General features: G+C 61.8%; 50 protein-coding genes and 2 pseudogenes (1 of these 52 running past the window's edge). 28 read left to right on the top strand and 24 right to left on the bottom strand.

The annotated features are described in order from the left end of the window. Positions 1 to 186: the final stretch of an APC family permease gene (locus AAZU54_RS18710; protein WP_186553025.1), read on the top strand. Its footprint begins 1362 nt before the window's first position; 186 of the gene's 1548 nt are visible here — the last part of the coding sequence; its start codon lies off the left edge, out of view; the stop codon is at positions 184 to 186. 83 nt (positions 187 to 269) lie between these two features. On the opposite strand, the gene gmk is transcribed toward AAZU54_RS18710, so the two are convergent. Continuing rightward, positions 270 to 890: a guanylate kinase gene (gene gmk / locus AAZU54_RS18705; RefSeq protein WP_186553024.1), complete on the bottom strand. Its 621-nt coding sequence runs from the start codon at positions 888 to 890 to the stop codon at positions 270 to 272. 13 nt (positions 891 to 903) lie between these two features. After that, positions 904 to 1767, bottom strand: a complete 864-nt coding sequence (locus AAZU54_RS18700; protein WP_186553023.1) for a YicC/YloC family endoribonuclease — start codon at positions 1765 to 1767, stop codon at positions 904 to 906. A gap of 227 nt (positions 1768 to 1994) precedes the next feature. On the opposite strand from AAZU54_RS18700, the gene rph reads away from it, so the two are divergent. Further along, positions 1995 to 2717, top strand: coding sequence for a ribonuclease PH (gene rph / locus AAZU54_RS18695; protein ID WP_186553022.1), 723 nt, complete (start codon positions 1995 to 1997; stop codon positions 2715 to 2717). Positions 2718 to 2742: 25 nt separating this feature from the next. Continuing rightward, the gene (locus AAZU54_RS18690; protein WP_186553021.1) at positions 2743 to 3111 is read left to right on the top strand and encodes a DUF4870 domain-containing protein; all 369 of its coding nucleotides are present in this window, start codon (positions 2743 to 2745) and stop codon (positions 3109 to 3111) included. A gap of 115 nt (positions 3112 to 3226) precedes the next feature. Here AAZU54_RS18690 and AAZU54_RS18685 read toward each other — a convergent pair whose 3' ends face one another. After that, positions 3227 to 4006, bottom strand: coding sequence for an exodeoxyribonuclease III (locus AAZU54_RS18685; RefSeq protein ID WP_186553020.1), 780 nt, complete (start codon positions 4004 to 4006; stop codon positions 3227 to 3229). Positions 4007 to 4086: 80 nt separating this feature from the next. Here AAZU54_RS18685 and pyrE point away from each other — a divergent pair, with 80 nt between their 5' ends. Next, the gene (gene pyrE / locus AAZU54_RS18680) at positions 4087 to 4728 is read left to right on the top strand and encodes an orotate phosphoribosyltransferase (RefSeq protein WP_014861506.1); all 642 of its coding nucleotides are present in this window, start codon (positions 4087 to 4089) and stop codon (positions 4726 to 4728) included. A 172-nt stretch (positions 4729 to 4900) separates the two neighbouring features. Here the strand turns inward: pyrE and argB are convergent, their stop codons facing one another. The 4 genes and pseudogenes from argB to coaBC all read right to left on the bottom strand — a co-directional run bounded on the left by argB (position 4901) and on the right by coaBC (position 9020). Next, entirely contained in the window at positions 4901 to 5809 is a 909-nt protein-coding gene (gene argB, locus AAZU54_RS18675; RefSeq protein ID WP_186553019.1) for an acetylglutamate kinase, read from the bottom strand. A gap of 30 nt (positions 5810 to 5839) precedes the next feature. Then, positions 5840 to 7219, bottom strand: a pseudogene (locus AAZU54_RS18670) (phosphomannomutase/phosphoglucomutase); the annotation flags it as partial. A 128-nt stretch (positions 7220 to 7347) separates the two neighbouring features. Continuing rightward, complete coding sequence (dut, locus tag AAZU54_RS18665) at positions 7348 to 7803, bottom strand: dUTP diphosphatase (protein ID WP_186553017.1); 456 nt, start codon at positions 7801 to 7803, stop codon at positions 7348 to 7350. 5 nt (positions 7804 to 7808) lie between these two features. Then, positions 7809 to 9020, bottom strand: a complete 1212-nt coding sequence (gene coaBC, locus AAZU54_RS18660) for a bifunctional phosphopantothenoylcysteine decarboxylase/phosphopantothenate--cysteine ligase CoaBC (protein WP_434727503.1) — start codon at positions 9018 to 9020, stop codon at positions 7809 to 7811. A 137-nt stretch (positions 9021 to 9157) separates the two neighbouring features. Here coaBC and radC point away from each other — a divergent pair, with 137 nt between their 5' ends. Next, on the top strand, positions 9158 to 9832 hold the full coding sequence (radC, locus tag AAZU54_RS18655; protein ID WP_434727497.1) for a RadC family protein: 675 nt from the start codon (positions 9158 to 9160) through the stop codon (positions 9830 to 9832). A gap of 42 nt (positions 9833 to 9874) precedes the next feature. Here the strand turns inward: radC and AAZU54_RS18650 are convergent, their stop codons facing one another. From AAZU54_RS18650 to AAZU54_RS18640, 3 genes are all read right to left on the bottom strand, one after another. Next, complete coding sequence (locus AAZU54_RS18650) at positions 9875 to 11485, bottom strand: anti-phage dCTP deaminase (protein ID WP_434727496.1); 1611 nt, start codon at positions 11483 to 11485, stop codon at positions 9875 to 9877. A gap of 7 nt (positions 11486 to 11492) precedes the next feature. Further along, on the bottom strand, positions 11493 to 11660 hold the full coding sequence (locus AAZU54_RS18645) for a hypothetical protein (protein ID WP_434727495.1): 168 nt from the start codon (positions 11658 to 11660) through the stop codon (positions 11493 to 11495). 312 nt (positions 11661 to 11972) lie between these two features. Beyond that, positions 11973 to 13565 carry an ABC transporter substrate-binding protein gene (locus AAZU54_RS18640; RefSeq protein ID WP_434727494.1) on the bottom strand — a complete coding sequence of 531 codons (1593 nt, stop codon included), beginning with the start codon at positions 13563 to 13565 and terminating at the stop codon, positions 11973 to 11975. 362 nt (positions 13566 to 13927) lie between these two features. On the opposite strand from AAZU54_RS18640, the gene rpmB reads away from it, so the two are divergent. After that, the gene (rpmB, locus tag AAZU54_RS18635) at positions 13928 to 14164 is read left to right on the top strand and encodes a 50S ribosomal protein L28 (RefSeq protein WP_023629974.1); all 237 of its coding nucleotides are present in this window, start codon (positions 13928 to 13930) and stop codon (positions 14162 to 14164) included. Positions 14165 to 14175: 11 nt separating this feature from the next. Then, positions 14176 to 14331, top strand: coding sequence for a 50S ribosomal protein L33 (rpmG, locus tag AAZU54_RS18630; protein WP_021702025.1), 156 nt, complete (start codon positions 14176 to 14178; stop codon positions 14329 to 14331). 115 nt (positions 14332 to 14446) lie between these two features. Here the strand turns inward: rpmG and AAZU54_RS18625 are convergent, their stop codons facing one another. Further along, positions 14447 to 14806 carry a cupin domain-containing protein gene (locus AAZU54_RS18625; RefSeq protein WP_186553014.1) on the bottom strand — a complete coding sequence of 120 codons (360 nt, stop codon included), beginning with the start codon at positions 14804 to 14806 and terminating at the stop codon, positions 14447 to 14449. A 196-nt stretch (positions 14807 to 15002) separates the two neighbouring features. Between AAZU54_RS18625 and AAZU54_RS18620 the strand changes: the two genes are divergently transcribed. After that, entirely contained in the window at positions 15003 to 16496 is a 1494-nt protein-coding gene (locus tag AAZU54_RS18620) for an aldehyde dehydrogenase (protein ID WP_264233984.1), read from the top strand. 169 nt (positions 16497 to 16665) lie between these two features. Beyond that, complete coding sequence (locus tag AAZU54_RS18615) at positions 16666 to 17805, top strand: MFS transporter (protein WP_434727493.1); 1140 nt, start codon at positions 16666 to 16668, stop codon at positions 17803 to 17805. Between the two features lie 87 nt (positions 17806 to 17892). On the opposite strand, the gene AAZU54_RS18610 is transcribed toward AAZU54_RS18615, so the two are convergent. Further along, entirely contained in the window at positions 17893 to 19449 is a 1557-nt protein-coding gene (locus AAZU54_RS18610) for a phospholipase D family protein (protein ID WP_186553011.1), read from the bottom strand. 61 nt (positions 19450 to 19510) lie between these two features. Next, a complete protein-coding gene (locus AAZU54_RS18605; RefSeq protein WP_186553010.1) occupies positions 19511 to 20941 on the bottom strand; it encodes a PLP-dependent aminotransferase family protein in 1431 nt (476 codons plus the stop codon). 178 nt (positions 20942 to 21119) lie between these two features. Here AAZU54_RS18605 and AAZU54_RS18600 point away from each other — a divergent pair, with 178 nt between their 5' ends. Beyond that, the gene (locus AAZU54_RS18600) at positions 21120 to 21350 is read left to right on the top strand and encodes a DUF1127 domain-containing protein (RefSeq protein WP_392467474.1); all 231 of its coding nucleotides are present in this window, start codon (positions 21120 to 21122) and stop codon (positions 21348 to 21350) included. 147 nt (positions 21351 to 21497) lie between these two features. On the opposite strand, the gene AAZU54_RS18595 is transcribed toward AAZU54_RS18600, so the two are convergent. Continuing rightward, positions 21498 to 22790: an NAD(P)/FAD-dependent oxidoreductase gene (locus AAZU54_RS18595; protein ID WP_434727492.1), complete on the bottom strand. Its 1293-nt coding sequence runs from the start codon at positions 22788 to 22790 to the stop codon at positions 21498 to 21500. A gap of 192 nt (positions 22791 to 22982) precedes the next feature. On the opposite strand from AAZU54_RS18595, the gene AAZU54_RS18590 reads away from it, so the two are divergent. Further along, positions 22983 to 23336: a YkgJ family cysteine cluster protein gene (locus tag AAZU54_RS18590; RefSeq protein ID WP_186553007.1), complete on the top strand. Its 354-nt coding sequence runs from the start codon at positions 22983 to 22985 to the stop codon at positions 23334 to 23336. A 6-nt stretch (positions 23337 to 23342) separates the two neighbouring features. Here the strand turns inward: AAZU54_RS18590 and dadR are convergent, their stop codons facing one another. Then, on the bottom strand, positions 23343 to 23831 hold the full coding sequence (gene dadR, locus AAZU54_RS18585) for a transcriptional regulator DadR (RefSeq protein WP_003258963.1): 489 nt from the start codon (positions 23829 to 23831) through the stop codon (positions 23343 to 23345). Between the two features lie 155 nt (positions 23832 to 23986). Here dadR and dadA point away from each other — a divergent pair, with 155 nt between their 5' ends. The 6 genes from dadA (at position 23987) to AAZU54_RS18555 (ending at position 30069) form a co-directional block, all read left to right on the top strand. Further along, positions 23987 to 25288, top strand: a complete 1302-nt coding sequence (gene dadA, locus AAZU54_RS18580; RefSeq protein ID WP_186553006.1) for a D-amino acid dehydrogenase — start codon at positions 23987 to 23989, stop codon at positions 25286 to 25288. After that, positions 25260 to 25613 carry a RidA family protein gene (locus AAZU54_RS18575; RefSeq protein ID WP_186553005.1) on the top strand — a complete coding sequence of 118 codons (354 nt, stop codon included), beginning with the start codon at positions 25260 to 25262 and terminating at the stop codon, positions 25611 to 25613. The genes dadA and AAZU54_RS18575 overlap by 29 nt, the downstream gene beginning before the upstream one ends. 89 nt (positions 25614 to 25702) lie before the next feature. After that, positions 25703 to 26776, top strand: a complete 1074-nt coding sequence (alr, locus tag AAZU54_RS18570; RefSeq protein ID WP_186553004.1) for an alanine racemase — start codon at positions 25703 to 25705, stop codon at positions 26774 to 26776. Between the two features lie 109 nt (positions 26777 to 26885). Then, complete coding sequence (locus tag AAZU54_RS18565) at positions 26886 to 27434, top strand: cupin domain-containing protein (protein WP_186553003.1); 549 nt, start codon at positions 26886 to 26888, stop codon at positions 27432 to 27434. Between the two features lie 135 nt (positions 27435 to 27569). Beyond that, entirely contained in the window at positions 27570 to 27992 is a 423-nt protein-coding gene (locus AAZU54_RS18560) for a c-type cytochrome (protein ID WP_312153681.1), read from the top strand. 208 nt (positions 27993 to 28200) lie between these two features. Continuing rightward, positions 28201 to 30069, top strand: coding sequence for an acetyl-CoA hydrolase/transferase C-terminal domain-containing protein (locus tag AAZU54_RS18555; protein ID WP_434727491.1), 1869 nt, complete (start codon positions 28201 to 28203; stop codon positions 30067 to 30069). Between the two features lie 292 nt (positions 30070 to 30361). On the opposite strand, the gene AAZU54_RS18550 is transcribed toward AAZU54_RS18555, so the two are convergent. Together AAZU54_RS18550 and rep are read right to left on the bottom strand one after the other, a co-directional pair. Continuing rightward, complete coding sequence (locus AAZU54_RS18550) at positions 30362 to 30934, bottom strand: xanthine phosphoribosyltransferase (protein WP_186553001.1); 573 nt, start codon at positions 30932 to 30934, stop codon at positions 30362 to 30364. Positions 30935 to 30998: 64 nt separating this feature from the next. Next, complete coding sequence (gene rep / locus AAZU54_RS18545; protein WP_186553000.1) at positions 30999 to 33008, bottom strand: DNA helicase Rep; 2010 nt, start codon at positions 33006 to 33008, stop codon at positions 30999 to 31001. 340 nt (positions 33009 to 33348) lie between these two features. Here rep and AAZU54_RS18540 point away from each other — a divergent pair, with 340 nt between their 5' ends. Further along, positions 33349 to 35013 (top strand): putative bifunctional diguanylate cyclase/phosphodiesterase, encoded by a 1665-nt coding sequence (locus tag AAZU54_RS18540; protein WP_392468417.1) that lies wholly within the window; start codon positions 33349 to 33351, stop codon positions 35011 to 35013. Positions 35014 to 35114: 101 nt separating this feature from the next. On the opposite strand, the gene AAZU54_RS18535 is transcribed toward AAZU54_RS18540, so the two are convergent. Further along, on the bottom strand, positions 35115 to 36503 hold the full coding sequence (locus tag AAZU54_RS18535) for a NorM family multidrug efflux MATE transporter (protein ID WP_404690925.1): 1389 nt from the start codon (positions 36501 to 36503) through the stop codon (positions 35115 to 35117). A 157-nt stretch (positions 36504 to 36660) separates the two neighbouring features. On the opposite strand from AAZU54_RS18535, the gene AAZU54_RS18530 reads away from it, so the two are divergent. The 3 genes and pseudogenes from AAZU54_RS18530 to AAZU54_RS18520 all read left to right on the top strand — a co-directional run bounded on the left by AAZU54_RS18530 (position 36661) and on the right by AAZU54_RS18520 (position 39765). Continuing rightward, entirely contained in the window at positions 36661 to 37590 is a 930-nt protein-coding gene (locus AAZU54_RS18530) for a LysR substrate-binding domain-containing protein (protein WP_186552997.1), read from the top strand. 189 nt (positions 37591 to 37779) lie between these two features. After that, positions 37780 to 38901, top strand: a pseudogene (locus AAZU54_RS18525) (Cache 3/Cache 2 fusion domain-containing protein); the annotation flags it as partial. Then, a complete protein-coding gene (locus AAZU54_RS18520; RefSeq protein ID WP_409456900.1) occupies positions 38896 to 39765 on the top strand; it encodes a methyl-accepting chemotaxis protein in 870 nt (289 codons plus the stop codon). The pseudogene AAZU54_RS18525 and the gene AAZU54_RS18520, both read left to right, overlap by 6 nt. Positions 39766 to 39847: 82 nt before the next feature. Here the strand turns inward: AAZU54_RS18520 and hglS are convergent, their stop codons facing one another. Both hglS and AAZU54_RS18510 read right to left on the bottom strand, forming a co-directional pair. Further along, positions 39848 to 41242, bottom strand: a complete 1395-nt coding sequence (gene hglS, locus AAZU54_RS18515) for a 2-oxoadipate dioxygenase/decarboxylase HglS (protein WP_434727490.1) — start codon at positions 41240 to 41242, stop codon at positions 39848 to 39850. 190 nt (positions 41243 to 41432) lie between these two features. Next, on the bottom strand, positions 41433 to 42323 hold the full coding sequence (locus tag AAZU54_RS18510; RefSeq protein ID WP_186552994.1) for a LysR family transcriptional regulator: 891 nt from the start codon (positions 42321 to 42323) through the stop codon (positions 41433 to 41435). A 136-nt stretch (positions 42324 to 42459) separates the two neighbouring features. On the opposite strand from AAZU54_RS18510, the gene amaB reads away from it, so the two are divergent. Together amaB and amaA are read left to right on the top strand one after the other, a co-directional pair. Next, positions 42460 to 43950 (top strand): L-piperidine-6-carboxylate dehydrogenase, encoded by a 1491-nt coding sequence (gene amaB, locus AAZU54_RS18505; RefSeq protein ID WP_312152074.1) that lies wholly within the window; start codon positions 42460 to 42462, stop codon positions 43948 to 43950. Between the two features lie 125 nt (positions 43951 to 44075). After that, positions 44076 to 45362, top strand: a complete 1287-nt coding sequence (amaA, locus tag AAZU54_RS18500; protein ID WP_434727489.1) for an L-pipecolate oxidase — start codon at positions 44076 to 44078, stop codon at positions 45360 to 45362. A gap of 326 nt (positions 45363 to 45688) precedes the next feature. On the opposite strand, the gene AAZU54_RS18495 is transcribed toward amaA, so the two are convergent. Beyond that, positions 45689 to 47116, bottom strand: a complete 1428-nt coding sequence (locus AAZU54_RS18495) for a mechanosensitive ion channel family protein (protein ID WP_186552991.1) — start codon at positions 47114 to 47116, stop codon at positions 45689 to 45691. An 867-nt stretch (positions 47117 to 47983) separates the two neighbouring features. Then, complete coding sequence (locus tag AAZU54_RS18490) at positions 47984 to 49081, bottom strand: PAAR domain-containing protein (protein WP_434727488.1); 1098 nt, start codon at positions 49079 to 49081, stop codon at positions 47984 to 47986. A 304-nt stretch (positions 49082 to 49385) separates the two neighbouring features. Here AAZU54_RS18490 and ycaC point away from each other — a divergent pair, with 304 nt between their 5' ends. From ycaC to AAZU54_RS18470, 4 genes are all read left to right on the top strand, one after another. Then, positions 49386 to 50015 (top strand): isochorismate family cysteine hydrolase YcaC, encoded by a 630-nt coding sequence (gene ycaC / locus AAZU54_RS18485; protein ID WP_186552989.1) that lies wholly within the window; start codon positions 49386 to 49388, stop codon positions 50013 to 50015. Between the two features lie 88 nt (positions 50016 to 50103). Continuing rightward, positions 50104 to 50670 (top strand): antibiotic biosynthesis monooxygenase, encoded by a 567-nt coding sequence (locus AAZU54_RS18480; RefSeq protein ID WP_186552988.1) that lies wholly within the window; start codon positions 50104 to 50106, stop codon positions 50668 to 50670. A 53-nt stretch (positions 50671 to 50723) separates the two neighbouring features. Continuing rightward, positions 50724 to 51542, top strand: coding sequence for an alpha/beta fold hydrolase (locus tag AAZU54_RS18475; RefSeq protein ID WP_186552987.1), 819 nt, complete (start codon positions 50724 to 50726; stop codon positions 51540 to 51542). Between the two features lie 333 nt (positions 51543 to 51875). Then, positions 51876 to 53717 (top strand): amidohydrolase, encoded by a 1842-nt coding sequence (locus tag AAZU54_RS18470; RefSeq protein ID WP_186553235.1) that lies wholly within the window; start codon positions 51876 to 51878, stop codon positions 53715 to 53717. A 53-nt stretch (positions 53718 to 53770) separates the two neighbouring features. Here the strand turns inward: AAZU54_RS18470 and AAZU54_RS18465 are convergent, their stop codons facing one another. Both AAZU54_RS18465 and AAZU54_RS18460 read right to left on the bottom strand, forming a co-directional pair. Beyond that, the gene (locus AAZU54_RS18465) at positions 53771 to 55033 is read right to left on the bottom strand and encodes an OprD family porin (protein ID WP_434727487.1); all 1263 of its coding nucleotides are present in this window, start codon (positions 55031 to 55033) and stop codon (positions 53771 to 53773) included. A 220-nt stretch (positions 55034 to 55253) separates the two neighbouring features. Beyond that, positions 55254 to 56165: a LysR substrate-binding domain-containing protein gene (locus AAZU54_RS18460; protein WP_186552985.1), complete on the bottom strand. Its 912-nt coding sequence runs from the start codon at positions 56163 to 56165 to the stop codon at positions 55254 to 55256. Positions 56166 to 56386: 221 nt separating this feature from the next. Here AAZU54_RS18460 and AAZU54_RS18455 point away from each other — a divergent pair. After that, on the top strand, positions 56387 to 56753 hold a 367-nt coding region (locus tag AAZU54_RS18455; protein ID WP_434727486.1), incomplete at its 3' end, for an isochorismatase family protein.

Here is a 56753-nt window from a genome sequence, read left to right as displayed (position 1 = left end):
ATCGACAGCGCTTCGCCAGACTTTGGCAGCGGCTCGCATGTAGGGGGCTTGGGGCTGGTGTTCGTGATCGCGGCGATCATCTCGCTGCTGGGGATTTGCCTGATGATGCTGTCGCGGCTACGGCTGCCGGCGTTCTTCCTTGGGGCTACCTTGCAGCAGCAGGCTACCCTGCAGATTCAGGAATAAAGCTATCGCGGGGCAAGCCCGCTCTCACGTAGCCCGCGAAAGGTCGGGGCTGGCGTGGGAGCGGGCTTGCCCCGCGATGTTTTTTAGCCAACCAATTGCTTGAGCAGCGCCCCATGGCGCTGTTTCTGTTTATCCAGCAGCAGACGGTTCGAGCGGAATACTGCTTTGATGTCTTCAAGCGCAGTCGCGAAATCGTCATTGATGATGACGTACTCGTATTCGCCGTAGTGCTCCATCTCGCTGACCGCTTCCTTCATGCGCCCCTCGATGATCTCCTCGCTATCCTGCCCGCGCCCGGTCAGGCGCTCACGCAGCGCCTCCTGGCTTGGCGGCAGAATGAAGATCGACAGTGCCTGCGGCATCAGCTCGCGAACCTGCTGCGCACCTTGCCAGTCGATCTCCAGGATCAGGTCGATGCCTTGATCCAGGGTCTGCTGCAATGCGCTGCGCGACGTTCCGTAGAAGTTGCCGAACACCTCGGCATGCTCAAGGAAGTCACCCTTGGCGATCAGCGCCTGGAACTCTTCATGCGCCACGAAGTGGTAGTTCACCCCGTGCTCCTCGCCCTCACGCTTGGCACGGGTAGTGTGCGAAACCGAGACGCGGATGTTCTTGTCGACCTGGGTCAATGCTGTAACCAGGCTGGTCTTGCCAGCGCCGGAGGGCGCCGAGACGATATAAAGGGTGCCGCTGCTGTGATTCATGGTAGGGGTGGCCTTACTCGATGTTCTGTACTTGTTCACGCATCTGTTCGATCAACACCTTCAGGTTGACCGCCGCCTGCGTACTGCGCGGGTCGAAGGCCTTGGAGCCGAGGGTGTTGGCTTCGCGATTGAGTTCCTGCATCAGGAAGTCCAGGCGCCGGCCCGCAGCGCCGCCGGACTTCAGCACCCGGCGCACTTCGGTGATGTGGGTATTGAGCCGATCCAGCTCTTCGGCAACATCGCTCTTCTGCGCCAGCAGCACCATCTCCTGCTCCAGGCGCTGCGGGTCGAGCTCGGCCTGCATGTCGTGGAAGCGGTCGAGGATTTTCTGCCGCTGTGCAGCGAGCATCTGTGGCACCTGGGCGCGCAAGGTGGTGACCTCGGTCGCCATGCCGTCCAGGCGTTCGTTGATCAGTCGGGCCAGTTCCTGGCCTTCGCGTTGGCGACCGGCCTTGAGCTCCTTGAGGGCTTCGTCGAACAGGGCGATGGCTTCGGCGTTGAGCGCCTGCGGATCGCTGGCATCACCCACCAGCACGCCAGGCCAGGCCAGTACTTCCAGCGGGTTGAGCGCTGCCGGCTGCTTGATCAGGCTGGCGATGGTTTCGGCAGCGGCAACCAGCTGCGCGGCGCGCTCGCGATCGACCTGCAAGGGTTTGCCGGTGCTCTCTTCACTCAGGCGCAGGGTGCATTCCACCTTGCCGCGCGACAAGCCTTGGCGCAGGCCTTCGCGCACCGCGCCTTCGAGGTCGCGCAGGGCTTCTGGCAGGCGCAGGTGCGGTTCCAGGTAACGATGATTGACCGAGCGCAGCTCCCACGCCAGAGTGCCTTGGCTGCCGGCGCGCTCGACGCGAGCAAAAGCGGTCATGCTGTGCACCATGGGGGAGTACCTCGCAAAAGATGGGAAACAGGGAAGCCTTTCGGCTGCAAGGCGCAGGATTGTAGCGCAGTGCGGCCCGGGCGCCCAATCCACCCATCCTATCGACAGCCTACGCGGCAAGTGGGAAAAGGCGACAGGCTGCCCGGGGCGCGACAATAGGCATGTCCCTGCCGGGCTACGGGCTCTATAATGCTCGGCAGATTCAAGTCCCAGTACAGGTATCCCAGATGAAACGTCCAAGTGGTCGCGCCGCCGATCAGCTCCGCTCGATCCGCATTACCCGCAACTACACCAAGCACGCCGAGGGGTCGGTACTGGTCGAGTTCGGTGACACCAAAGTCATCTGCACGGTCAGCGTCGAGAATGGTGTTCCCCGCTTCCTCAAAGGCCAGGGCCAAGGTTGGCTGACCGCCGAATACGGCATGCTGCCGCGTTCGACCGGTGAGCGTAACCAGCGTGAAGCCAGCCGTGGCAAGCAGGGTGGTCGCACCCTGGAAATCCAGCGCCTGATCGGTCGTGCCCTGCGCGCTGCGCTGGACATGAAAAAGCTCGGTGAGGTCACCCTGTACGTCGACTGCGACGTGATCCAGGCCGATGGCGGCACCCGCACAGCATCGATCACCGGTGCCATGGTCGCCCTGGTCGATGCCCTGCGCGTGATCAAGAAGCGCGGCGGCCTCAAGGGCGGTGACCCGCTCAAGCACATGATCGCTGCCGTATCGGTCGGCATGTACCAAGGCGAAGCAGTGCTCGACCTGGACTACCTGGAAGACTCCGCTGCCGAGACCGACCTGAACGTGGTCATGACCAGCGCCGGTGGTTTCATCGAAGTGCAGGGCACCGCTGAAGGCGCACCGTTCCAGCCTGAAGACTTCAACGCCATGCTGGCGCTGGCGCAGAAGGGCATGAACGAAATCTACGAACTGCAGAACGCCGCACTGGCCGACTGAGCGCAATGCCAAGGAGGTGCGGAACATGAGTGATCCGAATGTACCGGTCAATCTGCCCAATTCCGAGATCCGCCAATGGGCGATGTTCTGTCACCTCTCGGCACTGCTCGGCCTGGCAGTGCCCCTTGGCCATTTGCTGGGGCCGTTGGTGATGTGGATCTGGAAGCGCGAGCTTGATCCGTTCATCGATGCCCAGGGCAAGGAAGCGCTGAATTTTCAGATCAGCGTGACCATTGCCGGGTTTATCTGCTTCCTGCTGACGTTCGTGCTGATCGGTCTGGTGCTGTTCGCCATTCTGGCGGTGGCGGTGCTGATCCTGATCATTCTGGCGGGGGTCAAGGCTAATGAAGGGCAGGCGTATCGCTATCCCTTCATCTGGCGGCCGATCAAGTAGAACGAGTTGGGGCCGCTTCGCGCCCCATCACAGGCAAGCCAGTTCCTACAGATCAACACGATTCATGTAGGCGCTGGCTTGCCTGCGATGGGGCGCGAAGCGGCCCCAACTTGTATCAGATGGTCAGCGTCCAGTCGTAATCGACGATCAGCGGCGCATGCTGGGAGAACCGCGGCTGGCGCGGCAGGCGGGCGTTGCGCACGAAGCGGCGCAGGCCTGGGGTGAGGATCTGGTAGTCGAACCGGTAACCCAGGTTGAGCATTTCGGCCTGCTCGTTATCCGGCCACCAGCTGTACTGGTCGCCTTCACGGCTGACTTCGCGCAGGGCATCGACATAGCCCATGTCGCCGACAATCGAGTCCATCCACGCGCGCTCGGGCGGCAGGAAGCCTGGCGATTGCTGGCTGTCGCGCCAGTTCTTGATGTCGAGCTTCTGCTGCGCAACGTAGAACGACCCGCAGTAGATGTACTCGCGGCGCTTGCGGCGCTGCTTGTCCAGGTACTTGCCGAAATCGTCCATCAACTTGAATTTCTGGTTCAAGTCTTCGTCGCCGTTCATGCCCGAAGGCAGCAACAGGCTGGCAATACTGACTTTGTCGAAGTCTGCTTGCAGGTAACGTCCGTAGCGGTCGGCTGTCTCGAAGCCCAGGCCGGTGATGACTGCCTTGGGCTGCATCCGCGAATAGAGCGCCACGCCACCTTGGGCAGGCACCTCCGCATCGCAGGCATAAAGGAAATAGCCATCGAGCTGGAAAGCTGGGTCGTCGAGTTCAAAGGCCGAGGCGCGGGTATCCTGAAGGCAGATGACGTCGGCATTCTGGGCTTGTAGCCAGCTGAGCAATCCACGCTCGGCGGCAGCCTGAATGCCATTTACGTTCACACTGATGATCCGCATAAATGGCCCCAAAAATCTCGTGCGTGTATGATACCCGAGCTCAACTCATTTAGCTAAATCCGTGGTGTCTGGGACTCTTCATGCAGCCGTATCAGCGCGACTTCATTCGTTTTGCCATCGATCGGGGCGTTTTGCGCTTCGGTGAATTCACCCTGAAATCGGGGCGTACCAGCCCGTACTTCTTCAATGCCGGCCTGTTCAACACAGGGTCTGCCCTGGCTGAACTGGGGCGTTGCTACGCGGCGGCGATCGTCGACAGCAAGATCCCGTTCGACGTGCTGTTTGGCCCAGCCTACAAGGGCATTCCACTGGCGGCCACCACCGCCGTGGCCCTGGCTGACCAGCATCAGCTCGACGTGCCGTGGTGCTTCAACCGTAAAGAAGCCAAGGATCACGGCGAAGGTGGCAGCCTGGTAGGCGCGCCTTTGGCCGGTGAAGTGTTGATCATCGATGACGTGATCACTGCCGGTACCGCTATCCGCGAGGTCATGCAGATCATCAACGCCCAGCAGGCCAAGGCCGCTGGCGTGCTGATCGCGCTCAACCGCGAAGAGCGCGGCAATGGCGAGCTGTCGGCGATCCAGGAAGTGGAGCGTGACTTCGGTATTCCGGTGGTCAGCATCGTTTCGCTGACCCAGGTGCTGGAGTTCCTGGCCGATGATCCGCAGCTCAAGCAGCATCTGCCTGCTGTTGAAGCGTATCGGGCGCAGTACGGGATCTGACCGTCCTGAAATGAAAAAGGCGACCTCAGCAGGTCGCCTTTTTTTGCCTGTGCCGGCCTCATCGCGGGGCAAGCCCGCTCCCACGCAGGCGCAGTAACGCAGGCGCAGTAGCGCAAGCGTTGGCGTGGGAGCGGGCTTGCCCCGCGATGGGCCGCAAAGCGGCCCCGGGCTATCAGTAATGACGCTTGCGGTTGGTGATCAGGGTGCCCACGCCGCTATCGGTGAAGATCTCCAGCAGTACCGCGTTCGGCACGCGACCGTCGATGATGTGCGAGCTCTGTACGCCACCTTGCACCGCATCCAGGGCGCATTTGATCTTCGGCAGCATGCCGCCGTAGATGGTGCCGTCGGCGATCAGCTCGTTGACCTGCTCGGTATTCAGGCCGGTCAGTACCTCGCCTTTCTTGTCCATCAGGCCTGCGATGTTGGTCAGCAGCATCAGCTTCTCAGCCTTCAGCGCCTCCGCCACCTTACCGGCCACCAGGTCGGCGTTGATGTTGTACGACTCACCGTTGGCGCCCACGCCGATTGGCGCGATCACCGGAATGAAATCGCCCTTGACCAGCATGTTCAACAGATCGGTGTTGACCCCAACGACTTCGCCGACGTGGCCGATGTCGATGATTTCCGGAGTGGTCATCTCGGGCGTCTGGCGCGACACGGTGAGCTTCTTGGCGCGGATCAGCTCCGCGTCCTTGCCGGTCAGGCCGATGGCGCTGCCGCCGTGGCGGTTGATCAGGTTGACGATGTCCTTGTTGACCTGGCCACCGAGGACCATTTCGACCACGTCCATGGTCGCCGAGTCGGTGACGCGCATGCCGTCGATGAAGTGGCTCTCGATCGACAGGCGCTTGAGCAGATCACCGATCTGCGGGCCGCCGCCGTGCACCACCACCGGGTTGATGCCAACTGCTTTCATCAACACGATGTCGCGGGCAAAACCGGTTTTGAGCTCTTCGCTCTCCATCGCGTTGCCGCCGTACTTGATCACCAAGGTCTTGCCGACGAAGCGGCGAATGTAGGGCAGCGCTTCGGACAAAACCTCGGCTACATGGGAAGCGGCATCGCGATCGAGGGTCATGCAGGGCTCCTGTAAGGAACAGATAGTCGGTCAGAACGGCAGTTGCAGCTCAGGGGCAACCCGCAGCAACTGGGCGCGGAAAACATCCTTGATACGTTGCAATTCGGCGTCGCTGTCGGCCTCGAAGCGCAGCACCAGCACAGGCGTTGTGTTGGAAGCGCGTACCAGGCCCCAGCCGTGGGCGTAGTCGACCCGCACACCATCGATGGTGGTCAGGTTGGCGTCGCCCCAGTCAGCGTCGCGTTGCAGTGCATCAATGATGCTGAATTTACCCTCGTCGGTCACATCAATATTGATTTCCGGCGTGGAAATGTCGTTCGGGAACGCAGCGAACAGGCTTTCGGCGTCTTGCCCGGCCTTGCTGAGGATCTCCAGCAAGCGCGCGGCACTGTAGATACCATCGTCAAACCCGTACCAGCGCTCCTTGATGAAGATGTGCCCGCTCATCTCGCCTGCGAGCAAGGAGCCGGTGAGTTTCATCTTCTTCTTGATCAACGAGTGACCGGTCTTCCACATTAGCGCGCGACCGCCGTGCTGTTCGATCAGCGGGGTCAGGCGACGAGTGCATTTGACGTCGAAGATGATCTCGGCGCCTGGGTTGCGTTCCAGGACATCCAGGGCGAATAGCATCAGCAGGCGGTCGGGGTAGACGATATTGCCCGTGTTGGTCACCACGCCTACGCGGTCGCCGTCACCGTCGAAGGCCAGGCCGATATCGGCGCCGACTTCCTTGACCTTGGCGATCAGGTCTTCGAGGTTTTCCGGCTTGCCCGGGTCCGGGTGGTGGTTGGGGAAGTTGCCGTCGACCTCGCAGAACAGCGGGATCACCTCGCAGCCCAGGGCTTCGATCAGCTGCGGGGCGATCACCCCAGCTGCGCCGTTACCGCAGTCGACCACCACCTTGAGCTTTTTCTTAAGCTGGATGTCGGCGGTGACCTGGTCGAAGTAGCGGCCGAGGATCTCGACCTTTTCCACACGGCCTTCGCCACGGCTCAAGTCGTTGGTCTTCAGACGAGTCAGCAGGGCCTGGATCTGCTCATTGGCCAAGGTGTCGCCGGCAATGACGATCTTGAAGCCGTTGTAGTCGGAGGGGTTGTGGCTGCCGGTGAGCATGACACCGGACTTGCCCGCCAGCACGTTGGCGGCGTAGTACAGCGCCGGAGTCGGCACCAGGCCGACGTCGCTGACCTGGCAACCGGCGTCGACCAGGCCCTGGATCAGTTGCTCGACCAGCATCGGCCCGGACAGTCGACCGTCGCGGCCAACCGAGATGTTCGGTTCGCCCTGGGCCAGGGTCTGCGCACCGATGGCGCGGCCGATCCAGTAGGCGGTTTCGGCATGCAGGGTTTTGCCGACCACGCCACGAATGTCGTAGGCGCGGAAGATGCTTTCGGGCAGTGCGGGTACCCGCTGGGCCATGTCATTCATCTCTGGGAGCTCCAATCTTCAAAGGCTTGTGGGTAGACGCAAACTGAACGCTTGGACGGCTCTTTCGCCAGAGAGTTCGCCATCCTTGGCGTCAACGCGGTGCTATCGGCTCAGTGGCTGCCGGAGTGGCCAAAGCCACCGGCGCCGCGCTGGCTCTCGTCGAAGGCCTCGACGATGTCGAAATGCGCTTGCACCACAGGCACCAGCACCAGCTGCGCGATGCGCTCGCCAATGGCGATGGTGAACGGCGTGTTGCCGCGGTTCCAGCACGACACCATCAGCTCGCCCTGGTAATCCGAGTCGATCAAGCCGACCAGGTTGCCCAGCACGATGCCGTGCTTATGGCCCAGGCCCGAGCGCGGCAGGATCATCGCCGCCAGGCCCGGGTCGCCGATGTAGATCGACAGGCCGGTTGGGATCAGCAGGGTCTGGCCGGGCTCAAGCACGGTGTCTTGCTGGAGCATGGCGCGCAGGTCCAGGCCAGCAGAGCCGGGGGTGGCGTACTGCGGCAGGGGGAATTCGGCGCCAATGCGCGGGTCGAGGATCTTGGCTTGAAGAGCGTGCATGTAACTTATTGAACCTGATTGAGTCGTTCGGCGATGAAGGCAACCAGCTGACGGGCGATCTTGCCCTTGCTGGTCTGCGCGAAGAGGGTCTGGTGCTGCTGGCGATCGATAACGGTCAAGGCGTTCTCCTCGCTGTTGAAGCCGATGCTGGGGTTGGCCACATCATTGGCGACGATCAGGTCGAGGTTCTTGTCCTTGAGCTTGCGCGTGGCGTAATCGAGCAAGTGTTCGGTCTCGGCGGCAAAGCCGACGCTGAACGGACGGTCGGCCCGGCCAGCAATGGTCGCAAGGATATCCGGATTACGCACCATCTGCAGCAGCATGCCGTCGCCGGTCGTAGGATCCTTCTTGAGTTTTTGCGCGGCGACCACTTCCGGACGGTAGTCCGCGACCGCCGCCGAGGCGATGAACAGGTCGCATGGCATCGCTGCTTCGCAGGCCGCGAGCATGTCCCGTGCGCTGACCACGTCGATCCGGTTGACCCGATCCGGGGTCTGCAGGTGCACAGGCCCCGTGACGAGGGTCACCCTAGCCCCCGCTTCTGCGGCCGCTTCGGCCAGGGCAAAGCCCATCTTGCCGGAGCTATGATTGGTGATATAGCGCACCGGATCGATGTTTTCCTGGGTCGGGCCGGCAGTGATCAGCACGTGTTTGCCGGTCAGCGCCTGGCGCTTGAAGCTTTCTGCCGCGCACCAGGCCAGGTCGCTAGCTTCGAGCATGCGCCCCAGGCCCACGTCGCCACAGGCCTGGCTGCCGGAGGCCGGGCCGAACACCTGGATGCCGCGGCTTTGCAGCCGCTCAAGGTTGGCCTGGGTAGCCGGGTCACGCCACATCGCCTGGTTCATCGCCGGGGCTACGGCCACGGTAGCGTCGGTGGCCAGTACCAGGGTGGTCAACAGGTCATCGGCCATGCCCTGGGCCATGCGCGCCATCAGGTCGGCGGTGGCTGGGGCGATCAGCACCAGGTCGGCCCATTTGGCCAGTTCGATATGACCCATCGCCGCTTCGGCGGCGGGGTCGAGCAAATCCATGTGCACCGGATGGCCGGACAGGGCCTGCAGGGTCAGTGGAGTGATGAACTCGGCACCGCCGCGGGTCATGACGACGCGCACCTGCGCGCCGTGTTCCAGGAGTCGGCGAATCAGCTCGGCGCTCTTGTAGGCGGCGATGCCGCCACCCACGCCGAGAACGATGCGCTTGCGATACAGCCGCTGCATAGGCTTGCCTTTTTCCAGTGAGAGCGGGCGGCGACGCATGAAAACTGCCTGCGGCAGAACGTCGCATTTAACGAGGCGAAATAGATTAACACAGGGCCCGCGATATCCGCTCGGTGTGAAATCGACAGGAGGTTGAAATGGGTATTAGGGATTGGCCGTTGGATGAAAGGCCGAGGGAGAAAATGCTGAAACTAGGGGCGTCGCATCTATCTGATGCTGAACTCTTAGCTGTCTTTCTGCGTACGGGTGTTTCTGGGGTTAATGCCCTAGAGTTATCTCGTAAATTATTAAGCCATTTTGGAGGGTTTAGAAGGCTTTTGGAAACGGACTTCAGCGATTTTAAGCCTGGAATGGGGCTTGGCCTTGCGAAATATTCTCAATTACAGGCTGTGGTCGAACTCGCGAAGCGACACTTGGCAGAAATACTAAAACAAACAGCGGTTGTAGAGAGCCCTACTTTTGTTAAGGATTATCTAAAGCATCAGTTGCGCGGAGAAAAAAACGAAGTCTTTGGTTGCTTGTTTTTAGACAATAAGCATTACTTAATTGGGTTCGAGGTAATGTTCAAGGGCACAATCGATAGAGCGCACGTTCATCCGCGGCAGGTCGTTCGCAGGTCACTTGCAGTTAACGCTGCAGCTATGATTGTTTGCCACAATCATCCGTCTGGAAATGCTGAGCCAAGTCAGGAGGATGTTCATCTGACCAAGATACTTAAGAGCTCTTTAGCCTTAATTGATGTGAGGTTGATTGACCACATAATTATAGGCGACGCAGAGCCATATTCATTCATGGAGCATGGATTGCTGTGAGCTGGACGGTGAAAGTGCATGGCACTTTCACCGTAATCACTTTTATTGCACAGTAGGGAAGTCGACCTGCTCTCCGCTGTCTTGAACGGCTCTATCTACAACTTTTGATTCTACATCAAGATAAGAGTCCAAATGCTCGCTGGAGATAGGGTTGGCTTCCTTTTTGCTGTGAAGGCGAATGGCTGAGCCATCTGATTCTTTTCTTCGGTTGTTAAATGAAAATAGTGTAGTGTATCGGCTTGGTGATACACCTTCAAAATTCTCAAATACCACTTTGCCACTAGAGCTTTTGTCTATTGTGATGGCGTCGCCATGCAGCTTGATAGCTAGGCTCTTCTCATAGGGTTCAATATAAACTACTCGAGAAATACCAGCAGCTATGATATGCCGTGCACAGTTATGGCAGGGATAAGTGGTAGTGTACATTATAGAGCCAGAAGTGTTTCCGGTCCCGCCGCGAGCTATATTGATAATTGCTTCCATCTCGGCGTGAATAGCACGAGAATATTCAATGATCGAGCCTAGCTGGGTTTGCTCCAGGATCACCTTCGTCAGGTCTTGTGCTTCAGCGGTAGCAAAGGAAAGCTGCTTCACCGCGCTATCTTTTTTGGAATTGGTAAGGATTTCCACAATTCGCTTGGCAAGCTTTTGCTTAGTATCATCATTATGGCATTTTTTTCCATGATGAATGCAGCGTTGGTCTGGCTCCGATTCTGTATTGTAGAGGCCTCCACCCGCTGCTGGTACATCGTTCCATCCGACTGAAATCACATCACCGCTATCGTTAGTGATGGAAGCACCAACTTGGCGACTTAGGCACGCAGATTTAAGAGAGGCAGAGTAGGCTGCGTACATCCCTCCTTCATCTTTAGTCGGAGTGATTCCATTTTCGCCATGAACCAATCCTGCAAATCTCTTGCAGGGTTTAGTTATGTTGCCTACATTAGTAAGGCTATGCTTGACGAAGAAGTCAGCTCTATGAATGGTTTTTTCAAGCTGCTGGCCGTGGTCAACATTGTCTCGGCGGTCGCGCTCTACCAGACGCTGTGCGTCTACAGAGTTGAGCCCTTCGGCTTGCAGGTGCTCAAGGCGTGCTTGCTGAGGGCTCATTACTCCAACCAAGAAAAATGCATTTCTGTAGACGAGCTTAAAAAGATCAACCTCGGCGGGGTGCTTAAGTTGATCAACAATATATACTACGCGAGGCGGGTTAGCATCCCCGCTTTCATTCATCTTGATTTGACGCTCGGAGGAAATGGATTTTATTGCTTGAACAGCAAGTGCATCATCGCCTAAGGTGTTGCGGATGTGATTGCCTAGATCTTGCAAGGCTTCATATCTTGAAGAAAGAGAAAAGCTCTCGATCTGATCGATTTTGCCAAGATATTTAGCGGGTGGGGGCACATCTCTAAAATAGCTTTTGATAATGCTGCTTATTTTGATGTATTCAATTTCGTAGGAGAATGTGCTGAACTGTTCTTTAAGTTCTGTCACTACGTCTTGGAGGTTGCAGCCTACAGCACCGCAGACGCCAATGACTATCTCCTTAGTTCTTCTGGATTTTATTTTCTCCCGAAGATTCTCTTTGGCTTCCGGTTCTATTGCTTCGACCGATCCAATTTGTGGAAAGGCTTTAACGGTCCCTGTCGACATTTTTATCTCACCAGTTTAGCTTTTTGGCTCGCTCTAGTATTTGAGCAATCGCGGTTTTGTAATCTTTCTTCTTTTTTCGTTCTAAAAAAGCGTCTGAATAGATGACCGAGCAACGAGCGGCTTCATCAGTTACTGGTCTAACTAATGGACTTGCTACTCTCTCTTCTTGTCTCATCTCGACACCTGATCCTCAGCTTGTTGCCGTTTAAAACCGGCGCTTGTTCGTGATCATCCACTGCTTTTGGCAGCTTAGTTCACTAATCAAAAAAACACGGCAAAAAATCTACGGACGCGCCTCGTTTCTCCTGTAGGCTGGCCCCTTCCAAGGCGCCAGCCTACAGGAGATTTATGTTTTGTCAATCAGGAAAATGAGGCGCTAGGAATTTTGGCCGCGGAGGCTATCAGGTGTTCAAAAGGAATAAAAAAAAGGATGACCAGTGGTCATCCCTTAATATTCATCTATGGCCGAAATTACGGGCGTGATGCCTCAGCGAGTCACCGAAACCTTGCTGAAATCCAGCCGCCCAAACGGGTTCACCTGATACCCCTCGACCCCCTGGCGCAGCAATGTGGCGGCAGTGGGGTGGGCCAGTGGCAACCACAGTGCCTGCTGCTGAATCAGCGCCTGTGCCTGCTGGTACAGCCGGCTGCGCACGCTTTGGTCATTGGTGGTGCGGCCGGCACTGATCAGCTGATCCAGGCGGCTGTCGCAGAACCGCGCAAAGTTGGTCCCGGACTTGACCGCCGCGCAGGAAAACTGCGGGCTGAGGAAGTTGTCCGGGTCACCGTTGTCACCGGCCCAGCCCATGAACAGCAGGTCATGCTCGCCGGCCTTGGCGCGGCGGATCAGTTCGCCCCATTCGATCACCTTGATCTCGGCCTTGATGCCCACCTTGGCCAGGTCGGCCTGCAGCATCTGCGCGCCCAGGCTTGGGTTGGGGTTGAGCAGGCTGCCGGAAGGGCGGGTCCAGATCGTGGTGCTGAAGCCATCTGCCAGGCCAGCCTTGGTCAGCAGGGCCTTGGCTTTTTTCAGGTCTATCGGATAACCCGGCAGGTCCTTGGCGTAGCTCCAGGTATTGGGCGGGTAGGGTCCATTGGCCGCAATAGCGGTGTCTTCGAACACGGCCTTGAGGTAGCTGGTCTTGTCGAAGGCGAGGTTGATCGCCTGGCGCACTTCAGGCTTGTCCAGCGGTGGGTGCTGGCTGTTGATGGCGACGAAAGCCGTCATGAAGGCAGGCGTGGTGGCGACCTTGAGGTTGTCATCCTTGCCAGCTTCGGCAATGTCCAGTGGCTTGGGCGACAGGGCCATCTGGCACTCGCCCCGCTTGAGCTTTTGCAGGCGCACGTTGGCGTCCGGGGTGATCGCATAGACCAGCGGATCGACCGCAGGCTTGCCGGCAAAGTAGTCGGCATTGGCGCGATAGCGCACCACGGCGTCCTTCTGGAAGCGCTGGAAGACGAACGGGCCGGTGCCGATCGGCTGGCTGTTGAGCTTCTCCGGGGTGCCGGCCTTGAGCAGCTTGTCGGCGTATTCGGCAGAATAGATCGAGGCGAAGCCCATGCTCAGGGTGGCCAGGAAGGTGGCGTCGGCGTGGGTCAGGGTGAAGCGCACGGTGTGCGGCTCTGGGGCATCGATCGACTTGATCAGGCTGCCCAGCTGCAGCGACTGGGCGTGCGGATAGCCGCCGGACGCAGTCTTGTGCCAGGCATGGGCCGGGTAGAGCATGCGCTGGAAGCTGAACAGCACGTCGTCGGCATCCAGCTCGCGGGTGGGCTTGAAGTAGGGCGTGGTGTGGAACTTCACCGCGCCGCGCAGCTTGAAGTCATAAATCAGGCCATCGGCCGAGACCGTCCAGCTTTCGGCCAGGCTAGGCACGACCTTGCCCTGGCCGGGGTCGAACTCCACCAGGCGGTTCATCAGCACGTCGGCCGAGGCGTTGGTGGTGGTCAGCGAGTTGTACTGCACCACGTCGAAGCCTTCCGGGCTGGCTTCGGTGCAGACAGCGAGTGGCGCCGCCTGGGCGAGGCCGGCGAACAAAAGGCTGGAAGAGAACAGCAGGGAAAGCGCGGCGGCACGCATCGAAGCTCCTTGGCGAGATCAGTGGCCCATCTGCCAGTGCAGTCTGGAAACGTTCTACCCTAGTGCGAGCGTTGATAAATGACCACACCCTTTTTTACAAACCCTGCGACGAGCGGTCGACAGCCCGCCGGCCTTGTCGCTATGCTGGCCGCACTCACTTGGCCGACTGCAGAAACGCATCTTCTGTTGTTGCAGCCGAGTCTTTCTGGTATAAAGCAGCGCTCTTTTCTAGGGGCTCGCTCTGTCGCGAAAGCGGATACGGTCGATAAGACCCCCGGAAACACGGCGCCTGGCGCCATAGACTGAGAGATTAAGCGGCCAACCCATGCCGGGTTGGGCATGTGGTTTTAGAGGGCTGAGGCATGTCGAGAGTCTGTCAAGTTACCGGTAAGGGTCCGGTAACTGGGAATAACATTTCCCACGCAAACAACAAAACCCGTCGTCGTTTCCTGCCAAACCTGCAGCACCACCGTTTCTGGGTTGAATCCGAGAAGCGTTTCGTGCGTCTGCGCGTTTCCGCCAAGGGCATGCGTATCATCGACAAGCGCGGCATCGATGCCGTTCTGGTTGACATCCGCCGTGCCGGCGCCAAGGTTTAAGGGAGAGCATCATGCGTGAATTGATCCGTCTGGTATCGAGTGCTGGCACTGGCCACTTCTACACCACCGACAAGAACAAGCGCACCACCCCGGACAAGATCGAGATCAAGAAATACGATCCGGTCGTCCGTAAGCACGTGACCTACAAGGAAGCCAAGATCAAGTAATTGATCGGCAACCTGAAAAAACCCGCCTCCTCACGGAAGCGGGTTTTTTTATGCCTGGGAAATTAATCGCGGGGCAAGCCCGCTCCCACGCCGATCGTGATAGCGAGCTCGGCTGTTATTTCTGCTCGAACATCACGTAGATCTTGCGGCACGGCTCCAGCACTTCCCAGGTGCCTTTGAAGCCAGCCGGGATAACGAACCGATCACCGGCACGCAGGGTCTTGGCGCCCCCGGCCTCATCACGCAGCACCGAGACACCCTGCACGATCTCGCAGTACTCATGTTCGGTGTAGTTGACGGTCCACTGCCCGACCTCGCCTTCCCACACGCCCGCGGCGAACTGGCCGCAGGGGCTGGAGTAGTGGTTGTAGACAGCCTGGTCTGGCTCACCCTTGAGGATTTTCTCCGCCGCCGGGCGATAGCGTTCTGCCTCGGTCAGCACTTGGGCGAAGTCGATAATGCCGGTGATAGTCATGGTTCTCCCCTCTTTTTGTTTAATAAAATGCACATCAGTAGGCTTTTGAGCCTTCCGTGTCAAATATATTGATAGTTTACACTGGCTGGTTTAGGGTGACGGGTGCCAGTGTGCGCTTGTCGCCCGGCCAGAATTTCTGACAGCGCCCGTGAGTCTCCAGTGCGGCGTTGCACCTTAACAAGAGGAGGAGTTTCGTATGACCACCCTGACTCGTGCGGACTGGGAACAGCGTGCCCAGCAATTGAAGATCGAAGGCCGCGCCTTCATCAACGGTGAGTACACCGACGCCGCATCCGCTGAAACCTTCGACTGCCTGAGCCCGGTGGACGGACGCTTCCTGGCCAAGGTCGCCAGCTGCGACCTGGCTGACGCCAACCGCGCTGTGGAAAACGCCCGCGCCACCTTTGATTCCGGCGTTTGGTCGCGCCTGGCTCCGGCCAAGCGTAAAGCCAAACTGATCCGCTTCGCCGAGCTGCTGCGTAAGAACGTAGAAGAGCTGGCGCTGCTGGAAACCCTGGACATGGGCAAGCCGATTGGCGACTCCTCAAGCATCGACGTACCAGGCGCGGCGCAAGCCCTGCACTGGAATGCCGAAGCCATCGACAAGGTCTACGACGAGGTCGCGCCGACTCCGCACGACCAGCTCGGCCTGGTGACCCGCGAGCCCGTGGGTGTGGTTGGCGCCATCGTGCCGTGGAACTTCCCGCTGCTGATGGCCTGCTGGAAACTCGGCCCAGCCTTGGCCACCGGTAACTCGGTGGTGCTCAAGCCGTCCGAAAAATCGCCACTGACCGCCATCCGTATCGCCCAACTGGCGATCGAAGCCGGCATCCCGGCTGGCGTGCTCAACGTGCTGCCAGGCTACGGCCACACCGTCGGCAAGGCCCTGGCCCTGCATATGGATGTCGACACCCTGGTATTCACCGGTTCGACCAAGATCGCCAAGCAACTGATGATCTACGCTGGCGAATCGAACATGAAGCGCATCTGGCTGGAAGCTGGCGGCAAGAGCCCGAACATCGTCTTCGCCGACGCGCCTGACCTGCAGGCCGCTGCCGAAGCCGCTGCCAGCGCCATCGCCTTCAACCAGGGCGAAGTCTGCACCGCAGGTTCGCGCCTGCTGGTCGAGCGCTCGATCAAAGACAAGTTCCTGCCGCTGGTAGTCGAGGCCCTGAAAGCCTGGAAGCCAGGCAACCCACTGGATCCGGCGACCACCGTGGGTGCGCTGGTCGATACCCAGCAGATGAACACCGTGCTGTCGTACATCGACGCAGGTCATCAGGACGGCGCCAAGCTGCTGGCCGGTGGCAAGCGTATCCTTGAAGAGACTGGCGGTACCTACGTCGAGCCGACCATCTTCGACGGCGTGACCAATGCCATGAAGATCGCCCAGGAAGAGATCTTTGGCCCAGTGCTGTCGGTGATCACCTTCGACACCGCCGAAGAAGCCGTGGCCATCGCCAACGACACGCCGTACGGCCTGGCCGCAGGTATCTGGACTGCCGACATCTCCAAGGCGCACAAAACTGCCCGTGCCGTGCGCGCCGGTAGCGTCTGGGTCAACCAGTACGACGGCGGCGACATGACCGCACCGTTCGGCGGCTTCAAGCAGTCGGGCAACGGCCGTGACAAGTCGCTGCATGCGCTGGAGAAGTACACCGAGCTGAAGGCGACCTGGATCAAGCTGTAATCCCAGGTAGACATCGCGGGGCCAGCCCGCTCCCACGCAGCCAGCGTAATGCCCGGGTTGACGTGGTAGCGGGCTTGCCCCGCGATCGATCCTGAACCAGCCGGGCCGGCGCTATGCCGTCCCGGCTGTGTCGTCTCTGCGATTCACAAATTTTGCCTAGGAGGCTGTCATGCGTTGGGGAACCTACTTTGCCGTACTGGCGTCGGTGCTCAGCGTCGGGCTCGCGCTCGGCGTGAGCATGCCGCTGGTGTCCCTGCGCCTGGAAGGCTGGGGCTACGGCGGGTTTGCCATCGGCGTGATGGCGGCGATGCCCGCTATTGGTGTGCTGCTCGGTGCCAGCCTGGCCAGCCGCCTGGCCGGTTGGGTCGGGGTGCCTGCGGCCATGCGCCTGTGCCTGTGGGGCGGGGCGCTATCGATCGGGCTGCTAGCGCTGTTGCCAAGCTATCCACTGTGGCTGGCGCTGCGCTTGCTGATCGGCATGTCGCTGACCGTGGTGTTCATCCTCGGTGAAAGCTGGATCAACCAGTTGGTCGTCGAACAGTGGCGTGGCCGGCTGGTAGCGCTGTATGGCAGCAGCTACGCCTTGAGCCAGCTGGCCGGGCCGCTGGTACTGGGCTTTCTGGGTTCGGATGACGATTTCGGTTTCTGGGCGGCGACCGCCCTGTTGATCGTGGCGCCGCTGGTGCTATTGGGGCGTGGCGGCGCGCCGACCACCGAAGCCTACAGCGTCACCTTCAGGGAACTGTTCGCCTTCTGCCGACGCCTGCCGGTGATCGCCTGGGCCATTGCTCTGTTCGCAGCCTTCGAGGCGATGATCCTGACCTTGCTGCCGGTGTACTGCTTGCAACAGGGGTTCACGGCGGAAGTGGCGCTGTTCATGGTCAGCACCGTGGTGGTGGGGGATGCGGTGTTGCAGCTGCCGATCGGCGCCCTGGCCGACAAGATGTCGCGACAGACGCTGTTCAGTGGTTGTGCGCTGACCTTGCTGGTCTCCAGCCTGGCGATTCCGCTGCTGCTGGATACTACGCTGATCTGGCCGGTGTGGGTGCTGTTTGGCGCCAGTGCCGGGGGCTTGTTCACGCTATCGCTGATTTTGATCGGCGAGCGTTATCGAGATGATGCGCTGGTGCGGGCCAATGCTCACGTGGCGCAACTGTGGGGCATCGGTTGCCTGCTCGGGCCGCTGTTGGCGGGGGCGGGGAGCCAGTGGGTCAGTGGCCATGCGTTGCCGCTGTTGATGGCGGTCGGGGCTGCTGGGTTGGTGCTATTGACGCGGCGGCGGGGCGCCTTTGAGCCGGCGTCGGTCTGAGCCGATGCTATCGCGGGGCAAGCCCGCTCCCACGCCGAATGTTTAGGTACAGGCAAGCGTGGCAGCGGGCTTGCCCCGCGATTGGCCCTAGAGCATTTTCTCCAGCCCCACGGCTTTGCTGATCCAGGCATTGAACCTGCGCCACATGCCGCCCGGCTCAGTGGTGAGCATGTGCCGTTTGCCATTGTCCTCGGTTACCCACACCAACTTGCCAGCCACCAGCGTCGGCTGGTAACTGAGCGCTGGTGCCATGCCCTGCACCGCCAGGTCGCGGGTGTACTCGGCCAGCTCCGGGCTGTCGACCAACACCCCGACCTCGGTATTCCACAGCACTGACCGCGGGTCGAAGTTGAACGAGCCGATAAAGGTCTTGCGCCGATCGAACACGATCGCCTTGCTGTGCAGGCTGGAATCCGAACTGCCATGGAAGTTGATGCCACGACTGGCACTGGGATCGCCCGGCTGGCGGCGCAGCTCATACAGCTGCACACCATGCTCCAGCAAGGCGCGGCGGTAGGGCGCATAGCCGCCATGCACGGCCGGTACGTCAGTGGCTTCCAGCGAGTTGGTCAGCAATTTGACTGAAATGCCCGCGTCGGCATGGCTGGTCAGGTACAGCAATCCATCCTCACCGGGAACGAAATAGGCCGACACCAGAATCAGCTCGTGATCGACATTGTTCAGGTCCGGCGCCAGTTGCTGGCTCATCAGTAGTTGCGGATCTGGCTCGTCCTGGGCCAGGACCTTGCTTGGCGCATCCCACAGGGCCTGGCTGTGCGCCCAGATCAGCTCATTGCGCCAGACATCCAGGCGCGGCTGGGACTGGTAAGCCATCAGCCGGTCATACAGCGCCTTGCGCTTGATCCGCGCTTCGGCCAGGGACACTTCCAGGCGATGGCGGCTGGCGCGCAGGTCGTCGGCATCCGGCTCGCGCCAGAGAAAATCGCCGATAGGCCGGCTCAGGGCACTGTTCCAGTATTGGTCGAAACTGTGCCCAAGCTGCTCAGCCACTGGGCCGACGCCGAGCAGGTCGATGTCGGTGAAATTGAGATTGGGCTCGGCGTCGAAATACTCATCGCCCAGGTTGCGCCCGCCGACGATGGCCATGCTGTTGTCGACCAGGAACAGCTTGTTGTGCATGCGTCGGTGCTGGCGCGACAGGTTGAACAGCCGGCCCATGGCGCGGGTGACGCCGGTACTGCGCCCCAGGTGCAGTGGGTTGAATACGCGGATATGGATGTTCGGGTGGGCGGCGAGGGTGCCCATCAGGGTATCGAGGCCGTCGCTGGTGGTGTCGTCGAGCAGGATGCGCACGCGCACGCCGCGGTCGGCGGCACGCAGCAGTTCGTGGACCAGCGCCCGCGTGCTCAGGCCGTCATGGACGATGTAGTACTGCAGGTCGATGCTGGCCTGGGCGTTGCGAATCAGCTCGGCCCGCGCGCGGAAGGCCTCGTTGCTGTTGGGCAGCAGGCGAAAACCCGAGCGGCCTTCATAAGGCGCCGCCTGGCGCAGCACCGAGCGGCCGAAGGCCGAGTCGTTGGCCGGCAGCGCCTGGCTGACTTCACGCGGGGTTCCGACGCTGGCGCACCCGGCAAGGCCGAGCGTTAGCGCCAGCAAGAGAGGCAGAGCTCGCTGGAGTCTCAAGTAAGGGTCGTCCTGTACAGCAAAGGCCTATGAGCTATGGACCATGGAGGGCGGCGCAAAGTTACGCTGGGCTGTGTTCTTCGACCAGTAGACGAAGGGCGGTTTCACCCACCTTGCGCACCGCTGCCTCGATTTGCGGGGTGGGCCGCGCGGCGTAATTCATCCGCAGGCAGTGCCGGTACTTGCCTGAGGCCGAGAAGATACTGCCCACTGCAATCTGCACCCCTTGCTCCAGTAAAGCGCGGTTCAGCCGCAGCGTATCGAAACTTTCCGGCAATTCGACCCACAGCATGAAGCCGCCCTGCGGCCGGCTGGCGCGGGTGCCAGGCGGGAAGTAGCGGGTAACCCAATCGATCATCTGCTCGCGGCCGCGCTGGTACTGGCTGCGCATGCGCCGCACATGCGGGTGATAGTGGCCCGCCTCGATGAAGTCGGCGATGGCCAGCTGTGGTTGGGCTGAGGTGCTGCCGGTGCTGATGTACTTCATGTGCAGCACCCGCTCCAGGTAGCGCCCGGGCGCGACCCAGCCGATGCGCAGGCCCGGCGCCAAGGTCTTGGAGAAGGAGCTGCACAGCAGTACCCGGCCATCTTCATCGAACGACTTGACCGTGCGTGGGCGCGGGTAGGTGTAGGCCAGGTCGCCATACACATCGTCTTCGAGGATTGCCACATCGTAGCGCTGGGCCAGGGTCAGCAAGGCCTTCTTGCGCGCTTCGGGCATGATGTAGCCCATTGGGTTGTTACAGCTGGGCGTGATCTGGATGAGCTTGATCGGCCACTGTTCCAGGGCCAGTTCCAGCGCCTCCAGGCTGATCCCGGTGATCGGGTCGGTGGGGATCTCCAACGCCTTCATGCCCAGGCCCTTGAGCGTCTGCATGGCGCCGTGAAAGCTGGGCGAGTCCACCGCGACGATATCGCCGGTCTCGCAGACCGCGCGGATGCTGGTCGACAACGCCTCGTGGCAACCGGTGGTCACCACCAGATCGGCAGGGCTCACCCGGCAGCCGGAATCGAGCATCAGCCGGGCGATCTGCTCGCGCAGGGCGAGATTGCCGTGGATGTTGTCGTAATACAGGCCGGGCATGTCCTGCCGCCGGCTGATCTGCGCAAGGCTGCGCAGCAGCGGCTTGAGGGTCGGGCTGTTGACGTCGGGCATGCCACGGCCGAGCTGGATCACGTCTGCTTGCGGGGTGCTGCGTACCAGCTCCAGTACCTGTTCCCACTGCGAGATATCCACAGGCCGCTGCGCCGGCCGGCTGATGGCGGGCAGGGCAGGGAGGCTGCGGTGGTCAGTGACGAAATAGCCAGATTTGGGCCGTGGCGCGACCAGGCCGTTGTCTTCGAGCATGCGATAGGCCTGCTGTACGGTGCTCAGGCTCACGCCGTGTTCCAGGCTCAACGAGCGTACCGATGGCAAGCGTTGGCCAGGACGGTACAGGCCCTGCTCGATACGGGCGCCAAGTAGCTCGGCGAGGTTCAGGTAAAGGGTCACGGCATACTCCTGCGCTCAGGGTTCTGAACGACCAGTACAGATCGCTGAAAAATACAGCATTCAGCGGTTATTCAGCTAATTCTGTATGGGAATAATAAGCCTGTATTGGATCTGTATTGTCATGCTCGCGCACGCGCATGCTTTCTGCACGGTATGAGCTGATCGGGAGGACGCAGCGATGGGTGGCTTGAGCGATGTGCGCTTGCAACTGTTGGGCAAAGCGCTTGAAGAGGGGCAGCAGCAGCGGGTCTACAGTGCCCCGGCTGGGCTTGGGCGACTGGGCTTGATGCTGCATCGCTGGAATACCCGCAAGGCGCTGTTGCAGCTTGATCAGTCGCAGTTGCGCGATGTTGGGTTGACCTGGGAGCAGGCGCGCACTGAAGGGCGCAAGCCGTTCTGGAAGGATTGATTGACGGTTGGGATTCTTGGGGCCGCTTTGCGGCCCATCGCAGGCAAGCCAGCTCCTACAGGCTGGCGCGGTCCCTGTAGGAGCTGGCTTGCCTGCGATGGGCTGCAAAGCAGCCCCAAAAATAGCTCTGGCAACAAAGCCCCAGGATCAAACCAACTCTTTCAACCGATGCCAAAGCATCCCCAACGCCAACAATGGCGAACGCAGATGCCTACCCCCCGGGAAGGTAACGTGCGGCACCTGCGCAAACAGATCGAAGCGCCCGCTCTGCTGGCCACTGATCGCCTCACCCAGCAAGCGCCCAGCCAAGTGCGTGGCATTCAGCCCATGCCCGGAGTAGGCCTGGGCGTAATACACATTCGGCTGGCTGGCCAGGCGGCCAATCTGTGGCAGGCGGTTGGCGCCGATGCCGATCATCCCGCCCCACTGAAAATCGATTCGCACATCGGCCAGTTGCGGGAACACCTTGAGCATCTTTGGCCGCATGTAGGCGGCGATGTCCTTGGGGTCACGCCCGGAATAATGGCAAGCGCCGCCAAACAACAGGCGCTTGTCGGCCGAAAGCCGATAGTAGTCCAGCGCCACCCGCTGATCGCACACCGCCATGTTCTGCGGCAGCAACGAGCGCGCACGTTCCTCACCCAGGGGCTCGGTGGCGATGATGTAGCTGCCAGCGGGCAACACTTTGCCGCCCAGCTCGCGGTTCAGATCGTTGTGATAGGCGTTGCAGCACAGCACCAGGGTGTTGGCGCGAACCCGGCCGCTGGCGGTGTGCACTTGCACCTGCGGCCCGTAGTCGATGCAGGTCACCGCCGACTGCTCATGCAGCTTCACGCCCCACTGGCTGGCCACGGCCGCCTCACCCAACGCCAGGTTGAGCGGATGCAGATGGCCCGAGCCCATGTCGATCAGACCGCCGACATAGCGTTCGGAACCCACCACGGTATGGATCTGTTCAGCCGGCACCAATCGTAGCTCATGGGCATAGCCCAGGCTGCGCAGCTCTTCGGCGTCTTCGGCGAAACCTTGCAGCTCGCCCGCCTTGTTGGCCAGGTCGCAGTAGCCCCAGGTCAGGTCGCAGTCGATCGCGTGGCGTTCGACCCGCTGGCGCACGATGTCCACTGCTTCCAGGCCCATCAGTTTCAGGCTGCGCACGCCTTGCTCGCCGATGACCGGCAGGAACTGCTCGACGCCATGGCCAACGCCGCGGATCAGTTGCCCGCCATTGCGACCGCTGGCGCCCCAGCCGATCTTGTGCGCTTCGAGGAGGATCACCGAGAGGCCGCGCTCGGCCAGTTCGATGGCGGTGTTCAGGCCCGAGTAGCCGCCGCCGACGATGCACACGTCTGCGCTGTGCTCGCCTTCCAAGGCCGGGTAGTCAGGCTGCGGCGCGCTGCTGGCGGCGTAATAGGAGGCGGCGTGCTGCGCGCTGTGGATCATTGGCTCGGCCCTGGGTGTTTGTTGAGGGATGCGAGGATAAGCTGGGGTGGGTGGTGCGGCAACCGGCGCTATCGCGGGGCAAGCCCGCTCCCACGTGACCACAGGTGTAGGCTACCTGGGTATACGCTACGTGCGGGCTTGCCCCGCGAATGGGCCTATAATTGAGCACATTCTCTTGATTCTAGCGCCGCCATGTCCTGCAATCGCCACAAGATCCACTTCCTGCGCGAGCTCATTCCTTCCTTCGAATGCGAGCCCGGCTGCCACGACTGCTGCGGTCCGGTCACCACTTCAGCAGAAGAAATGGCCCAGCTACCGCGCAAGTCCCAGGCCGAGCAGGACGCCGCCCTCGAGCGCCTGGACTGCGTGCATCTAGGCCCGCAAGGCTGCACGGTCTACGAAGATCGGCCAATGATCTGCCGCCTGTTCGGCACCACCCCGCGCATGGCCTGCCCACGTGGGCGTGGGCCGCAGCAGCCAATCGACCCGCAAGCCGAGCAGTTGGTCCACCAGTTCATCGCCAGTACGCGCCAGGTACTGGTCTGAGCAGCCTCAGTCCGGAATCGGCAGGCACAGGCTCTCTTTGACTTCTTCCATGACGATATAGCTCTTCGACTCGCGCACATGCGGCAGCTTGAGCAGGATGTCGCCCAGCAGCTTGCGGTACGAGGCCATCTCGGAAATCCGTGCCTTCACCAGGTAGTCGAAGTCGCCCGAAACCAAATGGCATTCGAGTACATGCGGCAGCTTGAGCACGGCGCGGCGGAACTCCTCGAAGGTGTCGCCCGACTTGTAGTCCAGGCTGATTTCGACGAACACCAGCAGGCTGCCTTTAAGGTGCTGCGGATTGAGCCGGGCGTTGTAGCCCATGATGATCCCCTCGCGCTCCAGACGGCGCACGCGCTCGGTGCAAGGGGTCGTGGAAAGCCCTACTTTTTCGCCCAGTTCGGTGAAGGAAATACGCCCGTCATTCTGCAGGATCCGCAGGATGTTGCGGTCGATCTTGTCCAGTTCACGCTTGCTCTGATGCTGGGTTCTCATAGGGGATGCCCCTCCGTAAAAGGCCACTTTGCCAAGAATTGTCGCCAAATATAGGCTTTTATATAGTGAAATGCACTGGCCTGTCCTTCTTATACTGCGCGCATCCATGCCATATCAACAAAAGACTGCGGTGCGCCGCGTGCGAGGGATAAACGATGCGAGTTCTGGTACTTGGCAGCGGTGTAATCGGAACCGCCAGTGCCTACTATCTGGCCCGGCAAGGTTTCGAAGTCACGGTGGTCGACCGCCAGCCAGCGGTGGCCATGGAAACCAGCTTTGCCAACGCCGGCCAGATCTCGCCCGGCTATGCCTCGCCCTGGGCTGCCCCAGGCGTGCCGCTCAAGGCCATCAAGTGGCTGCTTGAACGCCACGCCCCGCTGGCCATCAAGCTGACTGGCGACGTCGATCAGTACCTGTGGATGGCGCAGATGCTGCGCAACTGCACCGCCAGCCGTTATGCGGTGAACAAGGAGCGCATGGTGCGTTTGTCCGAGTACAGCCGTGACTGCCTCGACGAGCTGCGCGCCGAAACCGGCCTGAGTTATGAAAACCGCGCGCTGGGCACCACCCAGCTGTTCCGTACCCAGGCCCAGGTAGACGCTGCGGCTAAAGACATCGCCGTGCTGGAACAGTCCGGCGTGCCTTATGAGCTGCTCGACCGCGACGGCATCGCCCGCGTTGAACCGGCCCTGGCTGGGGTGAAGGATATCCTCGCTGGCGCCTTGCGCCTGCCTAATGACCAGACCGGCGACTGCCAGCTGTTCACCACCAAGCTGGCTGAGATGGCGATCAAGCTGGGCGTCGAATTCCGCTTCGGCCAGGACATCCAGCGCCTGGACTTCGCTGGCGACCGGATCAACGGTGTGTGGATCGATGGCAAGCTGGAAACCGCCGACCGCTATGTGCTGGCGCTGGGCAGCTACTCGCCGCAGATGCTCAAGCCGCTGGGCATCAAGGCGCCGGTCTACCCGCTCAAAGGCTACTCGCTGACCGTGCCGATCACCGACCCGGCGATGGCCCCGACCTCGACCATTCTCGACGAAACCTACAAGGTCGCCATCACCCGTTTCGACAACCGTATCCGCGTCGGCGGCATGGCTGAAATCGCCGGTTTTGACCTGTCGCTGAACCCGCGTCGACGCGAAACGCTGGAGATGATCGTCAACGACCTTTATCCTCGCGGCGGCGACCTGAGCCAGGCCAGCTTCTGGACCGGCCTGCGTCCGGCGACTCCGGACGGCACGCCGATCGTGGGTGCCACGCCGTTCCGTAACCTGTTCCTCAACACCGGTCACGGCACCTTGGGCTGGACCATGGCCTGCGGCTCCGGCCGTTTGCTGGCCGACCTGATTGCCCGGCGCAAGCCGCAAATCAGTGCCGAAGGCCTCGATATTTCCCGTTACGGCAACAACAAGGAGATCGCCAAGCATGGCAATCCAGCGCCAGCTCACCAATGAGCGCATGAGCCAGATCGTCACCCACAACGGCACCGTTTACCTGGCGGGCCAAGTGGCTGACGACATGAGCGCCGGCATCGAACAGCAGACCCGCGAAACCCTGGCCAGCATCGAGAAGCTGCTGGATCAGGCGGGCACCGACAAGACTCGCCTGCTGTCGGTGACCATCTACCTGAAGGACATCGATGCGCACTTCGCCGGCATGAACGCAGTGTGGGACCAGTGGCTGCCAGAAGGCGTCGCCCCGGCCCGTGCCACGGTCGAAGCCAAGCTGTGCGAGCCGGAGATCCTCGTTGAGCTGTCGGTAGTCGCCGCACTGCCGTAACCCGTTCCCTCACCCCGGCGCGGTGGCACCTACCCCCGTCTGCCGTGCCGGGGATTTATTCAAACCAGAACTGCCAAAAGGCTGCCGCCATGCGTCCCGCCCGTGCCCTGATCGATCTTCAAGCCCTGCGTCACAACTACCGTCTGGCCCGTGAGTTATCCGGCGCCAAGGCCCTTGCCGTGATCAAGGCCGATGCCTATGGTCATGGCGCGGTACGTTGTGCCCTGGCGCTTGAGGCCGAGGCTGATGGCTTTGCCGTGGCCTGCATCGAGGAAGCCCTGGAGCTACGTGCGGCAGGCATCAAGGCCCCGGTGCTATTGCTCGAAGGCTTCTTCGAGGCCAGCGAACTGGCCCTGATCAGCGAGCATGACCTGTGGTGCGTGGTGCACTCGCTGTGGCAGCTGGAAGCGATCGAGCAGACCCCGGTCAGCAAGCCGCTGAAGATCTGGCTCAAGCTCGATACCGGTATGCACCGGGTTGGCGTTCATCCGAAGGATTACCACGACGCTTACCAGCGCCTGCTGGCCAGCGGCAAGGTTGCGCGCATTGTGCTGATGAGCCACTTCGCCCGCGCCGACGAACTGGATGTCGACTCGACTGCGCAACAGGTGGCGGTATTCGAAGCTGCTCGCCAGGGCCTGAGCGCCGAGTGCAGCCTGCGCAACTCCCCGGCAGTGCTGGGCTGGCCGCACGTGCCGAGCGACTGGGTGCGCCCCGGCATCATGCTGTACGGCGCTACCCCGTTCGAAGTCGCCCAGGCTGAGGCCGCACGCTTGCAACCGGTGATGACCCTGCAATCGCGGATCATCAGCGTGCGCGAGCTGCCGGCTGGCGAGCCGGTGGGCTATGGCGCCAAGTTCGTCAGCCCGCGCCCGACCCGCGTCGGCGTGGTGGCCATGGGGTATGCCGATGGCTATCCGCGTTTGGCGCCTACCGGTACGCCGGTAATGGTCGCCGGCAAGCGCACCCAGTTGATCGGCCGAGTGTCGATGGACATGCTCTGCGTCGACCTCACCGACATCCCCGAAGCGACCCTGGGCAGCCCGGTCGAGCTGTGGGGCAAGCAGGTACTGGCCAGCGATGTGGCGATGGCTGCGGGCACCATCCCCTACCAGATCTTCTGCAACCTCAAACGCGTGCCGCTGGACTATATCGGCGAATAAGGCGCTGAAGCGGACAGGCTGGGGTCTCGAGTGTTGTAAATACTGAACGGCATTGCCATGATATCGTTCACATTCGACCCCATCTCGACCGTTTCAGGAGGCTCCAGCTTTGGACGTCGGCGAACGACTGCAAGCCATCCGCAAGCTCAAGGGCCTGTCCCAGCGTGAACTCGCCAAGCGCGCGGGGGTAACCAACAGCACCATCTCGATGATCGAGAAGAACAGCGTGAGCCCGTCGATCAGCTCCCTGCGCAAGGTGCTCAGCGGCATTCCCATGTCCATGGTCGAGTTCTTTTCGGTCGAGCTGGCGTCGGAGAGTCCCACGCAGATCGTCTACAAAGCACACGAGCTGATCGACATCTCCGACGGTGCGGTGACCATGAAGCTGGTCGGTAAATCGCACCCCAATCGGGCGATTGCCTTCCTCAACGAGGTTTATCCACCGGGTGCCGACACCGGCGAAGAGATGTTGACCCACGATGGCGAAGAGACCGGCATCTTGCTCGAAGGCCGCCTTGAACTGGTGGTGGGCACCGAGACCTTCCTGCTCGAAGCCGGCGACAGCTACTACTTCGAAAGTACCCGCCCGCATCGATTTCGCAACCCCTTCAACGAGCCTGCCCGGCTGATCAGCGCTGCCACGCCGTCGAACTTTTGATCCAGCGCAGCGTATTGCTTCGCCAATACCCCTTTCCAGTGTGTGGTCGTTTCACGGCTGTTGGGATCCCGCTATACTTTTCAACGCCCGCAATTCGTGGCTGCGGGCGTGATTAGCCACCATGAGGGTGTACGCGTGAACCAAATCAAGAAGATGCTGGCCGTACCAGCAGCCGTTTTCGCCCTCTGGGCACTCAATGCACACGCAGCGACCAACGATGAACTTGCCAAGCGCCTGGAGCCGGTCGGCCAGGTGTGTGTCCAGGGCCAGGAGTGCAAAGGCATGGAAGTGGCGACCGCTGCCAGCGGCGGTGGGGCGAAGACGCCCGATGAAGTTATCGCCAAGCACTGCAACGCCTGCCATGGCACCGGCCTGCTGAATGCGCCGAAGATTGGCGATACCGCCGCGTGGAAAGAGCGCGCCGATCACCAGGGCGGCTTGGATGGCATCCTGGCCAAGGCGATCACCGGCATCAACGCCATGCCGCCGAAAGGCACCTGTGCCGATTGCTCGGATGAAGAGCTCAAGGCTGCGATCAAGAAGATGTCTGGCCTTTGAGGCTTAACTGAATTTGCACAGCCCGCCGTTTGGCGGGCTTTGTGTTTGCGGGCTTGAATTGGTGCAGTCCTTTTCGCGGGCAAGCCCGCTCCCACAGGGATCATCGCTCACCCTGTGGTAGCGGGCTTGCCCGCGAATAGGCCTATGCAGCAATTGCAGGCTGCCCACGGTCCAACCCCTGAATGCACGGATGTCACAGGAGGCACAGATGGCCCACAGCTGTTCCATCGACCAGGCGGTCGAGCATGTACTCGCTCACCTGCCGGCGCATATCCACATGGGCCTGCCCCTGGGCCTGGGTAAGCCCAATGCCTTCGTCAACGCGCTCTACGCCAGAATCCGCGCGCTGCCTGAGCGGCGCCTGACCATCTACACCGCGCTGACCCTGGGCCGCCCACCGCTGGGCGACGGCCTGCAACGGCGCTTCCTCGAACCCTTCATCGAACGGGTGTTCGCCGACTACCAAGAGCTCGACTACCTCGCCGACCTGCGCAATGACCAACTGCCAGCGAACATCCGCGTCGAGCAGTTCTTCATGCAGCCCGGCAGCCTGCTGCACAGCGCCATGGCCCAGCAGGACTACGTCAGCAGCAACTACAGCCATGCCGCCCGCGACATTAACGCCAAGGGCCTCAACCTGGTGGCGCAGTTGGTGGCCGCAACGCCGGAGTATCCTGATCAGCTGAGCCTGGCCTGCAACCCGGACATCACCCTCGACCTGCTACCCATGATCGCCAAGCGACGTGCCGCCGGCGAAACCATCCTGATCCTCGGCCAAGTGCACAGCGAGTTGCCGTACATGCCGGGTGCTGCGCAGCTGGGGCGAGAGGCGTTCGACCTGTTGATCGACGAGCCGGAGCAGCGGCGGCTGTTCTCCACTCCGAACATGCCGGTCGCGACCCAAGACCATTGCATCGGCTTGCATGCCAGCACCCTGGTGCGCGACGGCGGCACCCTGCAGATCGGCATCGGCGCCATGGGCGACGCCGTGGCTGCAGCCTTGCTGGCGCGACAGGGCGACAACCAGGGCTATCGCGCCTTGCTCAGCGAGCTGGACGTCGGCCCCTGGCAGCCACTGATCGACAGCGAAGGCGGCCTGGATGCCTTCGCCCAAGGCCTGTATGGCTGCAGCGAAATGTTCGTCAACGGCCTCCTGGCGTTGGCCGAAGCTGGGGTGGTGCGCAGGCCTGCCGATGAGCACGGGGTACTGGTGCATGGCGGATTTTTCCTCGGCCCGCGCGCGTTCTACCAGCGCCTGCGCGAGATGCCGCTGGAGCAGCGCAAGCAATACGCGATGACCGCCATCAGCTTTATCAACGAACTGTACGGCCAGGAAGAGCTCAAGCGCCGTCAGCGCCGCGATGCACGCTTCATCAACACGGTGTTCGGCATGACCCTGCTAGGCGCCGGGGTGGCCGATCAGTTGGAAGATGGTCGCGTGCTCAGCGGGGTCGGCGGCCAGTACAACTTCGTTGCCCAGGGCCATGCGCTGGAAGGCGGGCGTTCGATTCTGCTGCTCAGGAGCTGGCGCGAGGCGGGCGGCGAGGTGACCTCGAACCTGTTCTGGACCTATGGCCACTGCACCATTCCCCGCCATCTGCGCGACATCGTGGTGACTGAGTACGGCATTGCTGACCTGCGCGGGCAGACTGACAGCGAGGTAATCGCGCGCTTGCTGGCGATCAGCGATTCACGCTTTCAGGCTGAATTGATGGAGCAGGCCAAGGCGGCGGGCAAGCTGGCCAAGGATTTCGAGTTGGACGAGCGCTTCAGGGACAACACACCTGAGCGGCTGGAGGCGCTGCGCGAGCATCATCCGCGGTTGTTCCCGGAGTATCCGTTGGGCAGTGATTTCACCGCCGAAGAGCGGGATTTGCTGCGGGCGCTGAACTGGCTCAAGAGCAAGTTCAAGCTGAGCGAGGTGTTGCAGTTGGGCAAGGCGGCACTGGATGCGCCGGCGCCTGAGGCCTATCCGACGCAGCTGGCGCGGATGGGGCTGGAGCAGCCGCAGGGGCTGAAGGAGGAGCTGTACCAGCGGTTGTTGCTGGCCGGATTGCAGGCGACCCGGAGCTGCTAGCCACTAGGGCGTAGCGTGGGAGCGGGCTTGCCCCGCGATAGCGTCATAGCAGACAGCGAAGGCGCTCCTGCTTATGCTATCGCGGGGCAAGCCCGCTCCCACGATGCCCGCGAGGCCAGTCGAGTCACTCGATGAGGCTCCCACGATGCCCGCGAGGCCAGTCGAGTCACTCGATGAGGCTCCCACGATGCCCGCGAGGCCAGTCGAGTCACTCGATGAGGCTCCCACGAGGCCCGCGAGGCCAGTCGAGTCACTTGATGAGGCTCCCACCATGCTGGGGGGGGCAGTCGAGTTACTCGATGAAGCTAACCACGCCGCCTTCCAGCGATTTCACCCGAGCCAGCGACTCAACGCGATAGCCCTGGCTATCGAGCTCGGCACGCCCACCCTGGAACGACTTCTCGATGACGATGCCCAGACCGGCAACGGTAGCGCCCGCCTGCTTGATGATCGAGATCAGCGCTTGCGATGCCTTGCCGTTGGCCAGGAAGTCGTCGATCACCAGCACGCGGTCGCTGCTGTTGAGGTGACGCGGCGAGATCGCCACGGTGTTCTCGGTCTGCTTGGTGAAGGAATACACCGAGGCGGTCAGCAGGTTCTCGGTCAGGGTCAGCGACTGGTGCTTGCGGGCGAAGATCACCGGCACACCCAGCTTCAGACCCGTCATCACCGCCGGGGCGATGCCCGAGGCTTCGATGGTGACGATCTTGGTCACGCCGCTGTCTGCATACAGACGGGCGAATTCGTCACCGATCAGCTGCATCAGCGCAGGGTCGATCTGGTGGTTGAGAAACGCGTCGACTTTGAGAACCTGGTCGGAAAGCACGATGCCTTCTTCGCGAATCTTCTGCTGCAGTGCTTCCACTGGTGTATTCCTCGATGTAGCAAAAATGGCCACGGCGATGTGCTGTGGCAAAGTTTAAAGGTGATTAGCGCTTGAGCATGGCCCGTATATCGGCCAATGCGTTGTTGCCACGCGCGGCTTTGACTTCCACCGGCGCATCATCCAGGCCTTCCCACGACAGATCGTCCGGCGGCAGTTCGTCGAGGAACCGGCTGGGCGTGCAGTCGATGATTTCGCCGTATTGCTTGCGCTTGGCGGCGAAGGTGAAGGCCAGGGTCTGGCGCGCGCGGGTGATGCCCACGTAAGCCAGGCGCCGCTCCTCTTCGATGGTGTCGGCCTCGATGCTGGAGCGGTGCGGGAGGATCTCTTCTTCCATGCCCATGATGAACACGTAGGGAAATTCCAGGCCCTTGGAGGCGTGCAAGGTCATCATCTGCACGCCTTCGGCGTTCTCTTCTTCTTCCTGCTGACGCTCGAGCATGTCGCGCAGCACCAGCTTGCCGATGGCGTCTTCGATGGTCATGTCACCCTCTTCGTCTTTCTCGAGGGTGTTCTTCAGCGCATCGATGAGGAACCAGACGTTGCTGATACGAAAATCCGCGGCTTTGTCGCTGGCGGTGTTCTGGCGGATCCAGTTCTCGTAGTCGATGTCGCGGACCATTTCGTGCAGCGCGGCGATCGGGTCGTCCAGTGCCACCTTTTGGCGGACCCCATCGAGCCAATGCTTGAAACGCTGCAAGCGCTCGGTATAGCGCGCATCGAGGTGCTCGCCCAGGCCCATCTCATCGCTGGCGGCGTACATCGACACGCCACGCTCGGTGGAGTAGTTGCCGAGCTTTTCCAGGGTGGTCGAGCCGATTTCCCGGCGTGGTACGTTGATTACCCGCAGGTAGGCGTTGTCGTCATCCGGGTTGACCAACAGGCGCAGGTAGGCCATCAGGTCCTTGACCTCCTGGCGGCCGAAGAAGCTGTTACCGCCCGACAGGCGATACGGCACCTGGTGGTGCTGCAGCTTCAACTCGATTAGCTTGGCCTGGTAGTTGCCCCGGTAAAGGATGGCGAAGTCGCTGTAGGGGCGGTCGGTGCGCAGGTGCAAGGTGAGGATTTCCATGGCCACCCGCTCGGCCTCGGCCTCTTCGTTCTTGCAGCGGATCACGCGGATCTCGTCGCCGTGGCCCATCTCGCTCCACAGCTGTTTCTCGAACGCATGCGGGTTGTTGGCGATCAGCACGTTGGCGCAGCGCAGGATGCGGCTGGTGGAGCGGTAGTTCTGCTCGAGCATCACCACTTTCAAGGACGGGTAGTCATCCTTGAGCAGCATCAGGTTTTCTGGACGGGCGCCACGCCAGGCGTAGATCGACTGGTCATCGTCGCCCACCACGGTGAACTGGTTGCGCATGCCGATCAGCATCTTCACCAGCAGGTACTGGCTGGCGTTGGTGTCCTGGTATTCGTCGACCAGCAGGTAGCGCACCTTGTTCTGCCAGCGCTCGAGTACCTCGGGGTTTTCCTGGAACAGCTTGACCGGCAGCAGGATCAGGTCGTCGAAGTCCACCGCGTTGAACGCCTTGAGCGTGCGCTGGTAGTGGGTGTAGACGATGGCGGCGGTCTGCTCACGCGGGTTGCGCGCGTTCTCCAGGGCCTCGGCGGGCATGATCAGGTCGTTTTTCCAGGCACCGATCATGTTCTTGATCTCGTCGATGCCGTCGTCGCCGGAGTATTCCTTTTGCATGATGTCCGACAGCAACGCCTTGATGTCGGTCTCGTCGAAGATCGAGAACCCCGGCTTATAGCCAAGGTGCTGATGCTCCTTGCGGATGATGTTCAGGCCCAGGTTGTGGAAGGTGCACACCGTCAGCCCACGGCCTTCTCCGGCGCGCAGCAGGGTGCCGACCCGCTCCTTCATCTCGCGCGCGGCCTTGTTGGTAAAGGTCATCGCGACGATGTACTGGGCGCGGATGCCGCAGTTCTGGATCAGGTGGGCGATCTTGCGCGTGATCACGCTGGTCTTGCCGGAGCCTGCACCGGCGAGCACCAAAAGAGGGCCGCCGACGTAGTCACAGGCTTCCTGTTGCCGGGGATTGAGTCGGGACATGCTAGAAACCGGGGGTCGCCAGAAAATAGCCGCGCATTCTAACAGGCAAGTGGTGCTTATGGCGCGACCGTCTGACGCGAGAGTCAGACTTTTGTGGCCTCATCGCGGGGCAAGTCCTCTCTTACACCACCAGTGAGATACCGCTGGGTGCGGGCTTGTCCCGCGATGAGGAGCACGCAAATCGGATTTGCCGCTCAGCCAACTTTCGCGCAGGATGCACGACAAAATACGTCGGACCGCAGGCCATGGAAGGGTATGTATTAAAGTGAAAATCATTTTCAATCATGAGGTAGGATACTTCGCGTTCACCGTACTACCGACCAAGCCCTAAGGAGCCAGCTTGTCCACGCCTGTCGAACCCTTGCGTTTGCTGCTGTTGGCCGATGAGCCGGAATGGGCCGCCTGTTTGCGCGACTGCTTGAAGCCACTGGCGGGCAGCGCGGTACTGTTGACCGCACCGAACTGGGAGGCCGTCGACAGCCTGTTTGCCCACGACCGCCAGGCTGTGGTGCTGGCCACCCCGGCCTTGCTGCCCAGCCCTGGCCGCTGCGACCTACCGACCATCCTGTTGCTGGAGCATGAGCCCGAGGCGCCCCCCGCCGGGGTCAGCGACTGGTTGGTGCAGGCCCAGTTGACCTGCGACACCCTACGCCGCTCGCTGCGCCATGTGCGTGAACGGGGCGTATTGGTGGCCACCTTGCAGCGCCTGGCCGAGCAAGACCCACTGACCGGTATCGCCAACCGCCAGGGCTTTCAGGCCCTGCTGACTACCCGCCTGGCCGAGAACGACGGCCGCGGCGTGGCCCTCGGTCATCTCGATCTGGACAACTTCCGCCACGTCAACGACGCCTTGGGCCACCAGGGCGGCGATCGGCTGATCCTGCAAGTGGTTACCCGCCTCAAGCATCAGCTGGATGCCGGCGACCAGCTGGCCCGCCTGGGTAGCGACGAGTTTGCCCTGTTGATCGACACCCGCCGCGATGCCAATCGCGCCGAGTGGATCGCCGAACGCATCGTCGAAGCCCTCGCCGAGCCGTATTGGATCGATGGAGAAAGCCTGCTGGTTGGCTGCAGCCTGGGCCTGGCCCACGCCCGCGCCCAAGGGGGCGCCGACCCGCTGATGTGGCACGCGCACATCGCCATGCGCCAGGCCAAGAGCAGCCAGGGCTGCACCTTCCATGTGTTCAACGAGCGGATCAACCGCAACGCCCGCAGCCTTGCCGACCTTGAGGGCGAGCTGCGCCGCGCCTTGCGCCGCGATGAGCTGGAGCTGCATTACCAGCCGCGACTGAATCTTGCCGATGGCCGTATCGTTGGCCTTGAGGCGCTGGTGCGCTGGAATCACCCGGAGCGCGGTTTGCTGGCACCCAGCGAGTTCGTGCCGTTGGCCGAACAGAGCGGGCTGATCGTGCCGTTGGGTTACTGGGTCATCTCGCGTGCCCTGCGTGACATGCAGGCGCTGCGCGAACACGGCCTACAACCACTGCACATGGCAGTCAACCTGAGCTTCCGCCAGTTCCAGGACAGCCAGCTGCTGGCGACCCTGAGCCGGCTGATCATCGAGCATGGCGTCGATGCGCGCTGGTTGGAGTTCGAGCTGACCGAAACGGCGGTGATGCGTCGCAATGAGCTGGTGCGCCAGACCATGGATGCGCTGGGCCGGCTTGGCGTGCGCTTCTCGCTGGATGACTTCGGCACTGGGTTCTCTTCGTTCGTCCACCTCAACAGCTTGCCGATCACCCTGCTCAAGGTCGATCGCAGCTTTGTCGGTGGCATGGAAATGCGCGAGGAGAACCGCAAGTTGGTGCACGCGATGATCAACCTGGCGCATAACCTCAACCTGGAGGTCGTGGCCGAAGGGGTCGAGAGTGAGGAGCAGATGGCGTTACTGCGCGGTTTTGGTTGCGATCAGGTGCAAGGGTTCCTGGTCAGCAGGCCGTTGCCGGTGGGAGAGTTGATCGAGTATCTGACAGGCACGCCAGCAGCGGGTATCTGCGCTGTCTGATCGGGCCTCATCGCGGGGCAAGCCCGCTCCCACGCAAACCCGCACTCACGTGTAGGAGCATTACGTGGGAGCGGGCTTGCCCCGCGATGAGGGCCTCAAGATCAAGCCGAAACCGCCGCCTTACCGCCAATCCCAGCCTTGCGCATCAACCGCTTCATCCGCCACTCGAAACCAAACGTCAGCGCTACCGAAGCACAGGCCAGCCCCAACGCCAGCCCCCACCAGATCCCTACCGCCCCGCCGCCCAGGTTAAAGGCAAACAGCCAGGCCGCCGGCGCACCTACCAGCCAGTAACAGCACAGGCCAATCAGGAACGTGGTCTTGGCGTCTTTCAGCCCGCGAATCGAACCCATGGCGATGGTCTGCACACCATCGAACAATTCAAACCAGGCCGCCACCATCACCAGGCTCACCGCCAGCTGGAAGATCCCGGCAAACGCTGGATCATCACGGTTGATGAACAGCCCCACCAGCTCTTGCGGCAACAGCCAGAACAGCGCAGCAAAGCCGAACATCAGCAGTGCGCCAAAGCCGATGCCCACCCGCCCGGCACTGCGCGCGGCAAGCAGATTACCGGCGCCGAAGTACAGCCCCACACGCATGGTCACCGCATAGGACAAACCGGTCGGCACCATGAATGCGGTAGACACGATCTGCAGGGCAATCTGGTGCGCGGCCAGCTCGGTACTGCCCAGCACGCCCATGCACAACGCGGCGAAAGCGAACAAGCCGACCTCGACCATGTACGTGCCACCAATCGGCAGGCCCAGGCGCCACAGCTCGCGCAGTGCTGGCAACGACGGCCGCGACAGGCCCTTGCGCAGCGGGTAGGCGGCATAGAACGAGTGCCAGCGGATATACAAGGCCAGGGCGATGGCCATGCCCAGCGAAACCAGGGCGGTCACCATGCCGATGCCCATCAAACCGAGCTTGGGCAGGCCGAACATGCCCTCGATCAAGGCATGGTTGAACAGGTAGTTGAGCACCGTGCCGACCAGGCTGATGACCATCACCGGGGTCGAGCGGCCCAAGGCGCTGGTAAAGCCGCGCAGGGCCATGAATGTCAGGTAGCTGGGCAGGGCCAGCGGCAGCAGGGTGAGAAACTGCATGGCGGCATCGACGTTGGCCGGCTGCTGGCCAAACATCAGCAACACCGGCCCCAGGTTCCACAGCACCAGCGCTGCGCCCAACGCCAGGCCCCAGGCCAGCCAGATACCGGCTTGGGCCAGGCGCGTGGCGCCGGCAATGTCGCCTGCGCCCTTGCGAATCGCCACCAGGGTGCCGACTGCGGCGATCACCCCCAGGCAGAAAATCGACACGAACGAATAGCTCGCCGCACCCAGGCCGCCACCGGCGAGGGCCTGCGGGCTGATGCGGGCCATCATCAGGGTGTCGGTGAGCACCATCAGCATGTGCGCCAACTGCGAGGCGATCAGCGGCCCGGCCAGGCGCAGCAAAGCCTTGAGTTCAGTGGTGGGCGCGACATGCATGGGTAGGGTCCTTTTTCCTTAGGGGTGGGGCAGGGCGAGGATTCTGAGGCTTTGGTCAACTTTGCACAAAAGGATAAATGCGATCGTTGGCATGAGTTCTACTCATGCATGTATGATTTCCAAGATCACTTGCATGCCCCCAGATCATAGGTGCGAAATGTCCCGTCAGCTTCCTCCGTTGTATGCGCTACGCGCATTTGAGGCCGCAGCCAGGCACAGCTCATTCACCCGTGCGGGCGAAGAGTTGTCGATCACCCAGAGTGCAGTCAGCCGGCATATCCGTACCCTTGAGGAGCACTTCGCCTGTCGCTTGTTCGTGCGCAGCGGCCGTAGCCTGCAACTGACCGAGGCTGCGCGGGTGCTGTTGCCGGGGGTGCGCGATGGCTTTGCCGCCTTGGAGCGAGCCTGCGACACCTTGCGCGGCGAAGATGACATTCTGCGCATGAAAGCCCCCTCGACCTTGACCATGCGCTGGTTACTGGCACGGCTGAGCCGCTTTCGCCACCTGCAGCCGGGTAACGAGGTGCAACTGACCAGTGCCTGGATGGATGTCGATCATGTGGACTTCAATCAGGAGCCATTCGATTGCGCGGTGCTGCTCAGTGATGGCGTCTTCCCTGCGGACTGGGAAGTGCGCCGGCTGTTCTCGGAGCTGCTGATCCCTGTCGGCGCGCCAGAGCTGCTCAAGGAGGGGCCGTGGGATGAGCGGCGCCTGGCCGGTATCGAGCTGCTCCACCCAACCCCGGACAAACGCGACTGGCGCAGCTGGCTGGCGCGCATGGGGCTGAGCGACAAGGTCTCGCTCAAGGGCGGGCAGGTGTTCGATACCCTGGAGCTGGGGATGATTGCCGCGGCGCGTGGCTACGGCATCTCCATGGGCGATTTGCTGATGGTGGCCGAGGATGTGGCGCAGGGGCGGCTAAGCCTGCCGTGGCCGACGGCAGTGGCCAGCGGCATGGATTACTACCTGGTGTGGCCACGGACCCGACCGGGTGGCGAGCGCTTGCGCCGGCTCAGTGGGTTTTTGCAGGAAGAGGCAGCGGCTATGGATCTGCCGGATGTGCAGATCCTATCGGCGGGCGCCTGACAAAACGCCTGGGAGCGAGCCCTACTGCGTCGAAAACGTTTGCGAATCTCCCGGTCCGACACTCAAGTATTCGCCCACGACGCCGATTCAGTGGCACCAGCGTCCCGCTAGAGGATGCGTTTCCCCGTAGATCGAAGTGGGCGGTCAGCGTGATCAGGATGATCCCGGCCTCTTGCCAGGAGCTTCCTCATGTCTGAACCCCGTGCCCGGATTGCCTCGCAACTCGGTATCGCCCTCGCCATCGTGCTGGCGTTGGTCATCACCGGTAGTACCTTGTTCGCCCTGCGTTCGCTGGACAGCGCCAACCTCGCCACCCGCCAGGAACACCTGGCCAGCGAAGCGCGGCTGCTGGCTGACCAGCTCGATACCTTCCACGGTTCGCTCAAGGACAACACTCAGCGCCTGAGCGGCCTGTTCGAGCGCCGCTTCGCGTCTGGCCTGGCGCTGCACGCAGGAGAAACCGTCAACGTCGCAGGCCAGGCTACCCCGGCCCTGTACCTGGGCGAGCACCTGCTGAACAACGACTTCCGGCAAGTCGACGAATTCCAGCAGATGACCGCTGGGGTCGCGACGCTGTTCGTGCGCAGCGGCGACGACTTCATTCGCATCAGCACCTCGCTGACCAAACAGGACGGCAGCCGCGCCATCGGCACCCAGCTCGACCGCCAGCACCCGGCGTATGCCAAGCTGATGGCCGGGCAGACCTACGTCGGCCGGGCGCTGCTGTTCGAACGCAACTACATGACCCGCTACGTGCCGGTGCGCGATGGCGGCGGGCGGGTGATCGCCGTGCTGTTCGTCGGCTTCGACTACACCGACGCACAGAACGCCCAGTTGGCCAATCTCAAGCGTTTTCGCATTGGCCACACCGGCTCGCTGGCGCTGCTCGACGAGCAGGGTAAATGGTTGGTCCAGCCGGCCGATGTACGCGACCCCGACAGCGCTGCACACGCAGTGAAGGCACTGGCGGCGCAGCCGGGCAGCGGCAGCTTCTGGGCCAGTGGCAAGGAGCAGGTGTTCAGCGTTGCGATGCCGTTTGCCGAAGGCCCATGGACTGTGGTGGCGAGCATGCCTGAAGCGGAAATCCGCGACGTCACCTGGAGTGTCGGTCTGCGCCTGGCCATCGGCAGCCTGCTGGCCATGCTGTTGGCAGTGGCCGCGACGTTGTTCCTGCTGCGGCGCAAGCTGCGCCCACTGGGTGACCTGGTGCGTCAGGCCGAAGCCTTGGGCGCGGGTAACTTGAGTGCGCGCCTGGCCGTCAGCAGCCATGACGAGATCGGCCAGCTGGCGCGCAGCTTCAACCAGATGGGTGATGCGCTGTCGACCATGGTCGAGCACATCCGCAGCGCTTCCGAGCAAGTCAGTGGCCGCGCGCGTTCGCTGGCCGGATTGTCCTCCGGCGCCTGTGAGGGCATGGAGCAGCAGTCGGGCGAGATCACCAGCATGGCTGGCGCGGTGGAAGAGTTCAGCGCTACCTCGATGAACATCGCCGACAACATGGCCGGCACCGAGCGCATGGCCCGCGACAACGTCCAGCACACCAGGGTGGGGCGCTCGGCGATGGACGAAGCGTCGGCCTCGCTGCGCCAGATTGCCGATGCCTTGGGTGGCACTGCCGAGGTGATGGACACCCTTGGAGCGCGCTCGCAGGAAATTGGCGGCATCGTTGGTGTGATCACCGCCATCGCCGAACAGACCAACCTGCTCGCGCTCAACGCCGCCATCGAAGCCGCCCGCGCGGGCGAGCAGGGCCGTGGCTTTGCCGTGGTTGCCGATGAAGTGCGTGGCCTGGCTGCGCGTACTCGCTCGGCGACCGATGAAATTTCCGCGATGATTGGCAGCATTCAGCAGCAGACCGGGCATGCCATCAGCACCCTGGAGCAGGGCAACCGCCTGATGCAGGAAGGCCTGGAGCGCAATGACAAGGTGGCTGATGCCCTGGCGCGTATCGATGAACAGAGCCGCAGCGCGGGCGAGCAGTTTGCCGCGATCAGTACCGCGACCCAGGAGCAGAGCAGTACGGCGAACGTACTGAGCCGCAATCTGCAGAGCATCGCCCAGGCCAACAGTGAGCAGCGTGATGTGGCCAATGAGCTGGCCACCACTGCGCGGGAGTTGGAAGGGTTGGCGGCGCAGCTGCGCCAGGAAGTCGATAGGTTTCGGGTTGGTGGTTGATTGACCTGACACTATCGCGGGGCAAGCCCGCTCCCACAATTTGCGTGGGAGCGGGCTTGCCCCGCGATAGCGGTCCTTGGGCTTACAACGAGCCCAGGTTCAACGCCTGCGCACACGCTTGCAACGAGCGCTGCTCACTCTGCGCATACAGCGCCAATTCATCCTGCACCTGCAACCCCAGCGCCGCTTCGAAGGCCTCGCGGTTGGCATTGCTGCCGTACTCCGCCTGCGCATCGTCGCCCAGGTTGGACTGGAAAATCCCCGCCGCACTCACCGGCAGGAAGTCTTCGTACACCAACGCCTCGAAATGCACATGCCCGGCATCGATCAGCCCTTGCAGGTCGCTCGGTCGCTCGGCCTGATCGCGTGCGGCCAAGCCCTTCTCGGTGGCGAAATAGCGGAAATACGCCAAGCCCTGCTCACGCATCTGCGTCAGGTCATCGGGGAAGGCTGCAAAGGTCTGTGCCAGCAATGCGCGGTAGCGTTCGGCATTGGCTTCGGCAGGCACGCCACCCAGCGCTGCGCGGGTGGCATCGAGCAGCTTGTCGTAGAGCTGGCGGCCTTTTGGGGTCAATGCTGCACCGCGCTGTTCGATCTCGCCGAAACGTGCGGTGTGGCTGCCCTCGCTACCCTGTTGATCGCTGAACGCAACCTTCTCTTGCAGCGCCTTGAAGCTGGTCTGGCGCAGCAGGATCGGGTGACGGCGGGTGGGCGGGCCTTCGACCACCGCCTTGGGCGGAATACCCTTGGCCGGCATGCCAACCTGGATCGCATCGATGTCCAGGGTGCGCGGGGTCAGGTGGTTGATGTGCGGGCCTTTGAACGCCACCACGTCGGCGATCAGGCGATGCTGGTCGTGCAGTTGCTGGTACTGCTCGGCGGTGACGGTCGCGTCCTGGTGCCAGCGGAAGGTGTGCAGCGCTTCGCTGACGAACGCCTCGGCGTCAGTTGCACTCAAGCCACCATCGCGTTCGCACTGGGCGATCAGCTCCAGTGCACGTGAGGTGAAGATCTGTCGCTTGGCCAAAATGCTCTCGGCCAGGGCGCGCAGTTGCGGGTTGTCGATCAGCTCCAGGCGCAGCAGCGAGGTGAACACCCGGAACGGGCTGACATGCAGCGACTGCTCGTGCACCGCGCGGAATGCAGTGGAGTGCACCGGTACACCCGCCGAGCTTAGGTCGTAGTAGCCGACCGGTTGCATGCCCATGACTGCGAACAGACGGGCAATGGTTGCCAGCTCGGCAGCAGTGCCGACGCGGATGGCGCCATGGCGTTCCTGGTCGAGCCGCTCGATTTCACCGGTCCAGCGCAGGGCCTCGGCGACCTGCGGCTGCTGCTGCATGACCTGCTGGTTGATCTCGCTTACCAGCTCCAGCAGCGTGCCGTAGAGGGGCACTTCCTGTTTGTACATGAGCGACATGGCGGCAGAGAACTGCGCGCGGATGCTGTCTGGGCTGACGAAATCATGGGCGGGCATCGCAAGCTTCCTGATGGTGAATGGGACCGTTACATGAAAGCGGGGAATGCACATGGGCCACAAGCGAAAAAAAGTAGAGGTGTCATTCCCTTTTTGATTGACCTTGAGGGCCTATCGCGGGGCAAGCCCGCTCCCACGTGATAAAGCGTAGGGCTTGCCCCGCGATTGCAATATGGCTGCCCACATCCGTTCAACCCGTTAATTGCTCTCGGGTCCATTCCACAAGCGCCCTGACTTTCGGCACCTCTGCCGCGTGCTCGGCAAACGCCAGGTAATGCGCGCCATGGCTACGCATCGCATGATTCCAGGCAATCACCAGGCTGCCATCGCCCAGCTCCTTTTCCACCAGATAGCGCGGCACCAACGCCACCCCACAGCCTGCCTGCGCAGCACTCAAGGCCATATAGAACGTATCGAAGCGCGGCCCGTGGTAACTGTTATCGGTATGCAGCCCCTGTTCCAGGAACCACTCATGCCATGCTTCTGGCCGCGACGCACTCTGCATCAGCACCAACTCCGCCACCTGCGCCGCATCGGTCAACTCGCGCCCCTGTAGCAGCTCTGGCGCGCACACCGGCACCACCTCTTCACGGAACAGCTCCACGCACGTTGCACCCGGCCAGGTGCCTTGGCCAAAGAAGAACACCACATCGGCAGAGCCTTGCAGCAGCGAGAACGGCTCCATCTCGTTGCGGATATCCAGGTGGATGTTCGGGTGGCGTTTACCGAAACCCTTGAGGTGCGGAATCAACCAGCGCACGCCAAAACTCGGCTGAGTGGCTACCTTCAATATCTCGGTCTGCTCGCCATAGGTCAGGATGTAGCGGCTGGACATGTCGACCTGGTTGAGGATCTTGTTCACCTCGGCCAGGTACAGGCTGCCGGCCGGCGTCAGTTGCAGGCGCCGACGAATACGCAGGAACAGGTGATTGCGCAGCATCTCTTCGAGCTGCGCGACTTGCTTGCTGACCGCGCTCTGGGTCAGGTGCAGTTCTTCTGCGGCGCGGGTGAAGCTTAAGTGACGGGCTGCGGCTTCGAAGCACTGCAGGGCCGTCATCGACGGCACCAGACGTTTGGACATAGCAGTCTCTATGGCAAGGGATCATGAGCTGAGGGAATGATATGCGGAATAAAGGTCGTTTGTTGCACCGCTGTGATCGGATTAATACTGATCCACATCACCTTTACCACCCTTCACCCGATGTAGGAGAAGCACAATGGTTGCTGCATTGCTCGAGCGTCTAGGCGTCGCTGCCCAGGCTTACACCCAGGGCGACTACCCTGTTCACACCCCGATCGATGGTAGCCAGATCGCCACGGTGAAGCTGCTCGGCAAGGCCGAGACCACTGCGCGCATCGACCAGGCCCATGCTGCCTTTGAAGCCTGGCGCAGTGTGCCGGCCCCGCGTCGCGGTGAGTTGGTGCGCCTGTTCGGTGAAGTGCTGCGCGAACACAAGGCCGACCTCGGTGAGCTGGTCTCGGTCGAAGCCGGCAAGATCACTCAGGAAGGCCTGGGTGAAGTACAGGAAATGATCGACATCTGCGACTTCGCCGTAGGCCTGTCGCGCCAGCTGTACGGCCTGACCATCGCCTCCGAGCGCCCTGGCCACCACATGCGTGAATCCTGGCACCCGCTGGGCGTGGTCGGCGTGATCAGCGCCTTCAACTTCCCGGTCGCGGTCTGGGCATGGAACACCGCGCTGGCGCTGGTCGCCGGTAACGCCGTGGTGTGGAAACCTTCGGAGAAGACCCCGCTGACCGCCCTGGCGTGCCAGGCGCTGTTCGACAAAGCCCTGAAAGCCTTTGGCGATGCCCCTGAAGGTTTGGCCCAGCTGGTCATTGGCGGCCGCGAAGCCGGCGAAGCACTGGTCGATGACGTGCGTGTCCCACTGGTCAGCGCCACCGGCAGCACCCGCATGGGCCGTGAAGTCGGCCCACGGGTGGCTGCACGTTTTGGCCGCAGCATTCTTGAACTCGGTGGCAACAACGCGATGATCCTCGCGCCGAGCGCCGATCTGGACCTGGCCGTGCGCGGCATCCTGTTCTCCGCTGTCGGCACTGCCGGCCAGCGCTGCACCACCCTGCGCCGGCTGATCGTCCATCGCTCGATCAAGGACGAAGTGGTGGCCCGCGTCAAAGCCGCCTACGGCAAAGTGCGCATCGGTGATCCACGCGAGAACAACCTAGTGGGCCCGCTGATCGACAAGCAGTCGTTCGATGCCATGCAAGGAGCGCTGGCCAAGGCCCGCGACGAGGGCGGCCAGGTGTTTGGCGGTGAGCGTCAGCTGGCCACCGAGTACCCCAATGCCTACTACGTCTCGCCGGCCATCGCCGAGATGCCTGGGCAGAGCGACGTGGTCCGTCACGAAACCTTCGCGCCGATCCTCTACGTGCTGGCCTATGACGATTTCGAAGAGGCGCTGCGCCTGAACAACGAAGTGCCACAAGGCTTGTCTTCGTGCATCTTCACCACCGACATCCGCGAAGCCGAGCGCTTCCAGAGTGCCTCGGGCAGTGACTGCGGTATCGCCAACGTCAACATCGGCACCAGCGGCGCAGAGATTGGCGGCGCATTCGGTGGCGAGAAAGAGACTGGCGGCGGCCGTGAATCCGGTTCGGATGCCTGGAAAGGCTACATGCGTCGCCAGACCAACACCGTCAACTACTCGCGTGAGCTGCCGCTGGCGCAAGGGATTGTGTTCGACTGATGATCGTAGGCGGGGCCATCGCCCCCGTTCGTGGGAAAAGTCGCAGCGGCGCACCGCCGCGGCTTGACCCGCGATAGGGCCTACGCGGCCCGACCCGCAATAAGAACAATATGCTGGAGCCGGTCATGCCCCAATTGCGTCAAGAATGTTTGTGGGAATTCGTCACCAAGCCTACCGTCGCCAGCCAGGCCCTGGCTGGTGAACACCAGGCCGATGTCTGTGTGATCGGTGGCGGCATCACAGGCCTGTCCGCCGCGATCCATCTGCTCGAACAGGGCAAGTCGGTGATCTTGCTTGAGGCCTGGAAGATCGGCCACGGTGGCTCGGGGCGCAACGTCGGCCTGGTCAACGCCGGCACCTGGATCCGCCCCGATGACGTCGAGGCCACCTTGGGCCACAAGCAGGGTAGCCGCCTGAACAAGGCTTTGGGCGATGCGCCTGGCGAAGTGTTCGCCATGATCGAGCGGCTTGGCATCGACTGCCAGGCCCAGCACCAAGGCACTCTGCACATGGCGCACAACGCCACCGGCATCGCCGACCTTGAGGCTCGCCACCAGCAATGGACCCGGCGTGGCGCCGATGTCGAGTTGCTGACCGGCGCGCAATGCCAGGAATACTGCGGTACCGACAAGATCTCCGCCGCGCTGCTCGACCGCCGCGCCGGCACCATCAACCCCATGGGCTACACCCAAGGCCTGGCTGGCGCCGTGGCGCGTTTGGGCGGCAAGTTGTTCCAGCAGTCCTCGGTCGAAGGCCTGGAGCGCGAGGGTGATGGCTGGCGGGTGAAGACCGCGCGCGGCTCGGTACGCGCCGACAAGGTGGTGATTTCCACCGGCGCCTACACCGAAGGCGACTGGAGCAATCTGCAGAAGCACTTCTTCCGTGGTTACTACTACCAGGTCGCCTCGACGCCCTTGCAGGGTGCGGCTGCCGACAAGGTGCTGCCGCATGGCCAGGGCTCGTGGGACACCCGCACCGTGCTCAGCAGCATTCGTCGTGACGACCAGGGCCGGCTGCTGCTTGGCAGCCTCGGCCGGGTCGATAACAAGCCAGCCTGGTTCGTGCGTAGTTGGGCCGATCGCATCCAGAGCCACTACTACCCGGAGCTGGGCAAGGTCGAGTGGGAGATGCACTGGACGGGCTGCATCGACTTCACCCCGGACCACCTGATGCGCCTGTTCGAACCGGCCCCAGGACTGGTGGCGGTGACGGGCTACAACGGCCGTGGCAACACCACCGGAACGGTGATCGGACGGGCGTTTGCCGAGTTCCTGCTCAAAGACGACCCGGACAGTTTGCCGGTGCCGTTCTCGCCGATGAAGGCGGTCAGCGCGCCGTCGTTGCGCACGGCTTTCTACGAGTCGGGCTTCTCGCTGTACCACGCGGGGCAGTGCCTGCGGGTGGTGCTCTAAGGCGAGGTCTGTTGCGTCCCAGTAGTGGGTCGTGGGAGCAGCTCGTGGGAGCAGGTCGTGGGAGCGGGCTTGCCCCGCGATGGCGGCAGAACAGGCGCCATCTGGGCAATCCCTGCCGCTATCGCGGGGCAAGCCCGCTCCCACGCCTGATAACCCGTTGGCACACTCAACTGTGCAGCCAACTCAGGAAACCGCCTTTGTTCTTCACCGTCTGCTGATGCATCAACAGTGATTGCCGTCCCCTAGAGGCCCTCCACAATAGTTAAGGTCTGTGCGTTCCATGTGGGAGCGGGCTTGCCCGCGAAGAGGCCAGTACTGACACACAGTCACTTGTGCAGCCAACTCAGGAAGCCGCCTTTTTTCACCACCGCAGGTTTCTGCATCAACAGTGACTCTCGACTCTGTCGACGGAAGCGCTGCAGTTTGGTCAGCGCCGACTGCACCTCGCCGCGCTCGACCAGGCAACTGCGGACCTGCTCCTTGTCGATGCGGTACAGCACGCAACCGGTCAGCGTGCGGAACTCCACCGCTGAGTCTTCGTCATCGACCAACCCTTCGATCGCCAGCACCTCACCTGGCCCCATGCGCCCAGCCTCGATCAGCCGTTCGCCATCGCGCACCGAGGCCGAGACCACGCCGCTGCCAATCACCAACACATGCTCGGAACGCTCACCCACGCCCAGGATCACCTGATCGGCCAGGTACTCCATGGCCGTCATGCGCTGGCTCAGCGCATCGCGCTCCTCACTGCTCAACGAGCGGAAGACCCGCACCTCGTCGAGCAACTCGCGCTGACGACTGCGCGGCGCCACGGCCAGGTCGACGTTCCACATCACCCCAGTGGCTTCCAGATGACGGTGAGCGAGGTCGAACAGCTGGTTGCGCACTTCGGTCTTGCGCGCCATATCGGCGATGAACCCGCTGGCTTCGTATTCCACTGACTCAAGCGTCGAGGCTTTCACCGTGACCTTGGGGGCGGGGTTGTCCAATAGCGCCGACGTCCCTTGCAGGGCCTTTTCCAAGGCATCGAATACCCGCTTGGGGCGGACTTTGGCCGGCACCACCACACTGATCGACACACCGTTGCGGTCGGCAGGTCGGCTGTGGTTGAGCAACTTGGCCTTGGCTGCCACCGAGTTAGGGATCACCGCCAGGCTGCCGCTGCCGGTGATCATGCGCGTGGCCCGCCAATCGATATCGATCACCTTGCCCTCAGTGCCATCGATCGAGATCGAGTCGCCGATCTGATAGGGCCGGGTGGTGTTCAGCACGATCCCGGAAAACACATCGCTCAGGGTGCTCTGCAACGCCAGGCCGATAACGATGGCCATCACCCCCGAGGTCGCCAGCAGGCCCTTGACCGGCAGTTGCATGACATACGCCGCTGCCGCCACCACCGCCACCAGGAAGATCAACGCCCCCAGCACATCCTGCAGCAAGCGCCCGCCATGACTGCCGCGCGCCACCAGCAGCAGGCCGAACACCACCGTGACCGTGCGTGCACCGAACAGCCACCAGCCAATCGCCAGTACCGTCGCCATCAAATTGCGCGAGACATCATCGGCCCACGGCGGCGGTTGCAGTGGGCTCATGCCGGCGGCCAGCAATACCCAGCTGAACAGCAGGAAGATCACCAGCCGCGTAGCGATGCGCCAGGGCTGGCGCTGGAGCGGGATCAACTGCCACAGCAGCAGGTCGAGGAAGATCAGGCAAGTGCCGAGCAACAGCGGGTATGACTGGATGAAAGCCAGCATGACGGTCTCGGAGCGGGGGAGGGCTTTGGCTAGTAAAGAGCAGGTGGGGTGGACAAGCAATAGGGGATCGTACTGATCATGGTGCGGGGCCGATGCCTGCCTTGTCGCGGTACTAACCCAGCCCATTGTGGGAGCAGGGATGCTCACGCGACTTTGGCATGGCAAAGCTATATTTAGCCCTCCTTACTTATCCTGTATACGCATGTTGTAATAATGCAAAGCGTTCCCCCTAGATAGGTAAGGTATTTGCCTGTTAATAATTGAAATTTAAGGTTTCTGGGGAAGTTATCAACATCCTCATTGTTTAACTTACCTTTGCGAATATGCAGTTGTTTTACCGGCCAGGTGAGTAACCCCGCTATCATTGCCGTTAGAATGTATCTTCCCCTTAGACCGAAGCACCGCCAAATCGGCACCTGAAGTTTCAGCCATTCACTGCTGGGTAGAGCATTGAGCATGGTCTCTAGCTTTTTGCTCCAGGCTAATCCCGCCGTGATTGCTAAACCCACGTAAAGTAAGATCCACGGGGTGAGGAGAAATACGAGTTTCCAATGAGTTGGCCATGTGCTCATGGCTCGGTTACCTCATAAATAAATTCACCGATGGACTCTCCTCCTGACATGCCTATGTAGCCGCCAGTCAGAGATCCGGCACCCACCAAAACTATCCCGCACACAGTAGCGCTGATCGGGCCGAGACCGAAGCAGGCAACAGTGGTTAGATCGCCGGCCAAGGCACCAGCATAGGCACCCATTCCTAGCCCTCCAGCAAAACTGCCAGCTTCCGTAAACCTGACTTTTCGACACGCTGCAGTTTCCCCGGCTCTGCAGACCTCCTGCACCTTTAATAGAGAAGCGCCTGCGCCAATCACAATTCCGACTTGACCTCCGCGCTCAAGGTATTTTGAGATACGTGCCAGCTTACCAGATGCGTTGTATACCCTGGTATCTGACTCGGTCCACCTGCTTTGGACCAGTGATGCACAAGGCTTTTGCTCGAAATACCAAGATCTCGACGTAATCCGTGATGACCCCCTAAATCCATCGTCTTGTTGAGAAAACTCATCCTCAGTTTTACATCCAACTGTTTGAAGAGTTTTTTGCGTTCCGCAAAAAACTCCGGGCTTCGCAGATGGCCGTGCTTGGAGAACTGCTGTTGGTGCAATTTCTCTATGTAGTTCAGCGTATTTTTCAATTCTTCAAGCGACTTGGCCATCATCGCTTGGCTTACTCCCATCGCCAGGCTCACATCGCTCAACAACCCAGCGATCTCGGCCTGATGGCGCATCATGAAATCGGCTTCGCCGTCGCTCAAGCTGGCCAGGCTATCGCGCGCCAGGTCCGCCGCTTCCATCAGGTGCAGTTCCTCGCGGGTGCACATATGGCCGTTGTTGGGGTCGCCAATGACGAAGATCTCGCCGGCTTTGAAACCCTGCGCAAAGTTTGGATTGAGACGCTGCAGATGCTTGATCAGCAGTCTGTCGTGAATGGCCAGCCGGTCCAGTAACTGATCGAACGACTGGCTGTACTGAACAATGTGAAAACCTGGCTCAAGGCCTGGCGCGGGAGAGGTGTCCCGGGCAAAGGTGTTGAAAGCATGTTGAGCAGAGGCGCGCGGCGCAAAGCCGAATGAGGGTGCATAAGTCTGAGTGGCGACGGCGCTCTTGGGTGCGGGCCGCTGATGAAGGGGCGCTACCACATAGTTGAGGCCTAATGGACAGCCGCACTGCACCAGTGAGCCATCTACGGCAGTGGGAATGTCGTCCTGCCGCCAACGTGATTCGCCACGGATGATCGTGCCCTCGATGCCGCACCGAGGACAGGGCGTGGTTTTGTCCCCTTCGAGTAGCCAGGCAATGGCATGAACCTGCCCCCGCGCGCGGCTGGCGATGCAGCGAGCGCCGGTGCTGGTGAGGTCGCCGTCCAGGCCCTGACCCTTGCCAAAGATGTTAAGCCGTTGACTCATGATGCCCGCCTTCCTTAAGCAGAAAGTCCGCAACCTAGCAGCTCGGCGAGGCAATTTTTCCCGGCGTGGGCAGATAGAGAAACGTCCTACGCGGCTTGAAGATTTGGATGTAGCCAAGCCCAAGGGGAGATCGCGGGCGAGGTTAGGAAATGTATCTATGGGGCTACATCCCATCGTTCACAAAACAGAACGCTAAAGGCAAATTTCGCTATCTAGTGCGCCAAAGGTCTTGGTTTTAATCTTTCCCCATCAACGCGAAACACCCAACTCACTGAACATCAAAACCCCCTTTAGGAGCACGACCATGGCCCACTTCAAATACAACCGCCTGAACAAAGACGACGCTGCCGTACTGCTGGTCGACCACCAAGCTGGCCTGCTGTCGCTCGTACGTGACATCGAGCCGGACCGCTTCAAGAACAACGTGCTGGCCCTGGCTGACTTGGCCAAGTTCTTCAACCTGCCGACCATCCTCACCACCAGCTTCGAGCAAGGCCCCAACGGCCCGCTGGTGCCGGAGCTGAAAGCGCTGTTCCCGGATGCGCCGTACATCGCCCGCCCAGGCCAGATCAACGCCTGGGACAACGAAGACTTCGTCAAGGCAGTCAAGGCCACTGGCAAGAAGCAGCTGATCATCGCCGGTGTGGTGACTGAAGTGTGCGTGGCCTTCCCAGCGCTGGCGGCCCTGGAAGAAGAGTTCGAAGTGTTCGTGGTGACCGATGCCTCCGGCACCTTCAACGAGATGACCCGCGACGCCGCCCACGACCGCATGAGCCGTGCTGGCGCCCAGCTGATGACCTGGTTCGGCGTGGCCTGCGAGCTGCACCGCGACTGGCGCAACGACATCGAAGGCCTGGCTGCGCTGTGCTCCAACCACATCCCGGACTACCGCAACCTGATGACCAGCTACAACGCGCTGACTGCCGCCAAGTAAATCATCCGCCCACAGCACATTGATCCAATCCAGCGCCTGCCCACTGCCGCACAGTGGGCCTTGGCCCGCTCATCTCCAGGGAACGCCGATGAACACTGCAACCCAAGACAACCGCAACGTGGTGACCCTGGTCATCCAGCACAAGGCCCGCGCCGAATCACTGAGCCGCTACGAGGCCTGGCTCAAGCGCGCGGTCTCCGCAGCCCGCCTGCAGCCTGGCCATCTGGACGTCAACGTGATTCGCCCAGACGACGGTGGCCGGCACTTCACCACCGTGGTGCGCTTTGCCGATGCGGGGCTGTTGCAGGCCTGGGTCAACTCAGCCGAGCGCCAGGCGCTGGTCAGTGAAGTGCTGCCGTTGCTCGAAGACGGCGACCACACCCAGGTGCATGAGGATCCGGAGTTCTGGTTCACCCCGCCGAGTAGCAACGCCGCGCAGCCGCCGCGCTGGAAGCAGGCACTGCTGACCTACCTGGTGATCTGCCCAATGACCATGGTCATCCCGCAGTTGCTGGCGCCGTTTTTCGCCCGCTTCCCGCACCTGGGCGGGCCAGTGGCGGGCAACCTGATCGTCAACCTGTTCGTCATCTTGCCGGTGGTGTTCTACATCATGCCGTGGGTGACCCGCCGCTGTGCCAACTGGCTGCGCGGCTGAGTTTTGCTGACTGCCTCGTTCAACTACCTACCCATTTTCAGGAGATTACCGATATGAGCACGCTCGTGACCCGCGATGGCACCTCGATCTATTACAAGGACTGGGGCAGTGGCAAGCCCGTGCTGTTCAGCCACGGCTGGCCCCTGGACGCCGACATGTGGGACTCGCAGATGGAGTTCCTGGCGAGCCGTGGCTACCGCGCCATCGCTTTCGACCGTCGTGGTTTTGGCCGCTCCGACCAGCCGTGGACCGGTTATGACTACGACACCTTCGCCGACGATATCGCCCAGTTGATCGAACACCTCGACCTGCGCGAAGTGACCTTGGTCGGTTTCTCCATGGGCGGTGGCGATGTCAGCCGCTACATCGCTCGCCACGGCAGCCAGCGGGTAGCCGGGCTGGTATTGCTGGGCGCGGTAACGCCGATCTTCGGCAAGTCCCCGAGCAATCCTGATGGCGTCGACGGGTCGGTGTTCGACGGCATCCAGGCGGGGCTGCGCGCGGATCGGGCGCAGTTCATCGCCGATTTCGCCACGCCCTTCTATGGGCTGAACCAGGGCCAGACGGTGTCCCAGGGGGTGCAAACGCAGACGTTGAACATCGCCCTGATGGCGTCGTTGAAAGCCACCCTGGACTGTGTCACGGCGTTTTCGCAAACCGATTTCCGTCCTGATATGAGCAAAATCGACGTGCCGACCCTGGTGATCCATGGCGATGGCGACCAGATCGTGCCGTTCGAAACCACCGGCAAGCGCGCTGCCGAGCTCATTGGTGGGGCTGAGTTGAAAGTGTACAGCGGTGCGCCGCATGGCTTTGCGGTCACTCATGCGCAGCAGTTGAACGAAGACCTGCTGGCATTCGTGTCCCGCTAAGCCTCGGTCTTGCGGCCCTTCGCCGATCGATACGCGAAGAGGCCGCAACTGCCACCGGCACAGCCGGCACCCCACGCACTTCGTTGCTAGCCTCAAGGCCTCAACGCAGCACATCCATCCAATCGTCACCAGGCATGAAGCGGCATGCTCCGCAGTCGCGCCTGCCGATGCCGCCTTCAGACGGAGACCCTTATGAGTCAGGACCCCAACGACAAGAGCCGTCGCCAGTTCCTCGCCACCAGCACCGTGCTCGGTGCTGCCGGTGCGCTTTGGTCCGCGCTGCCCTTTGCCGGTTCAGCCGGTGCCGCCCATGCATCCACCCAAGGAGCCCCCATGACCGCCGATCTCATTCTGTTCAACGGCAAACTGCACACGGTCGACCGCGAGAAGCCCACCGCCAGTGCCGTTGCCATCAAGGACGGCCGCTTCCTCGCAGTCGGCAGCGACGCCGAGGCCATGGCCTACAAGAGCGCCGCCACGCAGATCATCGATCTCAAGCAGCGCACGGTCATCCCAGGCTTGAACGACTCGCACCTGCACCTGATCCGCGGTGGCCTGAACTACAACCTGGAATTGCGCTGGGAAGGCGTGCCGTCGGTGGCCGATGCCCTGCGCATGCTCAAGGACCAGGCGGCGCGTACGCCGACTCCGCAGTGGGTGCGCGTGGTCGGTGGCTGGAACGAATTCCAGTTCGCCGAAAAGCGCATGCCGACCCTCGAAGAAATCAACCAGGCCGCGCCCGACACCCCGGTGTTCCTGCTGCACCTGTATGACCGCGCGCTGCTCAACCGCGCCGCGCTCAAGGCGGTCGGCTATGACAAGAGCACGCCGAACCCGCCAGGCGGCGAGATTCAGCGTGACAAGTTCGGCAACCCGACCGGCATGCTGATCGCCCGTCCCAACGCAATGATTCTCTACGCTACTCTGGCCAAAGGGCCGAAGCTGCCGCTGGAGTATCAGGTCAACTCCACCCGCCAGTTCATGCGTGAGCTGAACCGCCTGGGCCTGACCAGTGCCATCGACGCCGGCGGCGGCTACCAGAATTTCCCCGACGACTACTCGGTGATCCAGGAGCTGGCCGACAACAACCAACTGACTGTGCGCATCGCCTACAACTTGTTCACCCAGAAGCCCAAGGAAGAGTTGGACGACTTCCGCAAGTGGACCTCCAGCGTCAAGCTGCACAGTGGCACCGACTTCCTGCGCCACAACGGCGCCGGCGAGATGCTGGTGTTCTCCGCCGCCGACTTCGAAGACTTCCTCGAACCGCGTCCGGATTTGCCGCAGACCATGGAAGAAGAGCTGGAGCCGGTGGTGCGCCATCTGGTCGAGCAGCGCTGGCCGTTCCGCCTGCACGCCACCTACAACGAATCGATCACACGCATGCTCGATGTGTTCGAGAAGGTCAACCGCGACATTCCATTCAACGGCCTGCCGTGGTTCTTCGACCACGCCGAAACCATCACCCCGCAGAACATCGAGCGCGTACGCGCCCTGGGCGGTGGTATCGCCATCCAGGACCGCATGGCCTTCCAGGGTGAGTACTTCGTTGATCGCTACGGTGCCAAGGCCGCCGAACAGACCCCGCCAATCAAGCGCATGCTCGAGATGGGCGTGCCAGTGGGCGCCGGTACCGACGCTACCCGAGTCTCCAGCTACAACCCGTGGACTTCGCTGTACTGGCTGGTCAGCGGCAAGACCGTGGGTGGAATGGAGCTGTACCCGCAAGGCCTGGATCGCGATACCGCGCTGCAGCTGTTTACCCAGGGCAGCGCCTGGTTCTCCAGCGAGCAGGGCAAGAAGGGCCAGATCAAGGTAGGCCAGCTGGCCGACTTGGCGGCACTGTCGCTGGACTTCTTCAGCGTCGAGGAAGAAGCGATCAAGGGCATCGAGTCGGTGCTAACCCTCGTCGACGGCAAGGTAGTGTACGCGGCGGGCGAATTCGATCGCCTCGGTCCACCGCAGGTACCGGTACTGCCTGAATGGTCGCCGGTGGCCAAGGTTCCAGGGCACTGGCGCGTCGGCACACCCTCGCTGGTGGCGGCAGTGCACCAATGCAGCGGGCCTTGTGGGGTGCATGCGCATAGTCATGAGAAGGCGCGGCAGTCGAGCGTGCCGGTCAATGACTTCCAGGGCTTCTGGGGTGCGTTGGGTTGTTCGTGTTTCGCGTTCTGATCTGAAATCGGGGGCCACTATGGCCCCCGTTTTTTTGTGCTGTCAGGGGCGACTCAGAAACCACCCTTGAGCGGGTATTCGATGATCAGGTACAGGCGGTCGATGTCATCCCCGGCTTGGGCGCTGTTGGCCCGATGGCTGACATGTGACAGCGACAGGCTGAGGTCTTTGGCGGTGCCGCTCTGCACCACGTACTTGAGGTCCAGGTCACGCTCCCAGTGACGGCCGCCTTTGCCTTGCTGGCCAAGGTAGGCGCCGCCAGCCGGGGCATGCGTACCATCGATGCCGCGACCGCTGACGTAGCGACCCATCAGGCTCAGGCCAGGGATGCCGAGGGTGGCCAGGTCGAGGTCGTAGCGCAACTGCCAGGAGCGTTCGTTGGGGCCGTTGAAGTCGGCGTACTTGATCGAGTTGGCCAGGTAGATCGAGTCGCCACCGACGAAGTCGAACGGCGTGTCGCCTTCGATCCGTTGATAGGCCAAGGTCAGCGCTTGGGGCCCGAAGCGGTATTTGGCCGCCAGGCTGTAGGCGAGCGTATCGATCGGCCCGGCGCTGGCTTGGCCAGTGTCGCGGGTACGGTAGAGGTTGCCATCCAGGCGCCAGTTGCCCTCGGCCAGGTTCAGGTTGAGGTAGGCCTGACGCCAAGTGTCCTGCAATTGTGCTGCATACAGAGCGCCGCCAAACGGCCCGCTGGGCGCGTAGCTGGCCCCCGCCAGGCTGATGGCGTGCCCTTGGGTGGTTGCGCCGTAGCCGCTGAAATCATCATGGCTGGAGCTGTTGTCCTGATTGTTGAACGCGGTGAAGCGCCCGGCTTGCAGATGCCAGTCGGGCAGATCGCTGTTTTCCAGCAGCCATCCGCTGGCGTATTCGGGATGCAGACGTTTGTCGCCGGTATCGAACACCGGTGTTTCGACGGTCATCTCGCCGTAGCGCAGCAGCGTCTTGCCAAGGCGTAGCTTGAGGGCGGCACCGGCGCTGGAGTAGGCGGACTCAGCCCGCCCATCGCTGTCACGCGGCAGCAGGCCGGTGCCGGCATGGCCGCGGCCGCCGTCGAGCTTGAGGCCGACAAACCCGTGGGCATCGACGCCCAGGCCAAGCGGGCCTGGAGTAAAGCCTGAGCGCACTTCGCCGGTGAACCCCTGGGCCCATTCCTGGCGATAGCTCTGGCCGCTGGCCGACGGGCTGCGGTAGTCGTTGTGCAGCAGGTAATTGCGGCTGAGCAGCGACCAGCCCGGTTCGTCCGCCTGGCTCAGGGCGGGGCCGAGGATGACCATGACGAGCAGGGCGCGGGCGGGCCTGGATGATGCGAAAGACATGGGTGCTCCGGTGTGGATGATCGGGCACTGTGAGGCAGGCACGCTGAACTGTCTTGTAAGGGTGTGCTGGTGATCTGAGTCGTCGGTGCTGGCCTCTTCGCGGGCAAGCACGCTCCCACAGGGGGCGCGTAACTCAAGCAGAGACGCTGTACCTGCGGGAGCGGGCTTGCCCGCGAAGAGGCCAGCACGGACAGCCAATCAGGCTTGCCCGAGCGCCTGCTCAGGCCATATCGCTGGAAGAGAACTCTTCAGCCAGGTGATCGATCAGCGAACGCACCGAAGGCAACAGGCCCCGACGCGACGGGAAGATCGCATGGACGATACCGCAGCGCGGATTCCAGCCCGGCAACAGCTCGACCAGGCGCCCTGTGGCCAAATCATCGCGCACCGCCACCCGCGGCAGGTGCGCGATGCCAACGCCGGCCACGACGAAATGGCGCAGGGCAAAAAGGTCGTCGGTGACCATCCGCGGCGTGTGCGGGATGACGATGCTGCGGCTCATGTCCTCGCCCTGGAACAATTCCCACTGATATTCACGCTGTGCGCTACCCCAGTGCACGCTGGGCAATTCGCTCAATTGCAGTGGATCGAAGCCTTGTGGCAGTTGTTCGAGGAACGACGGCTGGCCGACCAGGCATTGGGTGCTGTTGCTCAGCACCTTCATCACCATGTCGGTGTTTTCCAGCGGCGGGAAACGCACCCTCAGCGCCACGTCGAAGCCTTCGTGCAGCAGGTCGACGCGGCGGTTGGTGCTTTCGATGAACAGTTCCACCAACGGGTACTTGAGCATGTAGCGGGTCAGCATCGGCCCGACCCACGAGTTGAGCAGGGTGGTCGGGCAGCTGATGCGCACCAGGCCGCGCGGCTCGCAACGGTTGCGTTCGATGACCTCAGCGGCGCCCTCGGCTTCGACGCGCATCGCCAGGCAGCGGCGGTAGTACTCCTGGCCGATTTCGGTCAGCGAGCAATGCCGGCTGGTGCGGTGCAACAGACGCACGCCCAGGCGATCTTCCAGGTCGGCAATGCGCCGACTGAGCTTTGACTTGGGCATGTCCAGCGCCCGGCCTGCGGGGGCAAAACCGCCGTGCTCGACCACTTGGGTGAAGTAGTAGAGCGAGTTGAGGTCTTCCACGTGTGGGGCTCCAGTTCATTCGGTGGGGCTGCGGGCGCTATCGCGGGGCAAGCCCGCGCCTACAGGGACCGCGTTCGCAGCATAGCTGCATCGTTCGTAAAACAGAACGCTAAAGGCAAATTTCGCTATCTAGTGCGCCAAAGGGCTTGGTTTTAATCTTTCCCCATCAACGCGAAACACCCAACTGACTAAACATCAAAACCCCCTTTAGGAGCACGACCATGGCCCACTTCAAATACAACCGCCTGAACAAAGACGACGCCGCCGTACTGCTGGTCGACCACCAAGCTGGCCTGCTGTCGCTGGTACGTGACATCGAGCCGGACCGCTTCAAGAACAACGTGCTAGCCCTGGCTGACCTCGCCAAGTTCTTCAACCTGCCGACCATCCTCACCACCAGCTTCGAGCAAGGCCCCAACGGCCCGCTGGTGCCGGAGCTGAAAGCGCTGTTCCCAGATGCCCCGTACATCGCCCGCCCAGGCCAGATCAACGCCTGGGACAACGAAGACTTCGTCAAGGCAGTCAAGGCCACTGGCAAGAAGCAGCTGATCATCGCCGGTGTGGTGACTGAAGTGTGCGTGGCCTTCC

This window comes from Pseudomonas sp. Je.1.5.c (genome assembly GCF_051129895.1).
Classification (GTDB): domain Bacteria; phylum Pseudomonadota; class Gammaproteobacteria; order Pseudomonadales; family Pseudomonadaceae; genus Aquipseudomonas; species Aquipseudomonas urmiensis.
The sequence above is the reverse complement of the archived record's forward strand: the minus strand, read 5'-3'. Positions and strand labels throughout refer to the sequence as shown.

What these genes read in the sequence shown, in the direction of transcription:
- gmk (WP_186553024.1), bottom strand. Translation starts at nt 890, where the DNA reads ATGAATCACAGCAGCGGCACCCTTTATATCGTCTCGGCGCCCTCCGGC.
- AAZU54_RS18700 (WP_186553023.1), bottom strand. Translation starts at nt 1,767, where the DNA reads ATGGTGCACAGCATGACCGCTTTTGCTCGCGTCGAGCGCGCCGGCAGC.
- rph (WP_186553022.1), top strand. Translation starts at nt 1,995, where the DNA reads ATGAAACGTCCAAGTGGTCGCGCCGCCGATCAGCTCCGCTCGATCCGC.
- AAZU54_RS18690 (WP_186553021.1), top strand. Translation starts at nt 2,743, where the DNA reads ATGAGTGATCCGAATGTACCGGTCAATCTGCCCAATTCCGAGATCCGC.
- AAZU54_RS18685 (WP_186553020.1), bottom strand. Translation starts at nt 4,006, where the DNA reads ATGCGGATCATCAGTGTGAACGTAAATGGCATTCAGGCTGCCGCCGAG.
- pyrE (WP_014861506.1), top strand. Translation starts at nt 4,087, where the DNA reads ATGCAGCCGTATCAGCGCGACTTCATTCGTTTTGCCATCGATCGGGGC.
- argB (WP_186553019.1), bottom strand. Translation starts at nt 5,809, where the DNA reads ATGACCCTCGATCGCGATGCCGCTTCCCATGTAGCCGAGGTTTTGTCC.
- dut (WP_186553017.1), bottom strand. Translation starts at nt 7,803, where the DNA reads ATGCACGCTCTTCAAGCCAAGATCCTCGACCCGCGCATTGGCGCCGAA.
- coaBC (WP_434727503.1), bottom strand. Translation starts at nt 9,020, where the DNA reads ATGCAGCGGCTGTATCGCAAGCGCATCGTTCTCGGCGTGGGTGGCGGC.
- radC (WP_434727497.1), top strand. Translation starts at nt 9,158, where the DNA reads ATGGGTATTAGGGATTGGCCGTTGGATGAAAGGCCGAGGGAGAAAATG.
- AAZU54_RS18650 (WP_434727496.1), bottom strand. Translation starts at nt 11,485, where the DNA reads ATGTCGACAGGGACCGTTAAAGCCTTTCCACAAATTGGATCGGTCGAA.
- AAZU54_RS18645 (WP_434727495.1), bottom strand. Translation starts at nt 11,660, where the DNA reads ATGAGACAAGAAGAGAGAGTAGCAAGTCCATTAGTTAGACCAGTAACT.
- AAZU54_RS18640 (WP_434727494.1), bottom strand. Translation starts at nt 13,565, where the DNA reads ATGCGTGCCGCCGCGCTTTCCCTGCTGTTCTCTTCCAGCCTTTTGTTC.
- rpmB (WP_023629974.1), top strand. Translation starts at nt 13,928, where the DNA reads ATGTCGAGAGTCTGTCAAGTTACCGGTAAGGGTCCGGTAACTGGGAAT.
- rpmG (WP_021702025.1), top strand. Translation starts at nt 14,176, where the DNA reads ATGCGTGAATTGATCCGTCTGGTATCGAGTGCTGGCACTGGCCACTTC.
- AAZU54_RS18625 (WP_186553014.1), bottom strand. Translation starts at nt 14,806, where the DNA reads ATGACTATCACCGGCATTATCGACTTCGCCCAAGTGCTGACCGAGGCA.
- AAZU54_RS18620 (WP_264233984.1), top strand. Translation starts at nt 15,003, where the DNA reads ATGACCACCCTGACTCGTGCGGACTGGGAACAGCGTGCCCAGCAATTG.
- AAZU54_RS18615 (WP_434727493.1), top strand. Translation starts at nt 16,666, where the DNA reads ATGCGTTGGGGAACCTACTTTGCCGTACTGGCGTCGGTGCTCAGCGTC.
- AAZU54_RS18600 (WP_392467474.1), top strand. Translation starts at nt 21,120, where the DNA reads ATGGGTGGCTTGAGCGATGTGCGCTTGCAACTGTTGGGCAAAGCGCTT.
- AAZU54_RS18595 (WP_434727492.1), bottom strand. Translation starts at nt 22,790, where the DNA reads ATGATCCACAGCGCGCAGCACGCCGCCTCCTATTACGCCGCCAGCAGC.
- AAZU54_RS18590 (WP_186553007.1), top strand. Translation starts at nt 22,983, where the DNA reads ATGTCCTGCAATCGCCACAAGATCCACTTCCTGCGCGAGCTCATTCCT.
- dadR (WP_003258963.1), bottom strand. Translation starts at nt 23,831, where the DNA reads ATGAGAACCCAGCATCAGAGCAAGCGTGAACTGGACAAGATCGACCGC.
- dadA (WP_186553006.1), top strand. Translation starts at nt 23,987, where the DNA reads ATGCGAGTTCTGGTACTTGGCAGCGGTGTAATCGGAACCGCCAGTGCC.
- AAZU54_RS18575 (WP_186553005.1), top strand. Translation starts at nt 25,260, where the DNA reads ATGGCAATCCAGCGCCAGCTCACCAATGAGCGCATGAGCCAGATCGTC.
- alr (WP_186553004.1), top strand. Translation starts at nt 25,703, where the DNA reads ATGCGTCCCGCCCGTGCCCTGATCGATCTTCAAGCCCTGCGTCACAAC.
- AAZU54_RS18555 (WP_434727491.1), top strand. Translation starts at nt 28,201, where the DNA reads ATGGCCCACAGCTGTTCCATCGACCAGGCGGTCGAGCATGTACTCGCT.
- rep (WP_186553000.1), bottom strand. Translation starts at nt 33,008, where the DNA reads ATGTCCCGACTCAATCCCCGGCAACAGGAAGCCTGTGACTACGTCGGC.
- AAZU54_RS18535 (WP_404690925.1), bottom strand. Translation starts at nt 36,503, where the DNA reads ATGCATGTCGCGCCCACCACTGAACTCAAGGCTTTGCTGCGCCTGGCC.
- AAZU54_RS18530 (WP_186552997.1), top strand. Translation starts at nt 36,661, where the DNA reads ATGTCCCGTCAGCTTCCTCCGTTGTATGCGCTACGCGCATTTGAGGCC.
- AAZU54_RS18520 (WP_409456900.1), top strand. Translation starts at nt 38,896, where the DNA reads ATGGGTGATGCGCTGTCGACCATGGTCGAGCACATCCGCAGCGCTTCC.
- hglS (WP_434727490.1), bottom strand. Translation starts at nt 41,242, where the DNA reads ATGCCCGCCCATGATTTCGTCAGCCCAGACAGCATCCGCGCGCAGTTC.
- AAZU54_RS18510 (WP_186552994.1), bottom strand. Translation starts at nt 42,323, where the DNA reads ATGTCCAAACGTCTGGTGCCGTCGATGACGGCCCTGCAGTGCTTCGAA.
- amaB (WP_312152074.1), top strand. Translation starts at nt 42,460, where the DNA reads ATGGTTGCTGCATTGCTCGAGCGTCTAGGCGTCGCTGCCCAGGCTTAC.
- amaA (WP_434727489.1), top strand. Translation starts at nt 44,076, where the DNA reads ATGCCCCAATTGCGTCAAGAATGTTTGTGGGAATTCGTCACCAAGCCT.
- AAZU54_RS18495 (WP_186552991.1), bottom strand. Translation starts at nt 47,116, where the DNA reads ATGCTGGCTTTCATCCAGTCATACCCGCTGTTGCTCGGCACTTGCCTG.
- AAZU54_RS18490 (WP_434727488.1), bottom strand. Translation starts at nt 49,081, where the DNA reads ATGAGTCAACGGCTTAACATCTTTGGCAAGGGTCAGGGCCTGGACGGC.
- ycaC (WP_186552989.1), top strand. Translation starts at nt 49,386, where the DNA reads ATGGCCCACTTCAAATACAACCGCCTGAACAAAGACGACGCTGCCGTA.
- AAZU54_RS18480 (WP_186552988.1), top strand. Translation starts at nt 50,104, where the DNA reads ATGAACACTGCAACCCAAGACAACCGCAACGTGGTGACCCTGGTCATC.
- AAZU54_RS18475 (WP_186552987.1), top strand. Translation starts at nt 50,724, where the DNA reads ATGAGCACGCTCGTGACCCGCGATGGCACCTCGATCTATTACAAGGAC.
- AAZU54_RS18470 (WP_186553235.1), top strand. Translation starts at nt 51,876, where the DNA reads ATGACCGCCGATCTCATTCTGTTCAACGGCAAACTGCACACGGTCGAC.
- AAZU54_RS18465 (WP_434727487.1), bottom strand. Translation starts at nt 55,033, where the DNA reads ATGTCTTTCGCATCATCCAGGCCCGCCCGCGCCCTGCTCGTCATGGTC.